The organism is Micromonospora sp. RP3T, from assembly GCF_003027925.1.
GTDB lineage: Bacteria > Actinomycetota > Actinomycetes > Mycobacteriales > Micromonosporaceae > Micromonospora.
On sequence record NZ_PYPS01000051.1, the window covers coordinates 1 to 42,512 of the forward strand.

At 73.3% G+C, this 42,512-nt stretch carries 37 protein-coding genes and 2 pseudogenes; 24 read left to right on the top strand and 15 right to left on the bottom strand.

Annotated elements, in window-relative coordinates:
* Positions 1-74: 74 nt before the first annotated feature.
* Positions 75-1,196, top strand: coding sequence for a geranylgeranyl reductase family protein (locus tag C8054_RS28930; RefSeq protein WP_107162357.1), 1,122 nt, complete (start codon positions 75-77; stop codon positions 1,194-1,196).
* A gap of 83 nt (positions 1,197-1,279) precedes the next feature.
* A complete protein-coding gene (locus C8054_RS28935) occupies positions 1,280-2,050 on the top strand; it encodes an isoprenyl transferase (RefSeq protein ID WP_107162324.1) in 771 nt (256 codons plus the stop codon).
* A gap of 52 nt (positions 2,051-2,102) precedes the next feature.
* Here the strand turns inward: C8054_RS28935 and otsB are convergent, their stop codons facing one another.
* From otsB to C8054_RS28950, 3 genes are all read right to left on the bottom strand, one after another.
* Positions 2,103-2,930, bottom strand: a complete 828-nt coding sequence (gene otsB / locus C8054_RS28940; protein ID WP_107162325.1) for a trehalose-phosphatase — start codon at positions 2,928-2,930, stop codon at positions 2,103-2,105.
* 70 nt (positions 2,931-3,000) lie between these two features.
* Positions 3,001-3,354 carry a hypothetical protein gene (locus C8054_RS28945; RefSeq protein WP_107162326.1) on the bottom strand — a complete coding sequence of 118 codons (354 nt, stop codon included), beginning with the start codon at positions 3,352-3,354 and terminating at the stop codon, positions 3,001-3,003.
* Between the two features lie 162 nt (positions 3,355-3,516).
* Complete coding sequence (locus C8054_RS28950) at positions 3,517-3,957, bottom strand: XRE family transcriptional regulator (RefSeq protein ID WP_107162327.1); 441 nt, start codon at positions 3,955-3,957, stop codon at positions 3,517-3,519.
* Positions 3,958-4,221: 264 nt separating this feature from the next.
* On the opposite strand from C8054_RS28950, the gene C8054_RS28955 reads away from it, so the two are divergent.
* The 6 genes and pseudogenes from C8054_RS28955 (at position 4,222) to C8054_RS28980 (ending at position 9,606) form a co-directional block, all read left to right on the top strand.
* On the top strand, positions 4,222-4,563 hold the full coding sequence (locus C8054_RS28955; RefSeq protein WP_107162328.1) for a hypothetical protein: 342 nt from the start codon (positions 4,222-4,224) through the stop codon (positions 4,561-4,563).
* Positions 4,564-4,585: 22 nt separating this feature from the next.
* A pseudogene (locus C8054_RS33300) lies at positions 4,586-4,780 on the top strand (hypothetical protein); the annotation flags it as partial.
* Positions 4,781-5,347: 567 nt separating this feature from the next.
* Positions 5,348-6,763: a PhoH family protein gene (locus C8054_RS28965; protein WP_107162330.1), complete on the top strand. Its 1,416-nt coding sequence runs from the start codon at positions 5,348-5,350 to the stop codon at positions 6,761-6,763.
* Between the two features lie 300 nt (positions 6,764-7,063).
* Positions 7,064-7,771 carry a transglycosylase SLT domain-containing protein gene (locus tag C8054_RS28970; protein WP_199199970.1) on the top strand — a complete coding sequence of 236 codons (708 nt, stop codon included), beginning with the start codon at positions 7,064-7,066 and terminating at the stop codon, positions 7,769-7,771.
* A gap of 102 nt (positions 7,772-7,873) precedes the next feature.
* Positions 7,874-8,533, top strand: a complete 660-nt coding sequence (locus C8054_RS28975) for a rhomboid family intramembrane serine protease (RefSeq protein ID WP_107162332.1) — start codon at positions 7,874-7,876, stop codon at positions 8,531-8,533.
* Between the two features lie 104 nt (positions 8,534-8,637).
* The gene (locus C8054_RS28980; RefSeq protein ID WP_107162333.1) at positions 8,638-9,606 is read left to right on the top strand and encodes an NAD(P)/FAD-dependent oxidoreductase; all 969 of its coding nucleotides are present in this window, start codon (positions 8,638-8,640) and stop codon (positions 9,604-9,606) included.
* 67 nt (positions 9,607-9,673) lie between these two features.
* Here the strand turns inward: C8054_RS28980 and C8054_RS28985 are convergent, their stop codons facing one another.
* A complete protein-coding gene (locus C8054_RS28985; protein ID WP_107162334.1) occupies positions 9,674-10,360 on the bottom strand; it encodes a TetR/AcrR family transcriptional regulator in 687 nt (228 codons plus the stop codon).
* Between the two features lie 138 nt (positions 10,361-10,498).
* On the opposite strand from C8054_RS28985, the gene C8054_RS28990 reads away from it, so the two are divergent.
* Complete coding sequence (locus C8054_RS28990) at positions 10,499-11,425, top strand: NAD-dependent epimerase/dehydratase family protein (protein WP_107162335.1); 927 nt, start codon at positions 10,499-10,501, stop codon at positions 11,423-11,425.
* Between the two features lie 12 nt (positions 11,426-11,437).
* Here C8054_RS28990 and C8054_RS28995 read toward each other — a convergent pair whose 3' ends face one another.
* Both C8054_RS28995 and glpX read right to left on the bottom strand, forming a co-directional pair.
* The gene (locus C8054_RS28995; RefSeq protein WP_199199971.1) at positions 11,438-12,409 is read right to left on the bottom strand and encodes a DMT family transporter; all 972 of its coding nucleotides are present in this window, start codon (positions 12,407-12,409) and stop codon (positions 11,438-11,440) included.
* Between the two features lie 26 nt (positions 12,410-12,435).
* Positions 12,436-13,467: a class II fructose-bisphosphatase gene (gene glpX / locus C8054_RS29000; protein WP_107162337.1), complete on the bottom strand. Its 1,032-nt coding sequence runs from the start codon at positions 13,465-13,467 to the stop codon at positions 12,436-12,438.
* 148 nt (positions 13,468-13,615) lie between these two features.
* On the opposite strand from glpX, the gene C8054_RS29005 reads away from it, so the two are divergent.
* Positions 13,616-14,305, top strand: coding sequence for a DUF4245 domain-containing protein (locus tag C8054_RS29005; RefSeq protein ID WP_107162338.1), 690 nt, complete (start codon positions 13,616-13,618; stop codon positions 14,303-14,305).
* 88 nt (positions 14,306-14,393) lie between these two features.
* Complete coding sequence (locus C8054_RS29010) at positions 14,394-15,236, top strand: hypothetical protein (RefSeq protein WP_107162339.1); 843 nt, start codon at positions 14,394-14,396, stop codon at positions 15,234-15,236.
* Between the two features lie 75 nt (positions 15,237-15,311).
* On the opposite strand, the gene C8054_RS29015 is transcribed toward C8054_RS29010, so the two are convergent.
* The gene (locus tag C8054_RS29015) at positions 15,312-15,524 is read right to left on the bottom strand and encodes an exodeoxyribonuclease VII small subunit (RefSeq protein WP_107162340.1); all 213 of its coding nucleotides are present in this window, start codon (positions 15,522-15,524) and stop codon (positions 15,312-15,314) included.
* Between the two features lie 13 nt (positions 15,525-15,537).
* Complete coding sequence (xseA, locus tag C8054_RS29020) at positions 15,538-16,803, bottom strand: exodeoxyribonuclease VII large subunit (RefSeq protein ID WP_233220230.1); 1,266 nt, start codon at positions 16,801-16,803, stop codon at positions 15,538-15,540.
* 60 nt (positions 16,804-16,863) lie between these two features.
* Between xseA and C8054_RS29025 the strand changes: the two genes are divergently transcribed.
* Complete coding sequence (locus C8054_RS29025; protein ID WP_107162341.1) at positions 16,864-17,850, top strand: 4-hydroxy-3-methylbut-2-enyl diphosphate reductase; 987 nt, start codon at positions 16,864-16,866, stop codon at positions 17,848-17,850.
* A gap of 38 nt (positions 17,851-17,888) precedes the next feature.
* Positions 17,889-18,299: a hypothetical protein gene (locus C8054_RS29030; RefSeq protein WP_107162342.1), complete on the top strand. Its 411-nt coding sequence runs from the start codon at positions 17,889-17,891 to the stop codon at positions 18,297-18,299.
* Positions 18,300-18,400: 101 nt separating this feature from the next.
* Here C8054_RS29030 and C8054_RS29035 read toward each other — a convergent pair whose 3' ends face one another.
* Entirely contained in the window at positions 18,401-21,694 is a 3,294-nt protein-coding gene (locus C8054_RS29035; protein WP_107162343.1) for a S8 family serine peptidase, read from the bottom strand.
* Between the two features lie 148 nt (positions 21,695-21,842).
* A complete protein-coding gene (locus C8054_RS29040; protein WP_107162344.1) occupies positions 21,843-23,021 on the bottom strand; it encodes a DNA recombination protein RmuC in 1,179 nt (392 codons plus the stop codon).
* A 55-nt stretch (positions 23,022-23,076) separates the two neighbouring features.
* On the opposite strand from C8054_RS29040, the gene C8054_RS29045 reads away from it, so the two are divergent.
* Complete coding sequence (locus C8054_RS29045; protein WP_107162359.1) at positions 23,077-23,877, top strand: hypothetical protein; 801 nt, start codon at positions 23,077-23,079, stop codon at positions 23,875-23,877.
* A gap of 71 nt (positions 23,878-23,948) precedes the next feature.
* On the opposite strand, the gene ppc is transcribed toward C8054_RS29045, so the two are convergent.
* Both ppc and C8054_RS29055 read right to left on the bottom strand, forming a co-directional pair.
* Positions 23,949-26,735 (bottom strand): phosphoenolpyruvate carboxylase, encoded by a 2,787-nt coding sequence (ppc, locus tag C8054_RS29050; RefSeq protein ID WP_107162345.1) that lies wholly within the window; start codon positions 26,733-26,735, stop codon positions 23,949-23,951.
* A gap of 124 nt (positions 26,736-26,859) precedes the next feature.
* Complete coding sequence (locus tag C8054_RS29055) at positions 26,860-27,894, bottom strand: hypothetical protein (RefSeq protein WP_107162346.1); 1,035 nt, start codon at positions 27,892-27,894, stop codon at positions 26,860-26,862.
* An 85-nt stretch (positions 27,895-27,979) separates the two neighbouring features.
* On the opposite strand from C8054_RS29055, the gene C8054_RS29060 reads away from it, so the two are divergent.
* Positions 27,980-29,020 (top strand): S66 peptidase family protein, encoded by a 1,041-nt coding sequence (locus C8054_RS29060; RefSeq protein WP_107162347.1) that lies wholly within the window; start codon positions 27,980-27,982, stop codon positions 29,018-29,020.
* 249 nt (positions 29,021-29,269) lie between these two features.
* Here C8054_RS29060 and C8054_RS29065 read toward each other — a convergent pair whose 3' ends face one another.
* The gene (locus tag C8054_RS29065) at positions 29,270-30,172 is read right to left on the bottom strand and encodes a cyclase family protein (RefSeq protein WP_107162348.1); all 903 of its coding nucleotides are present in this window, start codon (positions 30,170-30,172) and stop codon (positions 29,270-29,272) included.
* 156 nt (positions 30,173-30,328) lie between these two features.
* Between C8054_RS29065 and mfd the strand changes: the two genes are divergently transcribed.
* The 4 genes from mfd to C8054_RS29085 all read left to right on the top strand — a co-directional run bounded on the left by mfd (position 30,329) and on the right by C8054_RS29085 (position 37,477).
* Positions 30,329-33,967, top strand: a complete 3,639-nt coding sequence (gene mfd, locus C8054_RS29070) for a transcription-repair coupling factor (RefSeq protein ID WP_107162349.1) — start codon at positions 30,329-30,331, stop codon at positions 33,965-33,967.
* A gap of 47 nt (positions 33,968-34,014) precedes the next feature.
* Positions 34,015-34,770 carry a hypothetical protein gene (locus tag C8054_RS29075; protein WP_107162360.1) on the top strand — a complete coding sequence of 252 codons (756 nt, stop codon included), beginning with the start codon at positions 34,015-34,017 and terminating at the stop codon, positions 34,768-34,770.
* Complete coding sequence (locus tag C8054_RS29080) at positions 34,767-35,738, top strand: nucleoside triphosphate pyrophosphohydrolase (protein ID WP_107162350.1); 972 nt, start codon at positions 34,767-34,769, stop codon at positions 35,736-35,738. Before C8054_RS29075 ends, C8054_RS29080 begins: the two co-directional genes overlap by 4 nt.
* A gap of 119 nt (positions 35,739-35,857) precedes the next feature.
* Positions 35,858-37,477, top strand: a complete 1,620-nt coding sequence (locus C8054_RS29085; RefSeq protein WP_107162351.1) for a DUF885 domain-containing protein — start codon at positions 35,858-35,860, stop codon at positions 37,475-37,477.
* Between the two features lie 3 nt (positions 37,478-37,480).
* On the opposite strand, the gene C8054_RS29090 is transcribed toward C8054_RS29085, so the two are convergent.
* Positions 37,481-38,173 carry a hypothetical protein gene (locus C8054_RS29090; RefSeq protein ID WP_107162352.1) on the bottom strand — a complete coding sequence of 231 codons (693 nt, stop codon included), beginning with the start codon at positions 38,171-38,173 and terminating at the stop codon, positions 37,481-37,483.
* Positions 38,174-38,385: 212 nt separating this feature from the next.
* Here C8054_RS29090 and eno point away from each other — a divergent pair, with 212 nt between their 5' ends.
* The 5 genes from eno to C8054_RS29115 are packed head-to-tail and all read left to right on the top strand — an operon-like array spanning position 38,386 to position 42,389.
* Positions 38,386-39,669: a phosphopyruvate hydratase gene (gene eno / locus C8054_RS29095; RefSeq protein ID WP_107162353.1), complete on the top strand. Its 1,284-nt coding sequence runs from the start codon at positions 38,386-38,388 to the stop codon at positions 39,667-39,669.
* Positions 39,670-39,698: 29 nt separating this feature from the next.
* Positions 39,699-40,331, top strand: coding sequence for a septum formation initiator family protein (locus C8054_RS29100; protein WP_107162361.1), 633 nt, complete (start codon positions 39,699-39,701; stop codon positions 40,329-40,331).
* A 22-nt stretch (positions 40,332-40,353) separates the two neighbouring features.
* The gene (locus C8054_RS29105) at positions 40,354-40,908 is read left to right on the top strand and encodes a DUF501 domain-containing protein (RefSeq protein ID WP_107162354.1); all 555 of its coding nucleotides are present in this window, start codon (positions 40,354-40,356) and stop codon (positions 40,906-40,908) included.
* Positions 40,905-41,417, top strand: a complete 513-nt coding sequence (locus tag C8054_RS29110) for an amino-acid N-acetyltransferase (RefSeq protein ID WP_107162355.1) — start codon at positions 40,905-40,907, stop codon at positions 41,415-41,417. Before C8054_RS29105 ends, C8054_RS29110 begins: the two co-directional genes overlap by 4 nt.
* A 42-nt stretch (positions 41,418-41,459) precedes the next feature.
* A complete protein-coding gene (locus C8054_RS29115; protein ID WP_107162356.1) occupies positions 41,460-42,389 on the top strand; it encodes a Ppx/GppA phosphatase family protein in 930 nt (309 codons plus the stop codon).
* Positions 42,390-42,407: 18 nt separating this feature from the next.
* On the opposite strand, the pseudogene C8054_RS29120 reads toward C8054_RS29115, so the two are convergent.
* A pseudogene (locus tag C8054_RS29120) lies at positions 42,408-42,512 on the bottom strand (IS5/IS1182 family transposase); the annotation flags it as partial.

Below are 42,512 nucleotides of genomic sequence, written 5' to 3' on the forward strand. Positions count from 1 at the left end.
CCGCTCCGCTCGGCCAGCTCGACGATGGTGGCCCGGGCCGCCGCCTCCGGGTCGCTGAGCACGTATGGGACGTCGTGGTGGTGGGGGCGGGTCCGGCCGGGGCGGCGGCGGCGCTCGCCGCGCGGCGGGCCGGGGCGGCGCGGGTGCTGCTGCTCGACCGGCACGACTTCCCGCGGGACAAGGCGTGCGGGGACGGGATCGCCGCGCACGCGCTGGACGTGCTCGCCGAGCTGGGCGTGACCGGGGCGGTCGACGGATATCCGCCGCTGCCGGCGCTGCGCCTGGTCGGCCCCGGCGGTGGCGCGGTGGCCCGGGCGCTGCCCCGGCCCGCGTACACCGTGCCCCGGCGGGTGTTCGACGCGCGACTGGTCCGGGCGGCGGTCGGGGCGGGGGCGGAGCTGCGGCGGCACACCGTACGCCGGGTGGAGGTCGGCGTCGACCGGGTGGTGCTCGACGGGGAGTTGACCGCCCGCGCGGTGGTCGGCGCGGACGGCGCCGGCTCGGTGCTGCGCCGGGCGCTCGGGCACCCGGTGAACCCGGACCGGCACCTCGCGCTCGCCATCCGCGGCTACGCGCCGGCGCCGCCCGGCCCACCCGAGCAGCTCATCGTGACCTCGGCGGCGCGCTGGCCCGCGTACGCGTGGGTGTTTCCGATCGGCGACGGTCGGGCGAACGTCGGGTACGGGGAGGTGCTGCGCGGCGAGCCGCTGACCCGCGCGCACCTGCTGGACCGGATGGCCGCGCTGCTGCCGGGCACCGACCCGGCCACGGTGACCGACCTGCGGGCGCACCACCTGCCGCTCTCCACCCACCGGCCGGCGCCGGGCCGGGGCCGGGTGGTGCTGGCCGGCGACGCGTTGTCGTTGATCAACCCGTTCACCGGCGAGGGCATCTTCTACGCGTTGCGCTCCGGCGCGCTGGCCGGGGCGGCGGCGGCCGGCGCGCCCGCCGAGGCGGCCCGGCGGTACGCGGCGGCGCTGCGCGCCCGGCTCGGCACCCATCTTTGGCACAGTTCGGCGGCGGCCTGGCTGGCCCGGCGGCAGTGGGTGGTGGACGCGGTGGTCGGCGCGGCCGGCCGGGACGAGCGGGTCTACCGGACGGTGGTGGAGCTGGGGCTCGGCGACGGCCGCCTGGACGCCCACACACTGGGCGCGATCGCCGCCGCCACGCCGCGCCGACGCCGGGCCCGGGGATGACGCGCCGGGCCGGAGGCGACCCGCCGTCCCGTGATGCGCCACCGCGGCACTGATCTTTCCCGTGGGTCGCTACCCTGCAAGTGATGACTCTGCGGAAACTCCTCTACTCCGTGTACGAGCGCCGGCTGACCGCGAAGCTCGCGGGCAGGCCGGTGCCCGCCCACGTCGGCGTGATGTGCGACGGCAACCGCAGATGGGCCCGGGAGATGGGCTTCGTCGATCCGAACGACGGTCACCGGATGGGCGCCGAGCGGATCAAGGAGCTGCTCCGCTGGTGCGACGCGGCCGGCGTCGGGCACGTCACGCTCTGGCTGCTCTCCACCGACAACCTCTCCCGGCCGGCCGCCGAGCTGGACCCGCTGCTCCAGATCATCGAGGATCTCACCACCGAGTTGGCCGAGCAGGGCAATCCCTGGCGGCTGCGCATGGTGGGCGCGCTCGACGTGCTGCCGGCGCAGCACGCGGCCGCGTTGAAGGCCGCCGAGGAGCGCACCCGGGACCGCGACGGCGGCGCCCAGGTCAACATCGCCGTCGGGTACGGCGGCCGGCGCGAGATCGCCGACGCGGTCCGCTCGTTGCTGCTGGAGCACGCGTCGCACGGCGGGACGATCGAGGAGTTGGCCACCACGCTCGACGTCGACCACATCTCCGAGCACCTCTACACCAAGGGCCTGCCGGACCCGGATCTGATCATCCGGACCAGCGGGGAGCAGCGGCTCTCCGGCTTCATGCTCTGGCAGAGCGCGCACTCGGAGTTCTACTTCTGCGAGCTGAACTGGCCCGACTTCCGCAAGGTCGACTTCCTCCGCGCCCTGCGCTCCTACGCCACCCGGCAACGCCGCTACGGCGCCTGACCCCACCCGCGCCCACCGTCCCGCGGGGCGGGTCGGGGTCAGGCGGTCAGGGTCAGGGGGTCAGGTGGGGGAGGGCGGCGGTGAGGAAGTCGCCCAGGGCGGCGGGGGAGTCGAGCGTCAGGTCGGCGGCGTCGGCGACCTCGTGCCCGGTCTCCGGGTTGGCGACCGCCACGCACACGCCGAGGAAGTCGGGATCGGTGGCGGCGCGGGCGCGCAGCGCGGCGAACGCCTTGATGTCGGAGACGTCGTCGCCGAAATACCACGCCCCGCCGGCGTCCCGGACCGTCTCGCCGATGACCATGCCCTTGTCCCGGTCCACGGGTGGCTTCAGCTCCAGCACCATGCGGCCGGCCTGACAACGCAGGCCCAGCCGTTCGGCCTGGGCCCGGCCCCACTCCTGCACCAGGTCACCGAGCTGCGGCGCGGTGCGCCAGTGCAGCGCGACGGAGAGCCGCTTGAACTCGACGAGCGCGCCGGGCGGCAGCTCGGCCTGGGCCTGCTCGGCCAGCTCGGCCATGGTCGGCACCCAGGGCAGCGCGGCCGGCTCGGTGACGGTCTCGCCCCCCGAGTGGCTGTGCTCCAGGCCGTAGAGCCCGTACAGGTCGACGCCGGCGAGGCCGCCGAGATGGTCGCGGAGGAACTCCACCGGGCGCGCGGAGACGATCGCGATCCGGCGTACGCGCGGGGCGAGCGCCTCCAGCGCGGCGAGCACCTTCGGCGCGGGGCGGACCGCGGTGGGATCGTCGTCGACCGGCGCCAGGGTGCCGTCGAAGTCGAAGAAGAGCACCACGTCACCCGCACGCGCGGCGGTGGCCCGCCAGGCGTGCTCGGCGTCCAACGGGGTCTTCGGCTGCTGGTTGCCCAGATTCAACGGCGGCACGCGCGACAGCGTACCCCGCGCCGGGCGGCGTATTCGTGGCCGAGATGTGACGTCGGGACGACGCGGGAGTTCAGCGTTCGGCGGCTCCCCGTCCTCGGCGCCCGAACGGCACCACGGCCGCCTCCTGCCCGTGGCTGAGCAGGTACCCCTCCACGAAGCCGGTGTTCCGGTCGCCGGTGTGCGCCTCGATCTCGTTGAGTCGCGCCACCAGGAACTCGGTGAGCGCGCTGACCCGGTCGTTGAGCCGGTCGTGCAACTCGGCCACGACGGCGAGGATCACCGCCGTGCCGGTGGTGGTGAGCGCGAGGAGATTGACGACCAGGGGAAGCTGCCCGCCGTCCAGCACGCCGACCACCACGTTGCCGGTCACGCACGATGTCACCGACACCACCGCGACCACGACTGCCAACCATTTCAGGGTCATGGACAGACCCCTCCTTCTGTCCCGCAGGGCTGGGTTCGGCTGTGTCCCGTCCCCCCGCCGACGACGAGCCCTTAGCAGTACAAACGTGGACGCTAGCCGGTCCGATCCGGCCCCGAGGCGAAACGATCGGGACTGTCTTTCCGTTCTTTCGCCATCTGAGAACTAGCCGGCCTGTTTACCCCTATTTCGGACATTGGCTGGCAGTGTCGGACGATATGCGAGGTAACGAATGGTTTCCCGGATGTGGAACTTTTCCGCGTCGGAGACGTTCGGGTCGACCAGCCGGCGCAGCAGCGCCTCGACGTCCGGGTCCATCGGGGGCGGCGTGGGGGCGGCGCGGGGGCCGGTCGTCCGGTCCCAGCCGAGCGCGGTGAACGCGGTGGCCGGATCGAGCCCGAGCCCCTCGCAGAACGCGACCACCCGCTCGGCCTCGGGGTCGCTCGCCCAGTCGCCGCGCACCCAGCGGTTGATGGTCTGGCGGGAGACGCCGGTGCGCCGGGAGACCTCGGTGCCACTCCACGCGCGCATGGCGCGGGCGTCGTCCAGCGCGCGGCGGACGAAGGTGGCAAAGGAGATCTTCCGTGCATTGGCCGTCTCGCTCACCCCGTGACGGTACGGCCAGTCGCTCGCGCCGAGGTTGCTCGGCGCGCTGGTGTCACGCTGACGTGACGCCGATGGATGGCTGCCGAACAACGATCCAAAGCTGCTGTTGAGGGGTTTCACCCGGGCAGGATAGATAGACACCACTACGGCGGCAAGCGGACGAAAAGCTGATACTGTCACGCCCATGAGACAACTTACGTTGTGTCACGTGCTTGAGACGACAAGTGCTCACATGCGTCACTCCGCCGGTGCGGAGGGGGTGTCGTGACCGAACTCGCGACCCGCGCCCAGGCCTTCGGACTGATCGCGGACGGCGTCTCGGCCGGGCTGAGCGCGCCCTGGCGCCTCTACCTCGCCCGGGGCTGCCGCTACCTCTCGCTCAACGTCGGCGACCGGGAGGAGTGGGACGCCTGGCGGACCCACCTCGGCTGCCCCGAGTTGAGCGTACGGGTCTACGACTCCGGCGGCGAGATCCGCCGGGCCTCGGTGGCCGAGGTGATCCTCGACGGCTGCCGGATCAGCGTGGAGTTGGTCGAGGAGGTCAGCACCGCCGATCTGGAGCGGTTACTGGTGGTCGATCCGCTGCCCGGGGCGGACGAGCGATGAGCCGGGCGGCGGAGGTGGCCCGGTGAGCCCTTTTCTCGCCGTCGTCCTCGTCCTGGTGCTCGGCTCCACCTGCTACGCCGCCGGCCGGCTGCACGGCCAGCTCAGCTACCGGATCGGCTACCGGTTCGGCTACCGGCAGGGCTACTTCGACGGTGACCGGGGCGCCTGGAACCGTCGGCGTCGGGAGGCGCAGGCCGTCATCGCCTCGGCGCTGGCCGCGCCCGCCCCGACGGCGGTGACCTCGGTCGGGCGTACCGGTGCGCCGTTCGCCGGCACCGCCGTGCCCGCCGCGGTCACCGCCCGCCCCGACGCGCCGGGCGTGCGCGCCGGGTCGCCGGCCGTCCGGGTCACCGCGACCGCTCAGCTCGGCGGGGCCGTCGCCCGCGCCGGCACCACGTACACCGGGTCGTCGTTCGGCGCGGCCGCCGCCGGCCCCCGAACCGGGGCGCTGGCGCGGCGGCCGGGCTGAGGCCCGCGTCCGGTACGCGTCGTGCCCGCCCGCCGTCGTGGCGGCGCGACGCCGGCGGCTCCGGCCCCGGCCGGGATGCGCGCAGGGGGCATGCATCCCGGCCGGTTCCGGCGTGTTCACCGGTGATCCATCCAGGGCTCTAGCCGAGCGGGCCCACGGCGATTAGCGTCTAGGCATGGCACGGGGTTTTCCCGGGCCAGCCGGACAGCCCGGACCTGCGACCTCGCGCACGGGGCCCGCATCCGACCCCGTGTCCGCCGGGCACCGGAAGAGGCGGAACTCGGGTGGCCGGGTGCCCATCCGCGGAGCAGGCCTGTGACCACTCGCCGTACCCCCGCCGGAGCCGAGCCGACCCCGGCCGCGACCGCCACGACCCGCCGGACCACGCGCAGCCGGCGGAGCGCCGCTGCCACCACCGCCGGCACCGAGGAGCCCCGACCATCCGGCCCGGCCTTTGTCCTGGACACCTCGGTCCTCCTCTCCGACCCCGCGGCGTTCCACCGCTTCGCCGAGCACGAGGTGGTGCTGCCGCTGGTGGTCATCTCGGAGCTGGAGGGCAAGCGGCACCACCCCGAGCTGGGCTGGTTCGCGCGCCAGTCGCTGCGCATGCTGGACGAGCTGCGGGTGCGGCACGGCCGGCTGGACCGTCCGGTGCCCGCCAACGACTCCGGCGGCACGCTGCGGGTGGAGCTGAACCACACCGACGACGGCGTGCTGCCGCCCGGCTTCCGCAACGAGTCGAACGACGCCCGGATCCTCTCGGTGGCGCTCAACCTGGCCGCCGAGGGCCGCGACGTGACCCTGGTCAGCAAGGACATGCCGCTGCGGGTGAAGGCGGCCTCGGTCGGCCTGCGCGCGGACGAGTACCGACACGGCCAGGCCAGCGACCCGACCTGGACCGGGATGGCCGAGCTGGAGCTTCCCGACGACGAGATCGGCCGGCTGTACGCGGGCGAGGCGCTCGACGTCGACGCCGCCGCGGGCCTGCCCTGCCACACCGGCCTGGTGCTGCACTCGTCGCGGGGTTCGGCGCTGGGTCGGGTGCTGCCCGACAAGACGGTTCGGCTGGTCCGCGGCGACCGGGAGGCGTTCGGCCTGCACGGGCGCTCGGCGGAGCAGCGGATCGCGCTCGACCTGCTGCTTGACGAGTCGATCGGCATCGTGTCGATGGGTGGCCGGGCCGGCACCGGCAAGTCGGCGCTGGCGCTCTGCGCCGGCCTGGAGGCGGTGATGGAGCGCCGCCGGCACAAGAAGGTGATCGTCTTCCGCCCGTTGTACGCGGTCGGCGGCCAGGAGCTGGGCTACCTGCCCGGCTCGGAGTCGGAGAAGATGTCGCCCTGGGCGCAGGCCGTCTTCGACACGCTGGGCGCGGTGGTGCACGAGAACGTGCTGGAGGAGGTCACCTCGCGCGGCCTGCTGGAGGTGCTGCCGCTGACCCACATCCGGGGCCGGAGCCTGCACGACGCGTTCGTCATCGTCGACGAGGCCCAGTCGTTGGAGCGGGGGGTCCTGCTCACCGTGCTGTCCCGGATCGGTCAGGGTTCGCGGGTGGTGCTCACGCACGACGTGGCGCAGCGGGACAACCTGCGGGTGGGGCGGCACGACGGGGTGACCGCGGTGATCGAGGCGCTGAAGGGCCATCCTCTCTTCGCGCACGTCACCCTCAGCCGGTCGGAGCGTTCGCCGATTGCCGCGATGGTCACGGACCTGTTGGAGGACATCCCGAGCTGACTGGTCGTTATGCCCCACTTCGTCCATATTTGAAGTGTGGCGCAGATCACTTTTGTCTCCCGCAGTTTCCCACCCGCCTCACCGTGCGCGATGGTGTCCATCGAGCGTCACCGACAACTCCAGTGCCTGGAGTCCCATTCGCACCCGGCACCTCGTCGAGCATTCTCCGCCACGGACGGCGGGAGCCACGGGGGTCGGTGCGCCGGCGGAGACCGGTGGGTCGGGGCGCTCGCGGCACCCGGGCGCGGCCGTGCGGCCACGCGTGGTGCCGTGTCCCTGCCTCCGACGAAGGGAAACTTCGTGAGTCGGCTCTGGAGCCGGTTCGGCGCCCGTACGGCCGCTGTCGCGCTGCTCTCCGTGGGCGTCGCCGGCGGTTTCTACCTGGGCGAAGATCGTCAGACCCAGCAGCAGGGCCTGACCGCGCAGGTCGGCCTCGAGGTCGACCGGACCGAATACATCTACCAGCGCGAACGGCAGGCCGACCATCGCCTGCAGTCGTCCAAGCAGCGCGCCGCCGAGTACCAGGCCAAGCTGCGGGCCAAGGCGGCGGCGAAGGAGGCCGCCGAGCGGGCCAAGGCCGCCGAGCGCGCCGCCGCGAACCGCAAGAAGGAGCGCGCCGAGGCGGAGGCCAAGGCGAAGGCGGAGGCGGAGTCCGAGGCGAAGGCCAAGCCGTACGACGGGCCGATTCCGGCGTCCTGCGCGGAGTACAGCGGCAACCGGAAGGTCGGCTGCGCGGTCATGCTGGACAAGGGTTTCGGCATCGACCAGTTCCCCTGTCTGGACAAGCTCTGGACGAAGGAGAGCGGCTGGAACCCGAAGGCGTCCAACAGCAGCTCCGGCGCGTACGGGATCCCGCAGGCGGTGCCCGGCAGCAAGATGGGCTCGGTCGCCGACGACTGGCGGACCAACCCGGCCACCCAGATCACCTGGGGCCTCGGCTACATCAAGGGCCGGTACGACACCCCGTGCGGCGCCTGGCAGCAGTCGCAGAGCGAGGGCTGGTACTGACAGACCGAACGGCGGCGGGAGGCCCGGTGATCCGGGTGTCCCGCCGCCGTCGTCTGTCCGCCCGAGTGGCGGTCCGCCGTATTTGCTGATAGCTGTTGACAGGTGACCTGGCAGGACAGCCCTCGCGGCGGAGACCCCCACCGGTTCGGCACCGACGCGTTCTACGCGTCGCTCGGCCGGGCGTTCGTCGCCATGTGCGCGGTGGTGCCGGTGCTGTTCCTCATCGAGGCGCTCGACGTCGGGCTGCGGCTCAACCTCGACGTCACCGCCGGCATCATCCCGCACCGCATCCAGGGCCTGGACGGCGTCTTCTTCTCGCCGTTCCTGCACGCCGGCTGGAACCACCTCTACAGCAACAGCATCCCGCTGATCCTGCTCGGCACGTTCGTGCTGGCCGCCGGCACCCGCCGGTTCCTCTGGTCCACCGCGGTGATCATCCTGGTCAGCGGGCTGGGCGTGTGGTTCACCGGCTCGCCCAGCTCGGTGGTGGTCGGCGCGAGCGGAGTGATCTTCGGCTACCTCGGCATCCTGCTCACCCGGGGCGTGGTGGAGCGGAGCTGGTGGAACTTCGCGGTGGTGCTGCTGGTCGGCCTGCTCTACGGCTGGCAGCTGCTGGGCATCCTCCCCACCGACGAGCGGATCTCCTGGCAGGGGCACCTGTTCGGGCTGCTCGGCGGCGTGGTCGCCGCGATCCTGTTCCGCCGCCGCGCGGACACCGGCACGCCGGACCCGCTCGGGTCGCCGCCGCTCCGGCTGCCCTGACGACGACGCGACCGATCGACCGGCGGGACGTCCTTGCCCCAGGTCACCGGCCCACCTACCGTCGGCAGCACGGGTTGATCCCTGGCCGAAAGTGACGGTACGCCATGCGCGAAGTCGATCTCGCCGTGATCGGGGCCGGCCCGGCCGGGCTCTTCGCCGCCTACTACGCCGGGTTCCGGGGGCTCTCCGTCGCCGTGATCGACGCGCTGCCCGAGCCGGGTGGTCAGGTCACCGCGATGTACCCGGAGAAGCTGATCCTCGACGTCGCCGGCTTCCCCGCCGTCAAGGGCCGGGAGCTGATCGCGAACCTGCTCGCCCAGGCCGCGCCGTACCACCCCGACTACCTGCTCGGCGTACGCGCGGAGAAGCTGGCCTACCTCGATGGCCGGCCGGTGCTCGGGCTGGCCGGCGGTGAGCAGCTCCGCTGCGGCGCGGTGGTGGTGACCGGCGGGCTGGGCAGCTTCACGCCCCGGCCGCTGCCGGTCGCGGAGAGCTTCACCGGCGCCGGGATCGTCTACTTCGTGCCGCAACCGGTCGAGCTGACCGACCGGCACGTGCTCATCGTGGGCGGCGGCGACTCGGCGTTCGACTGGGCGGTCACGCTCGCGCCGCTGGCCCGGTCGGTGACGCTGGCGCACCGGCGGGACCGTTTCCGCGCGCACGCCGCCACCGTCGAGCGGGTCCGGGCGCTGCCGGTGCGGGTGGTGGTCAACGCCGAGGTGAGCCGGCTGTACGGCGAGGAGCACGTCACCGGCGCCGAGCTGACCGTACGCGGCGGCGCGGTGGAGACGCTGCCGGTGGACACCGTGGTCGCCGCGCTCGGCTTCACCGCCGACCTGGGACCGCTGACCGAGTGGGGGCTGGCCCTGGACCGGCGGCACATCGTGGTCGACAGCGCCATGGCCACCAACCTGCCCCGGGTGTTCGCGGCCGGGGACATCACCGAGTACCCGGGCAAGGTCCGGCTCATCGCCACCGGCTTCGGCGAGGCGGCGACCGCGGTCAACAACGCCGCGGTCGCCATCGACCCGACCGCGCACCTCTTCCCCGGCCACTCCTCCGACGGCACGTAAGGAGGGGCCCCTGCTTAACGCCTGCGGTAGAGGCGGGGCCCCCGCTTAACACCCTGCGGCGGTGTCGTCAGGGCAGGCCGACCAGGTCGGCAGTCAAGGCGATCTGGTGGTCGAAGTACTCGTCCCGGTGCGGCAGCGCCCGGTTGATCCGGCCGAACAGCTCGAAGCTGATCAGCCCGAAGAGCTGGGTCCAGCCGGCCATCGCCCGGACCATCAGCGCGGGTGGCAACGGCACCCCGGTCAGTGCGCTCAGTTCGTTCAGGTCGCCGCGCAGCGGCTCGGGCAGCTCCTCGTCCGGCGGCGTGAGCCGGCCGGCGGCCATCCCGTCGCGCAGGATGCCGAGCAGTGTCATCGGGGGCCGTTGGGCGGGCGCGACCGTGTCGTCCGGGGCCGCGTAGCCGGGCACCGGGCTGCCGTAGAGCAGCGCGTACTCGGCGGGGTGGGCGAGCGCCCAGGCGCGCGCCGCGCGGCTGGCGGCGAGCCAGCGACCGCGCAGGTCGTCGTGGTCGGCGGCGGCGTCGGCCGTCTCCACCGCGGCGCCGAGCGCGTCGTACGCCTCCAGGATCAGCGCGGTGAGCAGGTCGTCGCGGCTGGGGAAGTAGCGGTAGATCGCGGAGGAGGCCATGCCGAGGTCCCGGGCGACGGCGCGCAGCGAGAGGTCCGCGCCGTCGGTGGCCAGGTGCCGGCGGGCGACCGCCTTGATCTCTTCGATCATCCCGGCGCGGACCCGGGCGCGGAGCGAGGGAGCGACCATGCGCCCACTGTGCCACGAGCGAGAGCGGCAATCAAAACAGAGAGCACTGCTCTTGACTTCCGGTCTCGCCTTGAGCCATGCTCTCTTTTGAGAGCAGTGCTCTCCGTTTGGACTACTGCTTCAGAGAAGGTGGACCCCATGGCTCTGCACGTGATCGTCGGCGCCGGACCCGTCGGCACCGCCACCGCCCGACTGCTCGCCGAGCGCGGCGAGCGGGTACGCGTGGTGACCCGGCGCGGCACCGGCCCGGAACACCCGGCGGTCGAACGGATCGCCGCCGACGCCGGTGACGCCGATCGGCTCACCGCGCTGACCGAGGGCGCGGTCGCGCTGCACAACTGCGCCAACCCGGCGTACCACAGGTGGGCCACGGACTGGCCGCCGCTGGCCGCCGCGCTGCTCACCGCCGCCGGGCGCAGCGGCGCCGTGCTCGCCACCGTCGGCAACCTCTACGGGTACGGCCCGGTCGACGCGCCGATGACCGAGGCCACCCCGCTCGCCGCCACCGGCACCAAGGGCCGGGTCCGCAACCGGATGTGGGCCGACGCCCTGGCCGCGCACCGCGCCGGTGACGCCCGGGTCACCGAGGTACGCGGCTCCGACTACATCGGTCTCGGCGGCACCTCGCTGGCCATGATGGTGCTGCCCCGGGTGCTCGCCGGACAGCGGGTGTTCCTGCCGGTCGACTGGGACGCGCCGCACACCTGGACGTACGTCCCGGACGTCGCCCGTACCCTGGTCGCCGCCGCGACCGACGCGCGGGCCTGGGGCCGGGCCTGGCACGTGCCCAGCCCGCCGGCGGCCACCATGCGGGAGCTGGCCCGGCGGACGGCGGCCCGGGCCGGCGCGCCCGCGCCGCGACTGACCCGGATGCCGTACCCGGTGCTCTGGGCGGCCGGCGTGGTCAACCCGTTCGCCCGGGAGCTGCGCGAGACGGCACACCAGTTCGCCGGCCCGTTCGTGCTGGACTCGTCCGCGGCCACCGCCACGCTCGGCGTCGAGCCGACCCCGCTGGACCGGATCGTCGACGAGATGGTTGCCGGCCTGCGCAACCGTCGCGCGTGACCGCACGGGGTGTTAAGCGGGGCCCCCGCCTCTACCGGAGGCGTTAACCGGGGGCCCCGCCTTACCCCCGGCGGCGATGAGGACGGCCGCGAGGGTCAGGGCGGCGCCCAGGAAGGTGTTGAGGCCGGGGTGTGAGGCGGCGGTGGGCAGGAGCACGTCCAGCAGCACCGCGCCGACGATCTGCCCGGCGATGGTGGCCAGGCCGAGCAGCAGCACCCCGGTGAACCGGACCAGTGCGGCGGCCAGCGCGATGAACACGATGCCGATCGGGCCGCCGACATAGAGCCACGGCTCGCTGGGGAAGCGGCCGGTCGGCCGACCCCGCACCGCCACCTCCACCGCGAACGTGGCGAGCAGCGCCACCGTGCCGACCGCGAAGTTGACGAGCGTGGCGGTCACCGCGCTGTCCGCCGCCGCGCGGACCCGGCCGTTCACCGCCTGCTGCCAGGCGATGCCCACGCCGGCGGCCAGCGGCAGCAGGGCCAGCGCCAACGCGCCCGGGTCGCCCAGCCGGTCGCCCACCGCCAGCAGCACGGCCAGCACGGTGAGCACCGCGCCGATCAGCCGGTTCGGGGTGACCGCCTGCCGGCCGGTCGGGCCGATGCCGGCGCGGTCCACCAGCAGGCTGCTGCCGGACTGCCCGGCCACCACCGCGACGGTGAAGACGGCCACGCCGAGCGCGCCGATGGTCAGCCCCTGCGTCGCCACCAGGAACGCGCCGCACACGCCGCCCAGGCACTGCCACGGCCGCAGCGTGCCGCTGCGCAGCGCGCCACGCAGCGCGGCCAGCCCGCGCCGGCCCCCTCCGGTGGCGGGGACCAGCACCAGCAGGATCAGCAGGCCGAGGCCGAACGAGACCACCGCGGCGGCGATCCCGTCGGCCAGCCGTACGCCCAGCTCGCCGTTGATCCGGGACTGGAGTGCCACCAGGACGCCGGAGCCGGTGGCCAGCCCCACCCCGGCGATCCGCCGGCCGGTCGACAGCGTGGGCGTCGGCGTCCCGGTCGTGGTCACTCCTGCTCGGCCAACGGGCGCCCGTCGAAGTCGACAGCCGAGTAGAGCGCCAGCTTCTCCAGCCGGTGGTACGAGTCGATGACCCGGATCGTGCCGCTCTTGGAGCGCATCACGATCGACTGGGTGTACGCCCCACCGGCCCGGTAGCGCACGCCGCGCAGCAGGTCGCCGGAGGTGACACCGGTGGCCACGAAGAAGCAGTTGTCGCCGGTGACCAGATCGTCGGTGAACAGCACCCGGTCCAGGTCGTGCCCGGCGGCCAGCGCCTTCTCCCGCTCCTGGTCGTCCTTCGGCCAGAGCTTGGCCTGCATCATGCCGCCCATGCACTTCAGCGCGCAGGCCGCGGTGATGCCCTCGGGAGTGCCGCCGATGCCCATCAGCACGTCGACGTCCGACTCGCCGCGCGCCGCCGCGATGGCGCCGGCGATGTCGCCGTCGGAGATGAGCCGGATGCCGGCGCCGGAGCGCCGGATCTGCTTCACCAGGTCGTCGTGGCGCGACCGGTCCAGCACGCAGACCGTCACCTCACTGGTGTCGGTGCCCTTGACCTTCGCGATCCGGCGGATGTTCTCGGCGACCCCGGCGTTGATGTCGACCACGTCGGCGTACATCGGGCCGACCGCCAGCTTCTCCATGTAGAAGACCGCGCTCGGGTCGAACATCGCGCCGCGCTCGGCCACCGCCAGCACCGCGAGCGCGTTCGGCATGCCCTTGCTCATCAGTGTGGTGCCGTCGATCGGGTCGACCGCCACGTCGACCTCGGGACCGGTCCCGTCGCCGACCTCCTCGCCGTTGAAGAGCATCGGGGCGTTGTCCTTCTCGCCCTCGCCGATCACCACGACGCCCCGCATCGGGATCGAGTTGATCAGCTTGCGCATGGCGTCGACGGCGGCGCCGTCACCGCCCTCCTTGTCGCCCCGGCCGACCCAACGGCCGGCGGCCATGGCCGCGGCCTCGGTGACCCGGACCAGATCGAGGGCGAGATTGCGGTCGAGATCCTGGGGCGTCCGCGTACCGGTGGTTGTCATGGCGGCCTCCTCCTCGCGACGTTGCGGGGTGGACCGGCGGGGGTGCCGCCGGTTTTGTCGCTGATCCTCACACGATCTCAGGTTCGCCGCCCCGGCGGGGCGGAGGAGGCCAGGATCACCTTCCCCGTCGGGCTGCGACAATGGCCGGGTGGAACCCGCACAGCCTGCCGACCGCGTACCGTCCGACGCCACGCCGCCCGACGGCCAGCCGCCGGTGCGGCCCGGCGCCACCCCGCCGGACGGGACGCCCGCGCTCGTCGAGTCGTCGGCGTCCGCGCCGCTCGCCGACGCTGGTGAGCGTCCCGCCCCGCCCCCGGGGAAGGAGAAGGCCCGCTCCGAGCGGTCCCCGAAGGACATGGTGCTGTCGCTGCTGATCCTGCTGGTGCCGATCGCGCTGCTGATCGCGTTCTACCGGGGCTTTCTCGGCGGCGACTCGCCGGTCACCGTCGACCCGGCGCCCGTGCTGGAGCAGGCCCGCGCGGCAGGCGCCTTCCCGGTCGCCACGCCGACCGGGCTGGGCGACGACTGGCGTACGGTGAACGCCCGCTTCCGGACCGAGACGGACGGCGCGACGCTGCGCATCGGGTACCTGACCCCGGAGGGCCGGGGCGCGCAGCTCGTGGAGAGCAACGTCCCGGCGGAGAAGCTGCTGCCGGCCGAGCTGAGCGACGGCCAGCCGCAGGGACCGGCCGACCTGCCGGACGGGCTGAGCTGGCAGCGGTACACCGCCCGCGGCAACGAGCAGGCGCTCGTCCTGCTGGAACCGAACCGCACGGTGATCGTGGTCGGTGACGCGGGGGAGACGGAGCTGCGCCGACTCGCCACCTCGCTGCGCTGACGTCCCCGGTCGGGTGACCGGGATTGCCGAACGCCGCTTCAGGGAACAGAAGGGACACGATCCCGGACGACCACCTGGAGAGGTTGACGTGAAGATACGACGCTTCAGCGCCACCGCGTTCGCCGCGGCGCTGCTCATTCCCGGCCTGGCGGCCTGCAACAGCAACGGCACGTCCGACGCCTCCGCGACCCCGAGCGCCGGTGCCTCCGCCAGCGTCGCCCCCAGCGCCACGGCGTCCGGCAGCGCGGCCAAGCAGGCGCTGCTCGACTCCACCAACGCGATCCGGGAGGGCAACTTCCGGTTCGCCATGACCGGTGCCGGTTCCACCGCCGAGGGACAGGTGCATCAGCCAAGCCAGAGCGCCGAGATGCGGATGACGATCGGTGACCCGTCGTCGGACCTGATGATGAAGCTGGACCTCATCCACGCCAAGCCGGACAGCTGGGTCAAGCTGGAGCTGGGCGGCACCGCCGCCACCCAGATCCCCGGCGTGAAGAACCTCAACACCGGCAAGTACCAGCACCTCGACCAGAGCCGGATCAAGGGCAACCGGGCGCTGGGCTTCGACTTCGAGAAGATCGACCCGGCCGGCAGCGCCGTGCTCACCCAGGGCATCACCGACGTACGGCAGAGCGGCGACGGCGCGTACGAGGGCACCGTCGACGTGTCGAAGGCCGCCGAGGCGGGCTCGCTCGACCCGGCCGTGATCACCGCGCTCGGGGCGCAGGCCCAGTCGGTGCCGTTCACCGCCAAGGTCGACCCGCAGGGCCGGCTCAGCGAGCTGGTGCTCAAGATCCCGGCCGCCGGCCAGAGCGCCGCGCAGGACGTCAAGATCACCTACAGTGACTACGGCACCGCCGCCGCGGCCCAGAAGCCCCCGGCCGACCAGGTCGTCGAGGCGCCGCCGGAGCTGTACAACCTGTTCAACTGACCGGAGGTCGTCCGGCTCGTCGCCGGTACGCCGCAGTGGCATCCCGACGCCGCTGCGGCGTACCGCTTCCGGGGCTCACTCCCCGGCGCGCTGCCGGGCGGCGTCGATGCGGGCCCGCGCGCCGTCCAGCCAGTGCTGGCAGACACCGGCGAGCTGCTCGCCGCGCTCCCACAGGGACAGCGACTCCTCCAGCGAGGTGCCGCCCGCCTCCAGCCGTTCCACCACCGAGGCCAGCTCGGCGCGCGCCTGCTCGTAGCTGAGCTGCTCGTCCTTGGTCTTCTCAGTCATCGGTCCCATCTCATCAGCCGTCGACGGTGGCGGTCAGCTCGCCCTCGGCGAGGCGTACCCGCAGTGGATCGCCCTTGGCCACCTCGGACGCCGCGCGGACCACGTGGCCGTCGGCGCGCTGGACGATGGCGTAGCCGCGGTCGAGCGTCGCCGCCGGGGAGAGCGCCCGCAGCCGGGCCAGCGTGTGCCGCAGGTCGTCGTCGGCGGCGCCCAGCCGGTGCGTCAGGCACCGGCCGGCGCGGTCCCGCAGCGCGGTGACCTCGACGGCCCGCTGGTCGACCATCACCTGCGGTCGGGCCAGCACCGGGCGGGAGCGGAGCAGGTCGACCCGGTGCTGCTCACGGTCGACGAGATGGCGTACGGCCCGCTCCAGCCGGGACCGGGCCTGGCCGATGAGGCGGACCTCCTCGGTCAGGTCGGGCACGATCCGTTTCGCCGCGTCGGTGGGCGTGGAGGCCCGGACGTCGGCGACGTAGTCGAGCAGCGGCGCGTCGGTCTCGTGGCCGATCGCGCTGACCACCGGCGTGCGGCAGGCGAAGACCGCCCGGCACAGCGCCTCGTCGGAGAAGGGCAGCAGGTCCTCGATGCCGCCGCCGCCCCGCGCGATGACGATCACGTCGACAGTCGGGTCGGCGTCGAGCACCTTGAGCGCGCCGACGATGTCGGGCACCGCGGCGGACCCCTGCACCGCCACGTTGACGGTGCGGAAGTCGACCGCCGGCCAGCGGCGGCGGGCGTTGGTCAGCACGTCGCGCTCGGCCGCCGAGGCCCGCCCGGTGATCAGGCCGACCCGGCCGGGCAGGAACGGGAGCCGCCGCTTGCGGGACCTGTCGAACAGCCCCTCGGCCGCCAGCAGCTTCTTGAGCTTCTCCAGCCGGGCCAGCAGCTCGCCGAGGCCGACCTGGCGGATCTCGTCGGCGCGCAGGCTCAGCGTGCCCCGCGCGGCGTAGAACTCGGGCTTGGCGTGCAGCACCACCCGGGCACCCTCGCGCAGCTCCGGCGCGCCCGCGTCGAGCACGTCGCGGTTGGTGGTGACGGTCAGGCTGAGGTCGGCCGACGGGTCACGCAGGGTGAGGAACACGGTGGCGGCGCCGGGCCGGCGGCTGATCTGCGCCACCTGGCCGTCGACCCAGACCCAGCCGAGCCGGGCGATCCAGGCGCCGACCTTCTGGCTGACCACCCGGACCGGCCACGGCTCCTCGGACGTGCTCCGCTCCGGGGGCGTGCTCCGCTCCGGGGGTGTGCCCCGACCCACCTCACCCGCGCTCACCCCGCCCACCCTACGGCCCGGGGCCGACAGGCCGGGCGAGGGCGCGGCGGGCGCACGTACCATGGTCGGGTGACTGACGCTGAGACGACTCCCCGGACCGGCAAGCGCGTGCTCCTGGCCAAGCCCCGCGGCTACTGCGCGGGCGTGGACCGGGCGGTGCAGACCGTCGAGGAGGCGTTGAAGCTCTACGGCGCGCCGATCTACGTCCGCAAGCAGATCGTGCACAACAAGCACGTGGTGCGCACGCTGGAGGCCCAGGGCGCGATCTTCGTGGAGGAGAACGAGGAGGTGCCGGAGGGCGCCACCGTCATCTTCTCCGCCCACGGTGTCGCCCCCGAGGTCTACGAGCAGGCCAGGGAGCGCTCGCTGAAGGCGATCGACGCCACCTGCCCGCTGGTCACCAAGGTGCACCACGAGGCCCGGCGGTTCGCCCAGCAGGACTACGACATCCTGCTCATCGGTCACGAGGGGCACGAGGAGGTCATCGGCACCGCCGGTGAGGCCCCCGCCCACATCCAGCTCGTCGACGGGCCGGACAGCGTCGACCAGATCACCGTGCGTGACCCGGAGAAAGTGGTCTGGCTCTCCCAGACCACGCTCTCGGTCGACGAGACGCTGGAGACCGTGGCCCGACTCAAGCAGCGCCTGCCGTTGCTCCAGTCGCCGCCCAGCGACGACATCTGCTACGCCACCTCCAACCGCCAGCACGTGGTCAAGGAGATCGCCCCCGAGTGCGACGTGGTGATCGTGGTCGGCTCGCGCAACTCCTCGAACTCGGTCCGCCTGGTCGAGGTCGCGCTCGACGCCGGCGCCCGCGCCGGGCACCTGGTCGACTTCGCCCACGAGATCGACGACGCCTGGCTGACCGGGGCCCGCACCGTGGGGCTGACCTCCGGCGCGAGCGTGCCGGACGACCTGGTCCAGGACGTGCTCGCGTACCTGGCCGAGCGGGGCTTCGCCGACGTCGAGGAGATCACCACCGCCGACGAGCGGCTGACCTTCTCGCTGCCGCAGGAGCTCAAGCGCGACATGAAGGCCGCCGCGGCGCGCGGCTGACCGGGAACGGATCCGGCGCCCGACGCGTCCAACCGACCATGAAGACTCCTCGGACGGTGCTCGTAGCCCTGATCGCCGGTGCCGCGCTGACCGCCTGCGCCGGCCCGGGCGACGAGCCCGCCAGCCCCAGCCCGAGCCCGACGGGAGCCGCCCCGGTGACCAGCCAGCCCGACCCCGCCCTCAGCGCGAGCCCCAGCCGCCCGAACCCGACCTGGAAGGGCGGCCCGTCCACGCCGCCCGGCGTCGGCGGCACCACCCTCAGCGGCACCATCCGCGCCGGTGTCGAGCCGAACTGCCTGCTGCTCGACGACCACCTGCTGGTCGGCGGCCCGCGCGACCTGCTCAAGGCCGGTGCCAAGGTGGAGGTCACCGGCCGTCCCGAGCCGGGCATGATGACCACCTGCCAGCAGGGCACCCCGTTCGTCGTCGAGTCGGCCCGCCCCGCCTGACACGTTCCGGGCCCACGGCGACCCGTTCGGGGCCGGGCCATCGGAGGCACGCAGGAGCCCCGCCCCCCGGACCGGGGGACGGGGCTCCGTCGTACCAGCGGCTAGTTGACCGCGTGGATCTGCACCGAACCGCGGCCGACGACCGCGCCCTCGGTGGTGGTGACGGCCATGTCACCGAACAGCTCCCGGCCGGCGGCCGGGGTGGCGAGCGCGGTCACCGCACCGGTGAGGGTGGCGGTGGCGCCGTTGGCCAGGGACAGCGGCGTGGCCGGCGCGGAGAGCGAGCCCAGCGCCGGGGACGCGAACGAGTCACGGTAGTCGTACGCCGTGCCGCCCGCGGCGACCGCGTAGCCCTCGATGACCACCCGGTAGGTGGCGGCCACCGGGTTGGTCAGCGTGACGGCCTCCTCCGAGTCGCCGTCGGCGGATCGGCCCACCTCGGTGGTGCCCCGGAAGATGTACAGGTCCAGGTCGGCGCCGAGGTCGGCGGTGTTGCCGATCCGGGCGGAGAACGAGGTGGTCCCGGCCGGGATGTCCACCGTGTACTCCTGGGTCGCGCCCTCGGTGATGGTCGGCCGCTCGGCGCGCACGCTGGACAGCGGGCCACCGACGCCGGTCACCTGGACCGGGCCGAACGTGTTGGTCAGGTTCCAGCTCACCGGGGCCGGCGTGCCGGCGGTCACCGACGGCAGTTCGACCACGGCGGGCTCCACCTGCACGCCCTGCACCCGCGCCTGGAGCGTGAACGGGTTGTCCAGCGCCGGCGACGTACGCCGCGACTCCACCTCGATCTCCCAGACACCCGGGATCGGGTTCTGGTAGTCGCGCTCCTGCGGCTTGCAGGCGGCAGCGTCGGAGAAGTTGGTGTAGCAGGCGGTGCTCGCGGTGCTCTCGACCGGCACGCCGTACGGGTTGATGGCGATGAACCGGGTCTGCGAGCCGGTCGCGATGCCGGACAGGTTGACCTGGAGCGCGCCCGCGCCCTGCGGCACCGTCACGAAGTACGACGTGAAGCTGTTCCGCTCGACCGAGCCGTTGGCCGAGAACGAGTACGCCGGGCCGGTCACCGCGTTCGAGGCGACCACGACGGTGGCGACCTCGAAGTCGACCACCGAGGTGGCCGGGTCGTCGACGGTCATGATCGCGCCGTGCGCGCCGACGGTCATCGGCTTGGCCTTCACCTTGACGGTGACGGTCGAGTTCAGCGGCAGCCAGACCTCCTTGGGGGCGGTCCAGGTGCCGTCGTTGCCGCGGAAGTCGACCAGGTGCTTGACGCCCCGGTTCGGGCCGCTGGTGCGGGTCAGCTTGACCTCGTAGTAGCGGCTCTCCTTGGCCTTCTGCCCGCCCCGGTCGGCGGCGCAGCGGTTGTAGACGCCGGTGCCCACGTTCGGGTTCGGCACGAACGTGCCGGAGGCCCGGTCGTAGCGGGTCAGGTTCGGCGACAGCTCGGTGCAGACCGCGGCCTCGGAGGTGTAGGTGCGGGTCTGCACGCCCTGGGCGAGCAGGCCCCACGCGTCGGGCACGTTCACCATGCCGTAGCCCTGGGCGTACGTCGGGACGCCCGCGATCGGCTTGGCCGACGTGTAGACGGCCCGGCGCAGCGCGGCCGGGGTGACGCCGGTGCCGGTCGCCTTCGCGGCCGACAGCAGCAGCGCGGCGGCGCCGGTGGCCTGCGGGGAAGCCATCGAGGTGCCGTTCAGCATCTGGTAGCCCGGGGGCAGCGGGTAGCCCGCCTCCGGCACCGGGCCGCCGGCCTGCCAGGTCGGCGCGGTGGAGATGGCCGAGCCGGGGGCGGTGATGTTCGGCTTGAAACCGCCGTCCTCACGCGGGCCGCGGGAGGAGAAGTTGAACAGCCAGTTGTCCTTGCGGACCACCGAGCCGTAGTTGGCCAGCCAGGTGTCCTTGCTGACGTTCGCCGCGACGCTGACCACGTCGGTGGCGACCGACGGGTCGCCGACGGTGTTCAGGCCCGGGCCGGAGTTGCCGGCCGAGATGAACAGCTGCACACCGTAGGTGTTGATCAGGTCGTTGTAGAGCACGGCGCGGGCGTTCGCCCCGTCGTTCAGCGCCGGCAGGCCGCCGATCGACATGTTCACCACGTCGACCCGGCGGTTGACCACCAGGTCGACCATGCCGGTGGTGAGCGCCGCGGCGGTGCAGCCGCCGCCCCAGGAGCAGGCCCGGGCGGAGACCAGCTTGGCACCCGGGGCGGCGCCGTCGAAGGCGCTGTTGCCCAGCATGTCGTTCGCGGCGGTGATGCCGGCGACGTGCGTGCCGTGGGTGCTCTCGACGATGCCGATGTTGACGTAGTCGACCAGGCCGGGACCGCCGACCGGGGTGGTGTCGACGTTGCGCCGGTACTCGACCACGAACGGAATCTGCTCCCGCACGTCGGTGGCCGGGTTGTCGGTGCCGAACTGGCCGACCTGGAACTTCTCCTTGTACGGCCGCATCACCGCGTCGTCGGTGAAGTCGTTGTTCTGGTTCACGTCGACGCGGATGTCACCGTTGGCCGGGTTGTAGAGGATGCCCCAGGCGTCGGTGGTGTCCCCGTCCCGGTTGACGTCGCCCCGCGCGTCGCTGCCGGCGGTGATGTTCTCGCGGAACACGTTGAACTTGTAGGTGCCGGCCGGCGCCGTCCAGGTGCCCAGCGAGTTGCTGAACGTCGGACCGGTGACCTCGGTGGTCATCGGGCGCCAGGACGCGTCCTCGAGCGGGTCGGTCGCGGTGACCCAGTCGACGATCTTGCGCTCGCCGGTGGTGGTCTGCTGGAGGGCCGGCTGGTTCAGGTCGACGCCCGAGTCCATGATGCCGATGGTGACGCCGCGGCCGTCCCACTCCGGGTGGGCGGCCTTGAACGCCTCCGCGCCGGTCTCGTTGGTCGGCATGTACGGGTTGACCGCGCCGGTGTCCCCGCCGGGTCCGGCCAGCGTCTCACCCTGCTCGGCGGCCTTGGCGCCGTTCGGCGCGGCCTCCGGCGTCGGGTCGGGGAGCGTGATGGTCTCGTCGAGGTCGGCGGCGGCGACGCCGGGCAGCGTGGCGGCCTTGAGCGCCTTGGCGGTGGGGACCTTGGCCAGCACGTAGCCGACCTGGTCGTACCGCTGGCTCACGGTGGCGCCGAGGCCCTTGAGCCCGTCGACGACCTTCTTGGCCGAGCCCTTCTTCGCCGCGATGATCATCGTGACGGTCGGCGCGTGCTTCGCCTCGGCCGCGTCGAGCAGCTTGGCGTCGTGGGCGCCCAGGGCCTTCGCGGCGGTCGGCTGCGAGGGTCGGGGGGCGGCGGGGGCCGCGCTCGCGGTCGCGGCGCCACCCCCGACGGTCATGGCCCCGGCCGCGAGGACCGAGGCGAAGAGCGCGGCGGAGGGGCGCCGGCTCCGATTGCGGGGTTGACTCACGTTCTCTTCCTCCAGAGAACAGGGCCCTTCAGGGGACAGGGCGCGTGTGACGCAGATCCTTCGTGGCGTGTCGAGTCGTGTCACTACCGAGGTTGGCTTTGTGACCACTCCGTGACAAGGATCGGCCGTCATCGTCATGCCGACCGTGTTAGACGTCGATGCCTGCCGACCGTTCGGCCGATGTGGACGGGCCGTTCAGCAACTCCGGCGCCTGCGGCTGCCGGGGCGCCAGCTCGACCTGCGCCGGGGCGGCCAGCTCGTCGCCCGAGACGCCCAGCTCGGCCAGCTTGCGTGCGCTGACCAGCACCCGGGCCTCCAGCGAACCGACCGCCCGGTTGTACGCCGTCACCGCCCCGCCCAGCGAGCTGCCCAGCTTGCCGACGTGGTCGCCCAGCGTGGACAGCCGCCCGTACAGCTCACGGGCCAGCGAGTGGACGGTGGCCGCGTTGCGCGCCAACGCCTCCTGCCGCCAGGAGTAGGCGACCGTCCGCAGCAGCGCCACCAGCGTGGCCGGCGTGGCCAGCACCACGTTGCGGGTGAACGCGTGCTCCAGCAGCGAGGGATCACGCTGCAACGCCACGTCCAGGAACGGGTCGGCCGGCACGAACAGCACCACGAACTCCGGTGTCTGGTCGAACGCCGTCCAGTAGGACTTGGCGGCCAGGCTGTCCACGTGTGCCCGCAGGTGTCGCGCGTGCGCGTCGAGCTGGGTGTCCCGCCCGCGTTCGTCGCGCGCTTCCATCGCGGTCAGGTAGGCGTCGAACGGCGCCTTGGCGTCGACCACCACCGTGCGCCCGCCGTGCAGCCGCACCACCAGGTCGGGACGGACCCCCTGGTGCTCGGTGGCGGCGGTGACCTGCTCGCTGAAGTCGCAGTGCTCCAGCATGCCGGCCGCCTCGACGATCCGCCGGAGCTGGTGCTCGCCCCAGCGCCCCCGCACCTGCGGCGCGCGCAGCGCGGCGACGAGCTGCTTGGTCTCGGTGCGCAGCTCACCGGAGACCGTGCTCATCGCGCGCACCTGCTCGCGCAGCTCGGCGTAGGCGTCGACCCGGTCGTGCTCCAGCTCGGCGACGCGTTGCTCGTAGCGGCGCAGCGAGTCGTGCAGCGGCGCGACCGCCCGCGCCACCGCCTCCTGCGACTGCGCGGTCGCCTCGTAGCTGAGCGCGCGCATCGACTGCTCCAGCCGCCCCTCACCCTCCCGGGTGGCCGCCAGCGTCGCCTCCAGCCGGGCCACCTCGGCCGCCGACCGGGCCCGCGCCGCGAGCCAGCCCACCGCGCCGCCGGCGGCGAGGCAGAGCACCACCACGGCCAGCGTCGAGAAGCTCATGCCGGAGAGCTTGCCAAACGGGTACGACGTGCGCGAGCTGGGTACGTTCGAGGTCATGGAAGGTGCCCTGTGGCTGTTCCTGGTCCTGATGCTCGGAGGTGCGTTCGTGTTCTGGCGGTGGGGGAGCAGGTCCCGGCGGGCCAACGAGATGGCCGACGCGCGGGCCGAGGCGCAGCGCTGGTACGAGCGGCTCGGCGGCCAGCTGATGAACCTGCACGGCGACGCGCCGGCGGTCCGGCAGGCGCTGGCCGACGCCGGTGAGCGCTACAACGCCGCCGGCTCGCAGCTCGAACAGGCGCGTACGCCGCACCAGTTCGCGTTGGCCCGGGAGACCGCGCTGGAGGGGCTGGCGTACATCCGGGCGGCGCGTACGGCGATGGGCATCGACCCGGGCCCGGAGCTGCCGCCGCTGGCCGCCGCCCGCGGGGTCGGCCAGCTCACCAAGGAGCGTGAGGTCAACGTGCAGGGCCAGACGTTCCGCGCCGGCCCGCAGCCGGGCAGCCACACGCCCTACTACTACCCGGGCGGCCACATGCAGGGCCGGCCGGTGCCGGCCGGCTGGTATTCCACGCCGTGGTGGAAGACCGCGCTGGGCGCGGGCGCCGGGGTGCTCGGCGGCATGCTGATCGCGGACGCGCTCTTCTCGCCCGCGTTCGCCGACCCCGGCTACGGCTACGAGTCCGGCTACCAGGAGGGCTTCCAGGACGGCTTCGGCGACGGCCAGGACTACGGCGACCCGGGCGGCGGCGACTTCGGGGACAACGACTTCGGCGGTCAGGGCGACTACGCCGGCGGTCAGGGCGACTTCGGCGGCGGCGACTTTGGTGGCGGCGACTTCGGCGGCGGCGACTGGTAGCCCGCGCCGCTGGCGTTAACAGGGGCCCCCGCCTATGCAGAATGCGTTAAGCGGGGGCCCCTCCTTACACCTCAGCCGGTGTTGCGCATGCCGGCGGCGATGCCGTTGACGGTGGTCAGCAGCGCCCGCTCCAGCGCCGTGCCGTCGCTCGGGGCGCGCCGGCCGCCCGGCGCGGTCGCCACCGCCCGCCCGGCGGCGCCGGACTCGCGGTACTGCCGCAGCAGCGCCACCTGGAGGTGGTGCAGCGGCTCCAGGTAGGTGTCCCGCACCGCGAGTGTGCGCTGGAGCACCGGCGAGTTCTCCAGCAGGGCCGGCGAGCCGGTGACCGCCAGCACCTCCCGCTTGGTCAGCTCGTACTCCTCCTCGATCGTGGCGAAGATCGGGTGCAGCTTCTTCGGGACCAGCGTCTCCACGTAGCGGCGGGCGATGCTCAGGTCGGTCTTGGTCAGCATCATCTCGACGTTCGACAGGAACGTGCGGAAGAAGTGCCAGTTCCGGTTCATCTCGGCGAGCACGTCGGCCAGCCCCGCCTCCCGTGCTGCGGCCAGCCCGGAACCCACGCCGAACCAGCCCGGCACGATCTGCCGGGTCTGCGTCCAGCCGAACACCCACGGGATGGCGCGCAGGCCGGACAGGCCCGCGCCGGTGTTCGGGCGCTTCGCCGGGCGGGAGCCGATGTTCAACGCGCCGAGCAGCTCGGTCGGCGTGGACGCCCAGAAGTAGGCCGGCAGGTCCGGGTCCTCGACCAGGGAGCGGTACGACCGGAACGCCGAGTCCGACACCACGTCCATCGCCGCGTCCCAGCGCTCCAGCATCTCGGCCGGCTGCCGGGGCGCGGTGTGCAGCAGCGTGGCCTGGAGCACGGCCGCCACGGTCAGCTCCAGGTTCTCCCGGGCCAGCGCCGGCAGCGTGTACTTGTCGGAGATGACCTCACCCTGCTCGGTCACCTTGATCGCGCCGTCCAGCGTGCCGTAAGGCTGGGCCAGGATCGCCTCGTGGGTGGGGCCGCCGCCCCGACCGACAGTGCCGCCCCGACCGTGGAACAACCGCAGGTGTACGCCGTGTCGGGCGGCCACGTCCCGCAGCGCGCGCTGGGCCCGGTGGATGGACCACTGGCTGGTGGTGATGCCCGCCTCCTTGTTGGAGTCGGAGTAGCCCAGCATCACTTCCTGCACGTCGCCCCGGGCCGCCACCAGCGCCCGGTAGGCCGGCAGCGACAGCAGCTCGTCGAGCAGTTCGCCGCCGGTGTTCAGCTCGGCCGGCGTCTCCAGCAGCGGCACGATGCCGATCCGGGCCCGCCCGGTCTGCACGTCGACCAGGCCGGCCTCGCGGGCCAGCACCACCGCGGCGAGCACGTCGTCCACGCCCAGCGTCATGGAGATGATGTACGACTCGATGACCTCGGGACCGAACCGGTCCTGTGCCTCGCGGATCGCGGAGAACACGTCGAACGTCTTGCGGGCCGACTCGGTGAGCGGGCTGTCCTGGGTGGAGAGCGGCCGGCGACCGGTCAGCTCGTCGGCGAGCAGCTTGGTGCGCTCCAGCCGGGTCAGCGACGGGTAGTCGGAGACCTCGCCGACCGTCTCGTAGAGCTGCGCCAGCACCTCGTGGTGCTTCTCCGCGTGCTCCCGGATGTCCATGGTGGCCAGGTGCAGCCCGAACGCGGAGACCGTACGGATGGTGGAGGCCAGCCGCCCCACGGCGGTGAGCTGGCCGGAGTTGCGGGCCAGCGAGGCGCGCAGCAGCTCCAGGTCGGCGATCAGCTCGGTCGCGCCCCGGTAGTCGCGGCCCGGCACGTGGCCGGTGCCGGCGCGCAGCCGCTCCCGGGTGTTGGCCAGCTTCGCCTTCACGCAGCGGGCCTTGAGGCGGTAGGGCTCCTCGGCGTTGACCCGGCGGAACCGGGGCGCCACCTCGGGCAGCGCGTCCAGGTCCTTCGCCAGGCTGGCGGAGAGGTCGAGCGAGACCGCGCGCAGCCGGCGGGAGACGCTGACCTCGCTGATCAGCTCGTCCATCGCCTTCTCGGTGGCCTCGATGCCGTGCTCGTGCTGGATGCGCAGCACCTCGCGGGTGACCGTCGGGGTGACGAACGGGTTGCCGTCGCGGTCGCCGCCGATCCAGGTGCCGAACGTCAGCGGGCGGGCCGTCGGCGACGTCTCCACACCGAGCGTGCGCAGCGTGTCGGCGAGGTCGTCGAGGACCTGCGGGGCGGCCTCGGCGTGCAGGTCGCGCAGGTAGTAGATGGCGTTGCGGGCCTCGTCGGTCGGGTCCGGCCGGTCCAGCCGCAGCTCGTCGGTCTGCCACATCAGGTCGAGCAGCTCGGCGAGGCGGCGGTTGGCCGGGCCCTCGTCGCTGGCTCCGTAGAGGATGGCGTTGGCGGTCTCGGCGTCCAGCTCGTCGGCGACCGCGCGCAGCTTGGACAGGATGGACCGGCGGGCCGCCTCGGTGGGGTGCGCGGTGAACACCGGGCGGACGGCGAGTCGGCGGGCCGCGGCGGCGATCTCCTCGGCCGGCACGCCACGCTCGGCGATCATCTTGGCCGCCTGGTCCAGCCAGCCGCCGTGGGTGGCGCGGCGCCGGCGCAGGTCGCGGGCGCGGTGCACCTGCTCGGTGATGTTCGCCAGGTGGAAGTAGGTGGAGAAGGCACGGGCCAGCTTCGTGCCGGTGGTGACGTCGAGCCCGGCGAGGCGTTGCGCGGCGGCCGGCGCGTCGGAGCGGACCTGGGCGCGGATCTCCTCGACCAGGTCGAGCAGCGGGCGGCCCTCCTGGCGGGCCACGGTCTGCCCGAGCAACGTGCCGAGGCGGCGGATGTCGGCCCGGAGAGCGGCGTCGGGGCCGTCGTGGTCGTGCTGGTCGGTCACGGGTGCGCTCCTTACGCGAGGACGAAGGACAGCGCTGTCCGACTCCCCTGGATGGTATCCGCGCGGGCCGCGGACGGAGGAGGGGGACGGCGTGATGATCTGCACTCTGGGATGCGCCGGCCGGTCACCTGTCGACGGCGGTGTGCCGTCCCGGACCGGTCCGCGCGGCCCGTCGCCGGGCCCGGAACACCGTGGCGGTGAGCAGCCCGACCAGCCCGGCGACCACCCAGACCAGCAGCCCGGTCAACGCCCAGCCGCCACCGCGCCAGTCGAAGTAGACGGCCGACTTGAACAGGTCGGTGGCGAGCCCGGGCACGTTCCAGCGGTGCATCCCGCGCAGGAACGCGGGCAGGAACTCGGGCGCGTAGATGCCGCCGGAGCCGGGGTTGCCGAGCACGACCAGCAGCAGGATCACCAGCCCGGTGCCGAGCAGGCCGAGCCACGCCTGCACGGCCGCCGCCACCATCCCGGCCGCGAACGCGGCCAGCGCGCCGACCACCGCGATGGTGCCCACGTCGTGGTCGAACACGTCCAGCACCGGCCCGACCAGCACCGCCCCGATGGTGCCGAGCAGGATGGAGTGCACCGCGAGCGTGGCGATCCGCAGCCCGGCCTGGCGCGGCCCGCGCGGGCTGGTGCCGAGCGAGATGCCCAGCGCGGTGGAGGCCAGGTAGCCGCCGAGCACCACGCCGACCGCCAGGTAGAACGGGACCAGGCCGCGCGGGTCCCCGGCGGACACCGGCACCTCGTCGGTGACCTGCAACGGCACCCCGGCCTGCCGGGCGGCCTGGGTGAACACGTCGGTGACCAGCTCGGTGGCGGCGGGCGCGCCGGCACTGGCGGTGGCCAGGGTCAGGCCGCCCGGGGCGGAGCTGAGCACCGCGTACACGGATCGGTCGTTGAGGCCGTCGACGGCGCGGGCCTGGCTGTCGTACCCGACGGGTTTGATGGTGTTCGTGCGGGCGCGGACGGCGGTCATCACGGCCTGCGCCTGCTGGTCGGAGGTCACCACGGCGACCGGCAGGTCGCGTGGTTCCGGCTTGTGCAGCGCGCCGACGTAGGCCGCGATGAACGCGCTGGCCAGCGCCAGGGTGCCGAGCACCAGCGCCGCGGTGCGCGGCAGCCAGTCCCGGGTCCGCAGCTGCGGCTCGTCGTCCACGGGCCCAGCCTATTGCCGGCATGTGCCCCATTTTTGCGGTTTCGTCGGGCGGAATTCGCTGGCGCCCGCCGATAGCGTTCGGATCATGACGGCACCGCGTTATCCCACCAAGCCGCAGCCGGGCGACCGGGTCGCGGTCGTCTCACCCTCCGCCGGCCTGCCGGGTCTCTTCCCCCACGTGTACGAGCTGGGCCTGCGCCGGCTCCGCGAGGAGCTGCACCTGGTGCCGGTGGAGTACCCGACCACCCGCGTGATGGGCGCCGACCCGCGCGACCGGGCCCGCGACCTGACCGCCGCGTTCGCCGACCCGACGATCACCGCGGTGCTGGCCACCGTCGGCGGCGACGACCTGATCACGGTCACCCCCTTCCTCGACGACGACGTGCTGCGCGCCAACCCGAAGCCGTACCTCGGCTACTCCGACAACACCAACGTGCTCAACCATCTGTACCGGCTGGGGATGGTGGCCTACCACGGCGGCTCGGTGCTGGTGCACCTCGGCCGGCCCGGCCGCCCGCACCCGCTGACGTTCGACTCGCTGCGGGCGGCGCTGTTCACCTCCGACTGGTACGACCTGACGCCGGCCGCCGAGTGGGGCGACGAGCCGCTCGACTGGCAGGACCCGACGACGCTGACCGGGGAGCCGCCGATGTTGCCCGGCGCGGGCTGGCGCTGGCACGGGCCAGCCCGGGTGGTGCGGGGCCGCACCTGGGGCGGCAACCTGGAGATCCTGCACTGGCTGGCGGCGGCCGACCGGGTGCCGTCCGCCGCCGAGTTGGCCGGCTCGGTGCTGCTGCTGGAGACCTCGCAGGAGATGCCGTCCGCCCAGGAGGTCTTCCGGATCGTGCGCAACCTGGGCGAGCGTGGCCTGCTGGCCGGCTTCCCGGCGATCGTGGTCGGCCGCCCCAAGGCGTGGGACTTCGGCCGGCCGCTGTCCGTCGCGGAGCGGCTGGCCTGGGGTGGGGAGCAGCGGGCGGCGATCCTGCGGGCGATCGGCCCCTACGTCGACGACCCGGTGGTGGTCTTCGACGTCGACCTCGGCCACACCGACCCGCAGCTGATCATCCCGTACGGCGGCGAGATCCTGGTCGACGCGGTCGAGCGGCGGATCGCCGTGCGCTACTGACCCCGCCCGAACACACCGGCGCGCCTCGTAGATCTTGGCAAGCTTTCGTTCACCGCGAACGAGATTTCGCCAGAAGCTGGCCGTGATCCCTGGGGGCGGGCGGGGCGCCCGGTGGAACGGTGAGGTGGTGGGGATCTTTCGGGTGGTCGCGGTGCGTTCGCCACTTCGGCGAGGTGGTGGCATCGCGGGTGCCGTGATCCCGCCATCTCGGCGAAGCGGAGTGGATCTTGCGCGGGCGAGGCGGGGCCGTCAGACGGTGGCGAAGGCGCGGACCGGGAACGTGCCCATGCCGGCCACCCTCGGTGGGGCGGCGGTGAACCGGAAGCCGCTCGGCGGCAGCCCGGACAGGCCGGTCAGGTGTTCCACGATCGGGATGCCGGCGGCCAGCAGTGTGCTGTGTGCCGGGCGCTCACCGGCCGCGGCCGGGCTCATGTCGTCGATGTTGATCGAGTCGATGCCGACCAGCGCCGCGCCGGCCTCGACCAGCCAGGAAGCGCCGTCGCCGGTCAGGAACGGCGCGTCCGCGGCGGCGTACCGGTCGGTGCCGAAGTGCGTGTCCCAGCCGGTGTGCAGCAGCACCGCCCGCCCGGCCACCTCGTACGGGGCGAGCAGCAGGCGGTCCACCGCGCGGACCCCGGCGGGTACGCGGACCACCACGCCGGGCAGGTCGGCCAGCCGGTCCAGGGGCATCCCGGCCAGGTCGACGCCGTCCGCGAAGCGGTGCGCCGGCGTGTCGACGTACGTGCCGGTGTTGGCGACCATGTCGATGCGCCCGACGTGGAACTCGACGCCCGGCGCGTACCGCTGGCGGGAGGTCTCCCGGGTGAGCCAGTCGGTGATCCGCGGCCCCGGCCAGCCGGGCAGCGTGACCAGGCCGTCGCTGATCTCGTGGCTCAGCTCGACCAGCCGCCGCCCGTCGGGGGCCGGGACGGCGACGCCGCGCCCGCCCTTGTGCGGCTCCTCGACGACGGTCCGGTTGGTGATCCGCACCTCGCCGACCATGAGCAGCCCGAGGTGCCGGACCAGCAACGCGGCCAGCTCGTCGTCGGTGATCCCGGGGTCGGGCACGTCCAGCCGGAACCCGTCGGTGCGCAGCCCACCGCCGTTGGCGAAGAACACCTCGGCGTCGAAGACCGCCCGATACTCGCCCATCCGTCCACCGCACCACGCCGAGCCAAGGTCGTCAAGATCGAAAATTGGCCCGGGGCGGATCGTCGGGGGAGAGGGATAGGCTCGACGGGTGCACACCCCCCGTCCGGCTGGACGCGGGGTCGTCGTCGTGTGTCGAGCCGTTGGAAGTGATCACTGATGCTCACCGGACTCTTTGCCGCCGCGCTGGCCGACCCCGGGCTGGCCCGGGCGCGTGACCTGGCGCGCTCCGGTGCCGCGCAGGTCGACGGCCTCGACCTCACCGCCCCCGCCGCGCTGCGCCCGTTCGCGGTCGCGGCGGTGGCCGCCGACGAGCAGGGGGCCGGGCGGCCGGTGCTCGCGGTCACCGCCACCACCCGGGAGGCCGACGACCTGGTCTCGGCGCTGGGCAGCCTGCTGCCGCCGGAGCAGGTGGCGGTCTTCCCGTCCTGGGAGACGCTGCCGCACGAGCGGCTCTCGCCCCGCTCCGACACGGTCGGGCGGCGGCTGGCCGTGCTGCGCCGGCTGGCCCACCCCGACTCGGCCGACGCGCACGGGCGCACCGGGCCGCTGCGGGTGGTCGTCGCGCCGGTCCGGTCGCTGCTCCAGCCGCAGCTCAAGGGCCTCGGCGACCTGGAGCCGGTGCAGCTCGCCGCCGGGGAGGAGGCCGACCTGGAGGACGTCGCCCGCCGGCTCACCGACATGGCGTACGCCCGGGTCGACCTGGTCACCAAGCGTGGCGAGTTCGCCGTGCGCGGCGGCATCCTGGACGTCTTCCCGCCCACCGACGAGCACCCGTCCCGGGTCGAGTTCTGGGGCGACGAGGTGGAGGAGATCCGCACCTTCGCGGTCGCCGACCAGCGCACCATCGAGGGCGTGCCGCAGCTCTGGGCGCCGCCCTGCCGTGAGCTGCTGCTCACCACGGAGGTCCGGCAGCGGGCCGCCGCGCTCGCCGCCGAGCACCCCGAGCTGGCCGAGATCCTCGACAAGCTGGCCGAGGGCATCCCGGTCGAGGGGATGGAGTCGCTCGCGCCGGCGCTGATCGGCGACGACGCGCTGGAACTGCTCGTCGACTGCATGCCGGCCGGCACCCACGTGCTGCTCTGCGACCCGGAGCGCATCCGCACCCGGGCGCACGACCTGGTCCGTACCTCGGAGGAGTTCCTCCAGGCGAGCTGGGCCGCGGCCGCCGTCGGCGGCCAGGCCCCGGTCGACCTCGGCGCCGCCGCCTTCAAGACCCTGGCCGAGGTACGCACACAGGCCCGCGCCCTGCGCCAGCCCTGGTGGACGCTCGCCCCGTTCGGCCTGGTCGAGGCCGACGCCGCGCCGGCCCGGCAGCCCTGGGAGGACGCGCCGGCCGCTGTCGACGTCACGCCCGACGACGCCATCGCGGTGAGCCTGGCCGCCCAGCCGGCTCCGCTCTACCACGGCGAGACCGCCCGGGTGGTCGACGACCTGAAGCGCTGGGCCGGCGAGGGCTGGTCGATCGCGCTGGTCTTCGAGGGGCACGGTCCCGCCCAGCGGGCCGTCGAGGTGCTCCGGGACGCCGGCCTCGGCGCCCGGCTGGTGGAGGAGGTGCCGGCCGCGCCCGCCCCCGGTGAGGTGCTGGTCTCCTGCGGCTGCCTGACCGCCGGCTTCGTCGACGAGGCGTCCCGCTTCGTGCTGCTGACCGGCAACGACGTCACCGGCGGCCGGGGCACCTCCACCCGCGACATGCGCAAGATGCCCAGCCGGCGGCGCAACACCATCGACCCCCTCGAACTGCGGGCCGGCGACTTCGTGGTGCACGAGCAGCACGGCATCGGCCGCTACGTCGAGCTGGTGCAGCGCACCGTCAACGGCGCCAGCCGGGAATACCTGGTCATCGAGTACGCGGCGAGCAAGCGCGGCCAGCCCGGTGACCGCCTCTTCGTCCCCACCGACCAGCTCGACCAGCTCTCCCGCTACGTCGGCGGCGAGCAGCCCACGCTGCACAAGATGGGCGGCTCGGACTGGCAGAAGTCCAAGGCCCGGGCCCGCAAGGCGGTCCGCGAGATCGCCGCCCAGCTCATCCAGCTCTACGCGGCCCGGAAGGCGTCCAAGGGGCACAACTTCGGGCCGGACACCCCGTGGCAGCGGGAGCTGGAGGACGCGTTCCCCTGGCAGGAGACGCCGGACCAGATGGCCGCCATCGAGGAGGTCAAGCGGGACATGGAGCAGACCGTCCCGATGGACCGGCTGATCTGCGGCGACGTCGGCTACGGCAAGACCGAGATCGCGGTCCGCGCGGCGTTCAAGGCGGTGCAGGACGGCAAGCAGGTGGCCGTGCTGGTGCCCACCACGCTGCTCGTGCAACAGCACTACAACACGTTCGCCGAGCGGATGAGCCAGTTCCCGGTGAACATCCGGCAGCTCTCCCGGTTCCAGACCCCCAAGGAGTCCGAGCGGACGCTGGAGATGGTCGCCGAGGGCACCGTCGACATCGTCATCGGCACCCACCGGCTGCTCCAGGCGGCCACCCGGTTCAAGCAGCTCGGGCTGGTCATCATCGACGAGGAGCAGCGCTTCGGCGTGGAGCACAAGGAGCACCTGAAGACGCTGCGCGCCTCGGTCGACGTGCTCGCCATGTCGGCCACCCCGATCCCGCGGACGCTGGAGATGGCGATCACCGGCATCCGGGAGATGTCCACCATCGCCACCCCGCCGGAGGAGCGGCACCCGGTGCTCACGTTCGTCGGGGCGTACGACGACCGGCAGGTGGCCGCGTCCGTGCACCGCGAGCTGCTCCGCGACGGGCAGGTCTTCTACCTGCACAACCGCGTCGAGTCGATCGACAAGGCGGCCCGCCGGATCCGCGAGCTGGTGCCCGAGGCCCGGGTCGCGGTGGCGCACGGCCAGATGGGCGAGGAGGCGCTGGAGAAGGTGATGGTCGGCTTCTGGGAGAAGGAGTTCGACGTCCTGGTCTGCACCACGATCGTGGAGTCCGGCATCGACATCCCGAACGCCAACACGCTGATCGTCGAGCGCGCCGACCTGCTCGGCCTGGCGCAGCTCCACCAGATCCGCGGTCGGGTCGGCCGGGGCCGGGAGCGCGCGTACGCGTACTTCCTCTACCCGCCGGAGAAGCCGCTCACCGAGAACGCGCACGAGCGGCTGGCCACCATCGCCCAGCACACCGAGCTGGGCGCCGGCATGTACGTGGCGATGAAGGACCTGGAGATCCGCGGCGCCGGCAACCTGCTCGGCGGCGAGCAGTCCGGCCACATCGAGGGCGTCGGCTTCGACCTGTACGTGCGGATGGTCGGCGAGGCGGTGTCCGCGTTCAAGGGCGAGCACGCCGAGGAGGAGGTGGACGTCAAGATCGACCTGCCGATCGACGCGCACCTGCCGCACGACTACGTCGGCGTGGAGCGGCTGCGGCTGGAGATGTACCGCAAGCTCGCCGAGGCCCGCGACGCCGAGCGGCTGCGCGAGGTGGTGGCCGAGATGACCGACCGGTACGGCGAGCCGCCGGCCCCGGTGCAGAACCTGGTCGCGGTGGCGAACTTCCGGCTGCTGGCCCGCCGCTACGGCCTGACCGACGTGTCGATGCAGGGCAAGCACATCCGGTTCGGCCCGCTGCCGCTGCCCGACTCGAAGCAGATGCGGCTCAAGCGCTACCACCCCGACTCGGTCTACAAGCAGGCGCTCGACCAGGTCAGCGTGCCCCGGCCGAGCACCCGGCGGATCGGCGGCGAGCCGCTGCGCGACCAGGCGCTGTTGGAGTGGTGCGCCCAACTCCTCTCCGATGTTCTGGGGGAACCTGCGGCGGCGCAGCCGGCCGGGGCGGGGGCGCGGTGAGGTGGGCGGCGTCACAGCCGGATACGGGGCGTGAGAGAGTGACCGTCATGCGTGCTCGCCGTCTTGTCGCCGTCGCCAGCGTGGCGGTCGGCCTCGTCGCCCTCTCCGGTTGCCGTACCGAGCCCGGGGTCGCCGCCTACGTCGGCGACACCCGCGTCACCGAGGATCGGGTCACCTCGATCCTCGACGAGGTCCGGGACGGCCTGGCCAGCCAGCCGGCCACCGCTCCGCAGGCCGACGCGTTGCTGCCGGCCCGGGACCAGGTGGTCGCCACCCTGGTGCTGTCCGACGTGTGCCGGGAACTCTCCGCCGACAAGGGCTACCAGCCGCAGGGCCAGGTGACGCCGGAGCAGGTGGCGCAGCAGACCGGGCTGCCCGCCGACGCGACGTACGCGAAGAAGGTGGCCGAGTTCTACACCTGCATGTCCGGCCTGCCGGCCGGCGAGCCGGCCGCCCCCACGGCCGAGGACCTGGCCACCGTGATCGCGGCGGGCCGGGCCGCCGGCGCCATCCCGCCGGACGTGAAGGACGCCGACGCGGCCAGCCAGCTCGACGGGCAGCAGCTCCGCTCCGCGCTGGCCACCCGCAAGGTGCTCGCCGACGCCATCGGCGGGTACGACGTCTCGGTCAACCCGCGCTACCGCCCGCTGGCGTTCCCGCTGCTCAGCTTCAAGGGCGACGTGCCGGCGGTGGCCGTGCCGCTGGGCGAGCCGGGCTCGTCGGTCACCGACGTCTCCACCCCGGAGCCGGAGACCGGTGAGTCGGTGCCGGTGATCGACCCGTCGGCGGCGCCCGGCGCATGACCGCGCGCATCGTCCTGCTGGTCACCTCGCCCCGGCTGCCGGCCGGTCTGCTGACGTCGGCCGCCTGGGACGCCGTACGCTCCGCGCCGGTCCTCACCGGCGCGGAGAGCGAGCTGACCCGGGCGGTCCGGACGGCCGGCGCCGAGGTGCGCGTGGTGACCGAGGGCGCGACGCAGGCGCTGCTGGACGCCGCCGCCACCGAGGGCGGCGCGGTCTGGCTGGCCGGCCCGGCCGGCGACGAGGCACTCGCCCGCGAGCTGGGGCTGCGGCTGGCCCGGCAGCCCGGCCTGGCCGAGCTGGAGCTGATGTACGGCTCCTGGGATCCGCCGGGTGCCCGGCTGCTGGACGCGGTCGAGGTGATGGACCGGCTGGCCTCCCCGGGCGGTGATCCGTGGAAGCGGGCGCAGACGCACCGCAGCCTGGCCCCGTTCCTCCTGGAGGAGTGCTACGAGGCGTACGACGCGATCGGCGCCGACGACACCGACGCGTTGCGCGAGGAGCTGGGCGACGTGCTGCTCCAGGTGCTGCTGCACGCCCGGCTCGCGGAGGACCTGCCGGAGGGGGAGAGCTGGACCGTCGACGACGTGGCCGGCGGCCTGGTCGACAAGATGGTGCGGCGCAACCCGCACGTGTTCTCCGGCGAGCGGGCCGGCTCGATCGAGGAGATCGAGGCGAACTGGGAGCGGATCAAACGGGCCGAGAAGACCCGTGACTCGGTGCTGGACGGCATCGCGCTGAGCCAGCCCGCGCTGGCCCTGGCCGCGAAGATCCTGGACCGCGCCGGCCGGGTGGGGCTGGCCGTGCCGCCGCCGCTGGCCGAGTCCCAGGTGGACGCGGAGGCGCGGCTCGGCGCGAGCCTGCTGGCCACCGTCGCCGCCGCCCGGCAGGCCGGCATCGACCCGGAGGCCGCGCTCCGCCGCGCCACCCTGGCGTACGCCGAAGCGGTCCGCGCCGCCGAACGCGCCTGACCCGCTTCGTCGATCTTGCACCTTCCGCCCCGGCAAATCGGCTGAATCCGGCATCGAAGGGACCGCAACTGCAAGATCGCGGGGGATGGGCGTCGGGGGTGATCGGTAGGGTTCGGGACATGGAAGCGTTCGGGGTGCTCGCGGAGCGGATCGTGGAGGCCGTGCTGGAGAGCCGGCCCGGGTTGGCGACCTCGGTCGGGGACCACCGCTACGACGACCGGCTGCCCGACTTCTCCGCCGACGCGCTCGCCGCCGACCGGGCGATGCTCCGGGACGCCGCCGACGCGCTCTCCGAGATCGACCCCGACGTGCTCGACACCGACGAGAGCGTCGACCACGCGCTGCTCAGCGCCCTGGTCGACCGCGGGCTGTTCGAGGACTCCGAGATCCGCAGCCACGAGTGGGACCCGCTGCGGCACAACCCGGGTCCGCTGCTGCACGCGTTGCTGGCCCGGCCGTACGCGCCGGTCGAGGAGCGGCTGACCCACCTGGCCGGGCGCCTCTGGGCCGTACCGGATGCGCTGGCGACCGCGCGCGCGACGCTGCGGGACATGCCGCGGGTCCACGCCGAGACGGCGGTCGGGCAGTTCGTCGGCGCGGCGGCGCTGGTCCGCGACGAGGTGCCGGTGCTGCTCGCCCAGGCGCCGGCGCTGCGCGACCGGGTGGGGCCGGCCGCCACCGCGGCGATCGCCGCGCTCGACGAGTTCGTGGCGTGGTTGCGGGCCGGACTGGCGGCCGACGCCGGGCCGGGGCGCGACCCCCGGCTGGGCCGGCGGCGCTGGGAGGCGCGGCTGTGGCACACGCTCGACACCGAGCTGGGCGCCGCCGAGGTGCAGCGCCGCGCGTGGGCCAACCTCGACCGGGTCACCGACGAGATCCGCGCGGCGGCCGTCGAGCTGGTCGGCGGTCCGGCCGACGACGAGACGGTACGCCGCGCGCTGGACCTGCTGGCCGCCGAGCACCCGGACGACGCCACCATCGTCGACCTCGCCGCCGGCACGCTCGACGACGCCACCGACTTCGTCCGCCACCACGACCTGGTCAGCCTCGTCGCCGACCCGTGCGTGATCCAGGAGATGCCGGAGTTCGCGCGCGGCGTCGCGGTGGCCTACTGCGACGCGCCGGGCCCGCTGGAGACGGCCGACGTGCCGACGTTCTACTGCATCGCGCCCACCCCGGCGGACTGGCCGGCGCAGCGGGTCGAGTCGTTCTACCGGGAGTACAACGACCACATGATCCGCAACCTGACCGTGCACGAGGCGATGCCCGGTCACTTCCTCCAGCTCGCGCACGCCCGCCGGTACGCCGGCCCGACCCGGGTGCGTGCGCTCACCGAGTCCGGCGTGTTCATCGAGGGCTGGGCGGTCTACACCGAGGAGCTGATGGCCGGGCTCGGCTTCGGCGGGCTGCCGGTGCGGTTGCAGCAGCTCAAGATGCAGCTCCGAATGACCATCAACGCGCTGCTCGACCAGCTCGTGCACTGCGACGACCTGCCCGAGGCCGAGGCGATGGCGTTGATGACCGGGCGCGGCTTCCAGGAGGAGGGGGAGGCGGCCGGCAAGTGGCGGCGGGCGCTGCTGACCTCCACCCAGCTCTCCACCTACTTCGTCGGCTACAGCGAGATGGCGGACATCGCCGCCGCCCGGCCGGACGGCGTGCCGGTGCGCGACTGGCACGACGCGATGCTGTCGCACGACTGCCCGCCGCCGCGTCACCTGCGCACGCTGCTGGGGGTGTGAGGGTCAGGAGGCCTTCGGGCGGCGGTCCACCACACCGGCGCCGGCCGGCACCGCGAACGCGCCGGCCTCGACCGTCTCGGTGTAGCGGCTCATGGTGAGCTCGGCCGGTTTGCCGTCGAGCGTGCCGGTGAAGCTGCCGAGCACCCCCTCGGTGGTGACGCAGGCGGTGAAGCGCTCCCCGGCGTCGGTGACGTCGATGCAGGTGGCGTGGTGCCCGGCCAGCGTGGTGTCGGTCTGCTTGATGACCGCCTGGGGCTCCAGCGCGGCGGCGGTGAGCAGCCGGATCACCGCCGGCGGGGTGACCAGCCCCTGCTTGCGCGCCTCGTCGTAGACGATCACCGACGGCTTGCCGGCGGTCAGCACCGGCGGGGACATGGTGCAGGAGGTGCGGGCGGTGGTGCTCGCGCACCGGGTCACCGCCTCCTGGGTCACCGTGATCTTGCCGCCGGGCCAGGCGTAGGTGGAGCGGAGCGGCTTCGCGGTCTGCGCGATCGAGGCGGTCCCGCCGCCGGTGAGCTGGTATTCCGCGGCCCAGGTCCGCTCCAGCGCCCGGTCCATCCGCGCGGCGAGGTCGTTGACCAGGTCGGCCCGTCCGAGCGCGACGTCCGCGTCGTCCAGGGCCTGACAGCCGGTGACCGAGAGCGACGCGATGACCGAGGCGGCGAGCACGCGGAGGGTCGTCGAAGCGGCAGGCATGATGCCCAGCCTTGTCGATCGACGCAACCTCTCGCAAACCCGTTGCCGGTTGACGACCGGTAAACCGGGAATGTCCGTCTCATTCGCGGCCCCGGGGTCCGCCCCGAGCGCCGTACCGGGGAGCGGGGACCGATACGCTGCGTTCAACACCTGCCTCAGCCGCACCGTCGCGGCCCACACCGGACCGGAACACACAAACGAGGAGCGACTCAGTGGCAACCATCGAGGGAATTGTCGCCCGGGAGATCCTGGACTCGCGGGGCAACCCGACGGTCGAGGTCGAGGTCGGGCTCGACGACGGCACGATCGCCCGCGCCGCGGTGCCGTCCGGCGCCTCCACCGGCGCCTTCGAGGCGGTCGAGCTGCGCGACGGCGACAAGGACCGCTACCTGGGCAAGGGTGTCGAGAAGGCGGTCGCGAACATCGAGGACCGGATCGTCGACCAGCTCATCGGCTACGAGGCCAGCGAGCAGCGGCTGATCGACCAGAAGATGATCGACATCGACGGCTCGGACAACAAGGGCGAGCTGGGCGCCAACGCCATCCTCGGCGTCTCCCTGGCCGTGGCGAAGGCCGCCGCCGGCAGCGCCGAGCTGAGCCTCTTCCGCTACCTGGGCGGCCCCAACGCGCACCTGCTCCCGGTGCCGATGATGAACATCCTCAACGGCGGCGCGCACGCCGACTCGAACGTCGACGTCCAGGAGTTCATGATCGCGCCGATCGGCGCCCCGACGTTCCGGGACGCGGTCCGCTCCGGCGCCGAGGTCTACCACGCGCTGAAGTCGGTGCTGAAGAAGAAGGGCCTCTCGACCGGCCTCGGCGACGAGGGCGGCTTCGCCCCGAACCTGCCCACCAACGCCGCCGCGCTTGACCTGATCGCCGAGGCGGTGGAGAAGGCCGGCTACCGGCTCGGCACCGACATCGTCTTCGCGCTCGACGTGGCCGCCACCGAGTTCTTCGACAACGGCTCCTACACGTTCGAGGGCAGCACCAAGAGCGCCGAGGAGATGAGCAACTACTACACCAAGCTCGCCGGCGACTACCCGATCGTCTCCATCGAGGACCCGCTCGCCGAGGACGACTGGAGCGGCTGGGCCACGCTCACCGCCGCGCTGGGCGACCGGATCCAGATCGTCGGTGACGACCTGTTCGTGACCAACCCGCAGCGCATCGCCCGGGGCATCGCCGAGCGGGCCGCCAACGCGGTGCTGGTCAAGGTCAACCAGATCGGCTCGCTCACCGAGACGCTGGACGCCGTGGACCTGGCCCACCGGGCCGGCTTCCGGTGCATGATGAGCCACCGCTCCGGCGAGACCGAGGACACCACCATCGCCGACCTGGCGGTCGCCACCGGCTGCGGTCAGATCAAGACCGGCGCGCCGGCCCGCTCGGACCGGGTCGCCAAGTACAACCAGCTCCTGCGGATCGAGGAGGAGCTGGCCGACGCGGCGCGGTACGCCGGCGCCGGCGCGTTCCCGCGTTACCGTTCGGCCTGAGGTCGACGCTCCGGGGGAGGGGTGTGACGATGCAGCAGCGCCGCACACCGGGTGGCCAGCGGCCCGCCCGTCGGCCGGGTCAGGCCGGCCGGGCGGGCGGGGGCCGGACCCGGTCCACGGCCCGCGACGGCGTCCGCGCGGAGGCACGCGCCGCCGGCCGGTCGCCCGGCGCGTCCCGCGTCACCGAGGGCGTACGCTCCGCGAACCGTCCGGGCGCGGCCCGGCGTACCGCGGCCGGCGGCCCGGTCAAGCGGCTCACCGCACCCCAACCCCGGCGCTTCACCGGGCGCGCCACAGTGCTGTTCGCGGTGCTGATCGCGCTCGCCCTGGCGTACACCTACCCGGTCCGGGTCTACCTGGACCAGCAGACCGACATCGAGCGGATGGAGGCGTCCCAGGCGGCGCAGCGGGCGGAGATCGACCGGCTTACCGCCGAGGCGGCCAAGTGGAAGGACCCGGAGTACGTCAAGACGCAGGCCCGGGAACGGTTCTTCATGGGCAAGCCGGGGGAGACGCTGCTGGTGGTGCTCTCCGACCCGGACGGGGCCGCCAAGGACGCCGGCAAGGGCGCGAAGCCGGGGGCGCCGCGACCGCCCGACCCCTGGTACGACACGCTGTGGTCGAGCGTGCAGGCGGCGAACGCCGAGCGCCCCGACAAGTGAGCTACCTCGAAAGGCCCAACCCGTGAGCGTCGTACCACCGCAGGAACCGGCGGCGGACTCCGTACCCCCGCCGGAACGCCGACCGGCCACCGAGGCCGACCTGGCCGCGGTGGCCGCGCAGCTCGGACGCCCGCCGCGCGGCACCCGGGCGGTGGCCCACCGGTGCCCGTGCGGCCTGCCCGACGTGGTGGAGACGACGCCCCGGCTGGCCGACGGCACGCCGTTCCCGACGCTGTTCTACCTGACCTGCCCGCGGGCCACCGCGGCGTGCAGCCGGCTGGAGTCGGCCGGGCTGATGAAGGAGATGGCCGACCGGCTCGCCGAGGACCCGGAGTTGGCCGCCAGTTACCGGGCCGCGCACGAGGACTACCTGGCCCGCCGCGACGCGATCGGCGAGGTGCCGGAGATCGCCGGCATCTCGGCCGGCGGGATGCCCGGGCGGGTGAAGTGCCTGCACGTGCATCTGGGCCACGCGTTGGCCGCCGGCCCCGGGGTGAACCCGTTCGGCGACGAGACGCTGGCGCTTGTGGAGAAGTGGTGGGCCGCCGGTCCGTGCGTGGACGTGCCTCCGGCATGAGTGCCGTCGAGCAGATCGCGGTCCGCCGGGCCCGCACCGCCGACGTGCGCGGCATCCGCCGGCTGGTGGACACGTACACCGACGACCGGCGGCTGCTCAGCAAGGCCACCGTGACGCTCTACGAGGACGTGCAGGAGTTCCGGGTGGCGGTGACGCCGGACGGCACGGTGGTCGGCTGCGGCGCGCTGCACGTCATGTGGGAGGACCTGGCCGAGATCCGTACGGTCGCGGTCGACCCGTCCTGCCGCGGGCACCGGATCGGCCACCGGATCGTCGGTGAGCTGATCGATGCGGCCCGCGAGCTGGGCATCGCCCGGATCTTCGTGCTCACGTTCGAGACCGGCTTCTTCGGCGCGTTCGGCTTCCACGAGATCGACGGCGCCCCGGTGCCGCAACCGGTCTACGAGCAGCTCCTGCGCTCCTACGACGAAGGTGTGGCCGAGTTCCTCGACCTGGAACGGGTCAAACCCAACACCCTGGGCAACACCCGCATGCTGCTGCGCCTCTGAGCCGCGTCGGGCTGCCGTAGGGTGGGCGCCGTGAGCGTGCGCGTGGGGGCCATCGACTGCGGGACCAACTCGATCCGACTGCTGATCGCGGACCTGCCGGATCCCTCCGCCGGGGAGGCGGCGCCGCTGACCGACGTCAGCCGGCGGATGGAGATCGTGCGGCTGGGTCAGGGCGTCGACCGGACGGGCAGGCTCGCGCCCGAGGCGATCGAGCGGACCCGGGTGGCGCTCGCCGACTACGCGGCGGAGATCGAGAAGACCGGCGTGGAGCGGGTGCGCATGTGCGCCACGTCGGCGTCGCGCGACGCCTCCAACGCCGACGACTTCCGCGCGATGGTCGAGCGGACGCTCGGCGTACCGCCGGAGGTGGTGACCGGCGACGAGGAGGCCCGGCTGTCGTTCACCGGCGCGGTGCGCGGGCTGCCCGCCGACGCCGAACCGCCGTACCTGGTGGTGGACATCGGCGGTGGCTCGACCGAGTTCGTGGTCGGCACCCGCGCCGAGGGCGTGCGCGGGGCGATCTCGGTGGACATCGGCTGCGTCCGGATGACCGAGCGGCACCTGCACGGCGATCCGCCCACGCCGACCGAGATCGCCGCCGCCGAGGCGGACATCGCGGCGGCGGTGGACCGGGCGCTGGCCGCCGTCCCCGGCCGGGAGGCCGCCACACTGGTCGGGCTCGCCGGTTCGGTCACCACAGTGGTCGCCCTGGCCGAAGGGCTCCGGGAGTACGACCCGAGTCGCATCCACCACGCCCGGGTCCCGTACGCGCGGGTCGCCGAGGTGACCGCCTACCTGCTCGGCGCCACCCGGGAAGAGCGGCTGGCCGAGCCGGTGATGCACCCCGGCCGGGCGGACGTGATCGGCGCCGGCGCACTGGTGCTGCGGGTCATCATGGAGCGGGCCGGCATGTCCTCGGTGGTCGCCTCGGAGCACGACATCCTCGACGGCATCGCCTGGAGCCTCGCCTAGGGCCTGTGTCGAAGTCGGTCACAGCCATTCGTTGATGGCGGCGACGTGCACGGTGGCCGCGTAGCGCACGGCGAGTTTGTCGAAGCGGGTGGCCACGGAGCGGTGGCGTTTGAGGCGGTTGAT

Coding starts and splice junctions, on each gene's coding strand:
- C8054_RS29080 (WP_107162350.1), top strand. CDS start 34,767: ATGACCGCGCGCATCGTCCTGCTGGTCACCTCGCCCCGGCTGCCGGCC.
- C8054_RS28990 (WP_107162335.1), top strand. CDS start 10,499: ATGGCTCTGCACGTGATCGTCGGCGCCGGACCCGTCGGCACCGCCACC.
- C8054_RS28935 (WP_107162324.1), top strand. CDS start 1,280: ATGACTCTGCGGAAACTCCTCTACTCCGTGTACGAGCGCCGGCTGACC.
- C8054_RS29085 (WP_107162351.1), top strand. CDS start 35,858: ATGGAAGCGTTCGGGGTGCTCGCGGAGCGGATCGTGGAGGCCGTGCTG.
- C8054_RS29040 (WP_107162344.1), bottom strand. CDS start 23,021: ATGAGCTTCTCGACGCTGGCCGTGGTGGTGCTCTGCCTCGCCGCCGGC.
- C8054_RS28985 (WP_107162334.1), bottom strand. CDS start 10,360: ATGGTCGCTCCCTCGCTCCGCGCCCGGGTCCGCGCCGGGATGATCGAA.
- C8054_RS29075 (WP_107162360.1), top strand. CDS start 34,015: ATGCGTGCTCGCCGTCTTGTCGCCGTCGCCAGCGTGGCGGTCGGCCTC.
- C8054_RS29060 (WP_107162347.1), top strand. CDS start 27,980: ATGACGGCACCGCGTTATCCCACCAAGCCGCAGCCGGGCGACCGGGTC.
- C8054_RS29065 (WP_107162348.1), bottom strand. CDS start 30,172: ATGGGCGAGTATCGGGCGGTCTTCGACGCCGAGGTGTTCTTCGCCAAC.
- C8054_RS29090 (WP_107162352.1), bottom strand. CDS start 38,173: ATGCCTGCCGCTTCGACGACCCTCCGCGTGCTCGCCGCCTCGGTCATC.
- C8054_RS28980 (WP_107162333.1), top strand. CDS start 8,638: ATGCGCGAAGTCGATCTCGCCGTGATCGGGGCCGGCCCGGCCGGGCTC.
- C8054_RS29110 (WP_107162355.1), top strand. CDS start 40,905: ATGAGTGCCGTCGAGCAGATCGCGGTCCGCCGGGCCCGCACCGCCGAC.
- glpX (WP_107162337.1), bottom strand. CDS start 13,467: ATGACAACCACCGGTACGCGGACGCCCCAGGATCTCGACCGCAATCTC.
- C8054_RS29030 (WP_107162342.1), top strand. CDS start 17,889: ATGAAGACTCCTCGGACGGTGCTCGTAGCCCTGATCGCCGGTGCCGCG.
- C8054_RS29100 (WP_107162361.1), top strand. CDS start 39,699: ATGCAGCAGCGCCGCACACCGGGTGGCCAGCGGCCCGCCCGTCGGCCG.
- C8054_RS28945 (WP_107162326.1), bottom strand. CDS start 3,354: ATGACCCTGAAATGGTTGGCAGTCGTGGTCGCGGTGGTGTCGGTGACA.
- mfd (WP_107162349.1), top strand. CDS start 30,329: ATGCTCACCGGACTCTTTGCCGCCGCGCTGGCCGACCCCGGGCTGGCC.
- C8054_RS29015 (WP_107162340.1), bottom strand. CDS start 15,524: ATGACTGAGAAGACCAAGGACGAGCAGCTCAGCTACGAGCAGGCGCGC.
- C8054_RS29045 (WP_107162359.1), top strand. CDS start 23,077: ATGGAAGGTGCCCTGTGGCTGTTCCTGGTCCTGATGCTCGGAGGTGCG.